The organism is Lysinibacillus sp. NPDC058147, from assembly GCF_042884205.1.
GTDB lineage: Bacteria > Bacillota > Bacilli > Bacillales_A > Planococcaceae > Lysinibacillus.
The window spans coordinates 221947-279617 of record NZ_JBHVUJ010000001.1 but is presented as its reverse complement, the minus strand read 5'-3'; the positions used below and the strand labels follow the sequence as shown (position 1 = coordinate 279617).

The 57671-nt window shown below is 37.9% G+C and carries 52 protein-coding genes, 1 riboswitch and 1 other annotated feature (2 of these 54 only partly in view); of the genes, 11 read left to right on the top strand and 41 right to left on the bottom strand.

Annotation, left to right across the window (positions count from 1 at the left end; all coding sequences use genetic code 11):
* The 8 genes from rph to ACFVT8_RS01295 form a co-directional block, all read right to left on the bottom strand.
* Nucleotides 1–100: the beginning of a ribonuclease PH gene (gene rph / locus ACFVT8_RS01330; protein ID WP_387082297.1), read on the bottom strand. 650 nt of this gene lie to the left of the window's left edge; 100 of the gene's 750 nt are visible here — the first part of the coding sequence; the start codon lies at nt 98–100; its stop codon lies beyond the left edge, outside the window.
* A 132-nt stretch (nt 101–232) separates the two neighbouring features.
* A complete protein-coding gene (racE, locus tag ACFVT8_RS01325) occupies nt 233–1030 on the bottom strand; it encodes a glutamate racemase (RefSeq protein ID WP_387082298.1) in 798 nt (265 codons plus the stop codon).
* Between the two features lie 10 nt (nt 1031–1040).
* The gene (locus tag ACFVT8_RS01320; protein ID WP_053484913.1) at nt 1041–1493 is read right to left on the bottom strand and encodes a MarR family winged helix-turn-helix transcriptional regulator; all 453 of its coding nucleotides are present in this window, start codon (nt 1491–1493) and stop codon (nt 1041–1043) included.
* A gap of 75 nt (nt 1494–1568) precedes the next feature.
* Entirely contained in the window at nt 1569–1790 is a 222-nt protein-coding gene (locus ACFVT8_RS01315) for a helix-turn-helix domain-containing protein (protein ID WP_004226437.1), read from the bottom strand.
* 212 nt (nt 1791–2002) lie between these two features.
* Nucleotides 2003–2461, bottom strand: a complete 459-nt coding sequence (locus ACFVT8_RS01310) for an acyl-CoA thioesterase (protein ID WP_387082299.1) — start codon at nt 2459–2461, stop codon at nt 2003–2005.
* A gap of 391 nt (nt 2462–2852) precedes the next feature.
* A complete protein-coding gene (sdhB, locus tag ACFVT8_RS01305) occupies nt 2853–3632 on the bottom strand; it encodes a succinate dehydrogenase iron-sulfur subunit (RefSeq protein WP_100542882.1) in 780 nt (259 codons plus the stop codon).
* A 5-nt stretch (nt 3633–3637) separates the two neighbouring features.
* Nucleotides 3638–5392, bottom strand: coding sequence for a succinate dehydrogenase flavoprotein subunit (gene sdhA / locus ACFVT8_RS01300; protein ID WP_387082300.1), 1755 nt, complete (start codon nt 5390–5392; stop codon nt 3638–3640).
* A 67-nt stretch (nt 5393–5459) separates the two neighbouring features.
* Nucleotides 5460–6068, bottom strand: a complete 609-nt coding sequence (locus ACFVT8_RS01295; protein ID WP_049667570.1) for a succinate dehydrogenase cytochrome b558 subunit — start codon at nt 6066–6068, stop codon at nt 5460–5462.
* A 272-nt stretch (nt 6069–6340) separates the two neighbouring features.
* On the opposite strand from ACFVT8_RS01295, the gene ACFVT8_RS01290 reads away from it, so the two are divergent.
* Nucleotides 6341–6775, top strand: coding sequence for a YslB family protein (locus tag ACFVT8_RS01290; RefSeq protein WP_387082301.1), 435 nt, complete (start codon nt 6341–6343; stop codon nt 6773–6775).
* A 190-nt stretch (nt 6776–6965) separates the two neighbouring features.
* On the opposite strand, the gene ACFVT8_RS01285 is transcribed toward ACFVT8_RS01290, so the two are convergent.
* The 11 genes from ACFVT8_RS01285 to ACFVT8_RS01235 all read right to left on the bottom strand — a co-directional run bounded on the left by ACFVT8_RS01285 (nt 6966) and on the right by ACFVT8_RS01235 (nt 21950).
* Nucleotides 6966–8225, bottom strand: coding sequence for a methyl-accepting chemotaxis protein (locus ACFVT8_RS01285; protein ID WP_387082302.1), 1260 nt, complete (start codon nt 8223–8225; stop codon nt 6966–6968).
* 595 nt (nt 8226–8820) lie between these two features.
* Nucleotides 8821–10047: an aspartate kinase gene (locus ACFVT8_RS01280; protein WP_387082303.1), complete on the bottom strand. Its 1227-nt coding sequence runs from the start codon at nt 10045–10047 to the stop codon at nt 8821–8823.
* Nucleotides 10048–10233: 186 nt separating this feature from the next.
* Nucleotides 10234–10412, bottom strand: a riboswitch (Lysine riboswitch).
* 336 nt (nt 10413–10748) lie between these two features.
* Nucleotides 10749–12539, bottom strand: a complete 1791-nt coding sequence (gene uvrC, locus ACFVT8_RS01275) for an excinuclease ABC subunit UvrC (protein WP_387082304.1) — start codon at nt 12537–12539, stop codon at nt 10749–10751.
* 168 nt (nt 12540–12707) lie between these two features.
* The gene (gene trxA, locus ACFVT8_RS01270; protein ID WP_004226420.1) at nt 12708–13019 is read right to left on the bottom strand and encodes a thioredoxin; all 312 of its coding nucleotides are present in this window, start codon (nt 13017–13019) and stop codon (nt 12708–12710) included.
* A 121-nt stretch (nt 13020–13140) separates the two neighbouring features.
* Nucleotides 13141–14499 (bottom strand): amino acid permease, encoded by a 1359-nt coding sequence (locus ACFVT8_RS01265; RefSeq protein ID WP_387082305.1) that lies wholly within the window; start codon nt 14497–14499, stop codon nt 13141–13143.
* A 186-nt stretch (nt 14500–14685) separates the two neighbouring features.
* Nucleotides 14686–14918, bottom strand: a binding site (T-box leader).
* Nucleotides 14919–15254: 336 nt separating this feature from the next.
* Nucleotides 15255–16232, bottom strand: a complete 978-nt coding sequence (locus ACFVT8_RS01260) for an electron transfer flavoprotein subunit alpha/FixB family protein (protein ID WP_387082306.1) — start codon at nt 16230–16232, stop codon at nt 15255–15257.
* A 51-nt stretch (nt 16233–16283) separates the two neighbouring features.
* Complete coding sequence (locus tag ACFVT8_RS01255; RefSeq protein WP_387082307.1) at nt 16284–17057, bottom strand: electron transfer flavoprotein subunit beta/FixA family protein; 774 nt, start codon at nt 17055–17057, stop codon at nt 16284–16286.
* Between the two features lie 117 nt (nt 17058–17174).
* Nucleotides 17175–17948 (bottom strand): enoyl-CoA hydratase, encoded by a 774-nt coding sequence (locus ACFVT8_RS01250; RefSeq protein ID WP_387082308.1) that lies wholly within the window; start codon nt 17946–17948, stop codon nt 17175–17177.
* Between the two features lie 14 nt (nt 17949–17962).
* The gene (locus ACFVT8_RS01245; protein WP_049667778.1) at nt 17963–18544 is read right to left on the bottom strand and encodes a fatty acid metabolism transcriptional regulator FadR; all 582 of its coding nucleotides are present in this window, start codon (nt 18542–18544) and stop codon (nt 17963–17965) included.
* 209 nt (nt 18545–18753) lie between these two features.
* Nucleotides 18754–20445 carry an AMP-binding protein gene (locus ACFVT8_RS01240; protein WP_387082309.1) on the bottom strand — a complete coding sequence of 564 codons (1692 nt, stop codon included), beginning with the start codon at nt 20443–20445 and terminating at the stop codon, nt 18754–18756.
* Between the two features lie 551 nt (nt 20446–20996).
* The gene (locus ACFVT8_RS01235; RefSeq protein WP_387082310.1) at nt 20997–21950 is read right to left on the bottom strand and encodes a nuclease-related domain-containing protein; all 954 of its coding nucleotides are present in this window, start codon (nt 21948–21950) and stop codon (nt 20997–20999) included.
* 207 nt (nt 21951–22157) lie between these two features.
* On the opposite strand from ACFVT8_RS01235, the gene ACFVT8_RS01230 reads away from it, so the two are divergent.
* On the top strand, nt 22158–22586 hold the full coding sequence (locus tag ACFVT8_RS01230) for a hypothetical protein (protein WP_387224210.1): 429 nt from the start codon (nt 22158–22160) through the stop codon (nt 22584–22586).
* A 575-nt stretch (nt 22587–23161) separates the two neighbouring features.
* Here ACFVT8_RS01230 and ACFVT8_RS01225 read toward each other — a convergent pair.
* From ACFVT8_RS01225 to zapA, 5 genes are read right to left on the bottom strand one after another with little or no spacing between them, the layout of a single operon-like run.
* Nucleotides 23162–23575 carry a DUF350 domain-containing protein gene (locus ACFVT8_RS01225; protein WP_387082312.1) on the bottom strand — a complete coding sequence of 138 codons (414 nt, stop codon included), beginning with the start codon at nt 23573–23575 and terminating at the stop codon, nt 23162–23164.
* A gap of 21 nt (nt 23576–23596) precedes the next feature.
* Nucleotides 23597–25963, bottom strand: a complete 2367-nt coding sequence (locus tag ACFVT8_RS01220) for an endonuclease MutS2 (protein WP_387082313.1) — start codon at nt 25961–25963, stop codon at nt 23597–23599.
* 18 nt (nt 25964–25981) lie between these two features.
* Nucleotides 25982–27691 carry a DNA polymerase/3'-5' exonuclease PolX gene (gene polX / locus ACFVT8_RS01215; protein WP_387082314.1) on the bottom strand — a complete coding sequence of 570 codons (1710 nt, stop codon included), beginning with the start codon at nt 27689–27691 and terminating at the stop codon, nt 25982–25984.
* Between the two features lie 59 nt (nt 27692–27750).
* Nucleotides 27751–28290 (bottom strand): CvpA family protein, encoded by a 540-nt coding sequence (locus ACFVT8_RS01210; RefSeq protein WP_387082315.1) that lies wholly within the window; start codon nt 28288–28290, stop codon nt 27751–27753.
* 5 nt (nt 28291–28295) lie between these two features.
* Nucleotides 28296–28556 carry a cell division protein ZapA gene (zapA, locus tag ACFVT8_RS01205; RefSeq protein WP_387082316.1) on the bottom strand — a complete coding sequence of 87 codons (261 nt, stop codon included), beginning with the start codon at nt 28554–28556 and terminating at the stop codon, nt 28296–28298.
* 133 nt (nt 28557–28689) lie between these two features.
* On the opposite strand from zapA, the gene rnhC reads away from it, so the two are divergent.
* Entirely contained in the window at nt 28690–29616 is a 927-nt protein-coding gene (rnhC, locus tag ACFVT8_RS01200; RefSeq protein ID WP_387082317.1) for a ribonuclease HIII, read from the top strand.
* 139 nt (nt 29617–29755) lie between these two features.
* Here rnhC and ACFVT8_RS01195 read toward each other — a convergent pair whose 3' ends face one another.
* The 4 genes from ACFVT8_RS01195 to ACFVT8_RS01180 all read right to left on the bottom strand — a co-directional run bounded on the left by ACFVT8_RS01195 (nt 29756) and on the right by ACFVT8_RS01180 (nt 36645).
* Nucleotides 29756–31723 (bottom strand): methyl-accepting chemotaxis protein, encoded by a 1968-nt coding sequence (locus ACFVT8_RS01195; protein ID WP_387082318.1) that lies wholly within the window; start codon nt 31721–31723, stop codon nt 29756–29758.
* A gap of 234 nt (nt 31724–31957) precedes the next feature.
* Nucleotides 31958–34375, bottom strand: a complete 2418-nt coding sequence (gene pheT, locus ACFVT8_RS01190; protein WP_387082319.1) for a phenylalanine--tRNA ligase subunit beta — start codon at nt 34373–34375, stop codon at nt 31958–31960.
* 12 nt (nt 34376–34387) lie between these two features.
* Nucleotides 34388–35425 (bottom strand): phenylalanine--tRNA ligase subunit alpha, encoded by a 1038-nt coding sequence (gene pheS, locus ACFVT8_RS01185; protein WP_132357149.1) that lies wholly within the window; start codon nt 35423–35425, stop codon nt 34388–34390.
* Between the two features lie 455 nt (nt 35426–35880).
* The gene (locus ACFVT8_RS01180) at nt 35881–36645 is read right to left on the bottom strand and encodes a TrmH family RNA methyltransferase (RefSeq protein WP_387082320.1); all 765 of its coding nucleotides are present in this window, start codon (nt 36643–36645) and stop codon (nt 35881–35883) included.
* A 262-nt stretch (nt 36646–36907) separates the two neighbouring features.
* Here ACFVT8_RS01180 and ACFVT8_RS01175 point away from each other — a divergent pair, with 262 nt between their 5' ends.
* Nucleotides 36908–37303, top strand: coding sequence for a (deoxy)nucleoside triphosphate pyrophosphohydrolase (locus ACFVT8_RS01175; protein ID WP_387082321.1), 396 nt, complete (start codon nt 36908–36910; stop codon nt 37301–37303).
* A gap of 72 nt (nt 37304–37375) precedes the next feature.
* On the opposite strand, the gene ACFVT8_RS01170 is transcribed toward ACFVT8_RS01175, so the two are convergent.
* Nucleotides 37376–38725 carry an FAD-binding oxidoreductase gene (locus ACFVT8_RS01170; RefSeq protein ID WP_387082322.1) on the bottom strand — a complete coding sequence of 450 codons (1350 nt, stop codon included), beginning with the start codon at nt 38723–38725 and terminating at the stop codon, nt 37376–37378.
* 168 nt (nt 38726–38893) lie between these two features.
* On the opposite strand from ACFVT8_RS01170, the gene ACFVT8_RS01165 reads away from it, so the two are divergent.
* From ACFVT8_RS01165 to ACFVT8_RS01155, 3 genes are all read left to right on the top strand, one after another.
* Nucleotides 38894–40309 (top strand): LysM peptidoglycan-binding domain-containing protein, encoded by a 1416-nt coding sequence (locus ACFVT8_RS01165; RefSeq protein WP_387082323.1) that lies wholly within the window; start codon nt 38894–38896, stop codon nt 40307–40309.
* A 195-nt stretch (nt 40310–40504) separates the two neighbouring features.
* On the top strand, nt 40505–40678 hold the full coding sequence (locus ACFVT8_RS01160; protein ID WP_387082324.1) for a hypothetical protein: 174 nt from the start codon (nt 40505–40507) through the stop codon (nt 40676–40678).
* A 12-nt stretch (nt 40679–40690) separates the two neighbouring features.
* A complete protein-coding gene (locus ACFVT8_RS01155) occupies nt 40691–40882 on the top strand; it encodes an H-type small acid-soluble spore protein (RefSeq protein WP_100544861.1) in 192 nt (63 codons plus the stop codon).
* A gap of 524 nt (nt 40883–41406) precedes the next feature.
* On the opposite strand, the gene ACFVT8_RS01150 is transcribed toward ACFVT8_RS01155, so the two are convergent.
* Both ACFVT8_RS01150 and ACFVT8_RS01145 read right to left on the bottom strand, forming a co-directional pair.
* Nucleotides 41407–43518, bottom strand: a complete 2112-nt coding sequence (locus tag ACFVT8_RS01150) for a bifunctional diguanylate cyclase/phosphodiesterase (RefSeq protein WP_387082557.1) — start codon at nt 43516–43518, stop codon at nt 41407–41409.
* 499 nt (nt 43519–44017) lie between these two features.
* Nucleotides 44018–44542, bottom strand: a complete 525-nt coding sequence (locus ACFVT8_RS01145; protein ID WP_387082325.1) for a sigma-70 family RNA polymerase sigma factor — start codon at nt 44540–44542, stop codon at nt 44018–44020.
* A 237-nt stretch (nt 44543–44779) separates the two neighbouring features.
* Between ACFVT8_RS01145 and sspI the strand changes: the two genes are divergently transcribed.
* Both sspI and ACFVT8_RS01135 read left to right on the top strand, forming a co-directional pair.
* Complete coding sequence (gene sspI / locus ACFVT8_RS01140; RefSeq protein ID WP_132357157.1) at nt 44780–44989, top strand: small acid-soluble spore protein SspI; 210 nt, start codon at nt 44780–44782, stop codon at nt 44987–44989.
* Between the two features lie 78 nt (nt 44990–45067).
* On the top strand, nt 45068–46447 hold the full coding sequence (locus tag ACFVT8_RS01135; protein WP_387082326.1) for an FAD-binding oxidoreductase: 1380 nt from the start codon (nt 45068–45070) through the stop codon (nt 46445–46447).
* Between the two features lie 61 nt (nt 46448–46508).
* Here the strand turns inward: ACFVT8_RS01135 and ACFVT8_RS01130 are convergent, their stop codons facing one another.
* From ACFVT8_RS01130 to argF, 9 genes are all read right to left on the bottom strand, one after another.
* Complete coding sequence (locus ACFVT8_RS01130; RefSeq protein ID WP_387082327.1) at nt 46509–47021, bottom strand: GNAT family N-acetyltransferase; 513 nt, start codon at nt 47019–47021, stop codon at nt 46509–46511.
* A 33-nt stretch (nt 47022–47054) separates the two neighbouring features.
* The gene (locus ACFVT8_RS01125) at nt 47055–47762 is read right to left on the bottom strand and encodes an amino acid ABC transporter permease (protein WP_387082328.1); all 708 of its coding nucleotides are present in this window, start codon (nt 47760–47762) and stop codon (nt 47055–47057) included.
* 12 nt (nt 47763–47774) lie between these two features.
* Nucleotides 47775–48479: an amino acid ABC transporter permease gene (locus ACFVT8_RS01120; RefSeq protein ID WP_387082329.1), complete on the bottom strand. Its 705-nt coding sequence runs from the start codon at nt 48477–48479 to the stop codon at nt 47775–47777.
* A gap of 25 nt (nt 48480–48504) precedes the next feature.
* Nucleotides 48505–49329 (bottom strand): transporter substrate-binding domain-containing protein, encoded by an 825-nt coding sequence (locus ACFVT8_RS01115; protein ID WP_387082330.1) that lies wholly within the window; start codon nt 49327–49329, stop codon nt 48505–48507.
* A 15-nt stretch (nt 49330–49344) separates the two neighbouring features.
* Complete coding sequence (locus ACFVT8_RS01110; protein WP_387082331.1) at nt 49345–49617, bottom strand: glutaredoxin family protein; 273 nt, start codon at nt 49615–49617, stop codon at nt 49345–49347.
* A gap of 13 nt (nt 49618–49630) precedes the next feature.
* Nucleotides 49631–50638 (bottom strand): LLM class flavin-dependent oxidoreductase, encoded by a 1008-nt coding sequence (locus tag ACFVT8_RS01105; RefSeq protein ID WP_387082332.1) that lies wholly within the window; start codon nt 50636–50638, stop codon nt 49631–49633.
* A 46-nt stretch (nt 50639–50684) separates the two neighbouring features.
* Nucleotides 50685–52013, bottom strand: coding sequence for an LLM class flavin-dependent oxidoreductase (locus ACFVT8_RS01100; protein ID WP_387082333.1), 1329 nt, complete (start codon nt 52011–52013; stop codon nt 50685–50687).
* 200 nt (nt 52014–52213) lie between these two features.
* Nucleotides 52214–53098 carry a LysR family transcriptional regulator gene (locus ACFVT8_RS01095; RefSeq protein ID WP_387082334.1) on the bottom strand — a complete coding sequence of 295 codons (885 nt, stop codon included), beginning with the start codon at nt 53096–53098 and terminating at the stop codon, nt 52214–52216.
* A 296-nt stretch (nt 53099–53394) separates the two neighbouring features.
* A complete protein-coding gene (gene argF, locus ACFVT8_RS01090; protein ID WP_387082335.1) occupies nt 53395–54360 on the bottom strand; it encodes an ornithine carbamoyltransferase in 966 nt (321 codons plus the stop codon).
* Between the two features lie 595 nt (nt 54361–54955).
* Here argF and ACFVT8_RS01085 point away from each other — a divergent pair.
* Both ACFVT8_RS01085 and ACFVT8_RS01080 read left to right on the top strand, forming a co-directional pair.
* Entirely contained in the window at nt 54956–55951 is a 996-nt protein-coding gene (locus tag ACFVT8_RS01085) for a serine hydrolase domain-containing protein (protein ID WP_387082336.1), read from the top strand.
* A gap of 304 nt (nt 55952–56255) precedes the next feature.
* Nucleotides 56256–56630, top strand: a complete 375-nt coding sequence (locus ACFVT8_RS01080) for a peptidylprolyl isomerase (protein ID WP_387082337.1) — start codon at nt 56256–56258, stop codon at nt 56628–56630.
* A gap of 222 nt (nt 56631–56852) precedes the next feature.
* Here ACFVT8_RS01080 and ACFVT8_RS01075 read toward each other — a convergent pair whose 3' ends face one another.
* Nucleotides 56853–57671, bottom strand: the 3' portion of a protein-coding gene (locus ACFVT8_RS01075) for a M42 family metallopeptidase (RefSeq protein WP_387082338.1). Its footprint extends 270 nt past the window's final position; 819 of the gene's 1089 nt are visible here — the last part of the coding sequence; the start codon falls outside the window, past its right edge; the stop codon is at nt 56853–56855.

Below are 57671 nucleotides of genomic sequence, written 5' to 3'. Positions count from 1 at the left end.
CTACTTGAATTAACACTGAGCCTTCTGGGTGCAATAGATACTCACTATCTATTTTCACAGGACGCAGTGCATCTATATTTCTTCCATCAAATCTTGTCATATTTTTCGTTCCTCCTAAAATCTTTCGCGCACTCATCTTAACATAATTTTCACCTTCAAAAAAGTGCTCGGTTCCTTATATAAAAAGCTAAAAACGGCAAAAATCAGCCTAGCCCCTAGCTAAGCTGATTTTTTATTTTAATGTCATACGTTTTATATGAAGAGTACCTTGCTCAAGCCAACTTTCAGCAATCGAACGGAAAATTGGAACAGAACCAGTTGCATAAAATTTATGGGCAGGCACAGCGTCTGGGTCAGCCAAAGTACCATTATACGCAAGCATTTCTTGAACATCCTTTGCTGTTTCCTCTGCAGAAGAAAGCACAAAAACTTCTTCTCCTACAACAGCTTCAATTTGTTTTTGCAAAATTGGATAGTGCGTACATCCTAATATGACCGTATCAAATTGTTCATTTTTCAACGGCTTTAAGCCTTCCGCTATTAATTTATTTGCAAATTCACCTTTATATTCGCCACTTTCTACAAGTGGTACGAATGTTGGGCAAGCCAGCGGAATTATATGTGTTGACGTATTCAATGATAGTAAGGCTTCCTCATACGCCCCACTTTTAATTGTTCCTTCTGTTGCAAGCACAACGACTTCATGTCGCTTCGTTTTCTTTACAGCTGCACGTGCGCCAGCATTAATAACGCCTAGTACCGGAAAAGGCATATTTCTTTGTAAACTTTCGAGTGCTACTGCAGTCGCTGTATTACAAGCAATGACGAGCATTTTGATATTCATTTTTTCTAGTGCTTTTGCCATTTGCCAAGTGAAATTTCGTACTTCTTGACGACTTCTTGGACCATACGGACATCTTGCTGTATCACCAATATAATAGATCGTTTCATTTGGTAATAGCTTCATTATTTCTTTTGCTACGGTTAAACCGCCTACTCCTGAGTCAATAACGCCTATCGGGGCATTCATACTTTCCGCCTCAATCCTGTTTCATGTGTACATGTAGTTTTTCTAAATAGCTTGATAATTGCGCGACTTCTTGTTCATTAAAACCAACAAGCTTCTCTTGTAAATATTGCTGTCTTTTTTCAATAACCTCTTGAATAATACGTTCGCCCTTCTCGAGAAGATGAACAACAACGACACGACGATCATTTTCGTCACGCACTCGTTTGACTAATTCATTTTTCTCCATTCGGTCCACTAAATCTGTTGTTGTACTAAAAGCTAAGTATAATCGATTTGACAGGTCGCCAATTGTTATATCTCCAAGCTCCTCTAACCACTGTAATGCAACAAATTGTGGCGGCGTAATCGCATATTGTGAAACAATCTCTCTTCCTTTTTGCTTCACTATCGCCGCTATATAGCGTAATTCCTTTTCAACCGTTGCAACGGTTTCAGGTGAGTGTTTTGTTACTTCATCCGACATATAACTATTTCACTCCTAAAAATACGTTGAATAGTTCTATTTTGTCGTTTTTTTTCTGAAATAGCAAGTGTCCATTTAGTCTAATTTGAATTCTTCTAAGCGTAACAGCTCAATTAACGCCTGAGATCGATTCGTTACACCTAACTTTTGAATTGTATTGGAAATGTGATTTCGCACTGTTTTTTCACTAATACCAAGTTGCTCTGCAATATCCCTCGTTGTTTTTTCAGCTAATAAAAGCGCAAATATTTCACGTTCTCGGTTCGTTAAAAGAGAACGATGATGAGAGCCATTCATTTTCAGTTACACCCTCCTCCCCCGCACGTATTGTAACTTATGTTAAGGAATGAAGAGCGGTGACGGCTATTTTCATGAATATCCCGTGTTTCCTAAAAAAAATCGGAAATTGCTTCCATACATTAATAATTTTTATGTAAAAATGCAATTTCAAGCGTAGAAATCATTGTTTATACTTCCTTCCCTGAATTTTCCACAATCCGTTTCCAATACTATAGGAACACCAAGCTTGCTAAATGAGTTTTTTCTTCTTCAGATATAGGTACACTCTTCCCTGTCCGAGGGTCCATTTGCACTACCGTACCACGCCCCGTAAAGCAAACTTCATCATGTTGATTTTTCGCCAAGTAATGAATATCCATTGATGAATTTCCTACTTTCGCTATCTTAGTATAAATTCTTAGCACGTCATCAAAGAAAACCTGCTTCACGTAATCACACTGTAAGTCGGCTACAATCGGAATCCCCTCTACATGTTCATCAATTGCTGATGGCATTAGAACACCTAAATGACGGAAATAATCGATTCGTGCTTGTTCAAAGTATGTAAAGCTAACTGTATTGTTCATATGACCGTACATATCCGTTTCTGAAAAACGTACACGGACCTCAATAAAAAATGAAAAATCCTTTGCCCATTCCTGAAAATCTCCGATATAATTTGCTTTCATCTTAACCATCCCCCTAATTTTCATTCGCTTCTTCCCGAAACAACAGATGGAATTAGCAAGTCATAAATGAATATACATTCATTATATAGGAAAACACTATATTATCATAGAAAATCCATATTTTTACTCGTTAAAACTTATTTTTTGTACAAATCAATGATTCCTATTCTAATTTTGGGTATTTCGATCTTTTTTTTGTTGTATTGAAGTCCTCATATTTAGTTTATTACTCTTTCTAAAAAAAGCTCCCTTTTGAATCCCCTATAATGCGAAACATTAATGGGGAGTGGTATCAATCAAGCACTATTCTACAAAATTATTTAATATTTTTTATATAGAAAAACTCCCTCACACATTGAGTGTAAGGGAGTTAAGAATAAAGCTTGTACTATTAGTCAACGTAGTGGTCAGAACCGAAGAAGTTACGGAACATTTGCACAGTAGTTGCACGGTTTAATGAAGCAATAGATGTTGTTAAAGGAATACCTTTTGGACAAGCAGCTACACAGTTTTGTGAGTTACCGCAGTTTGCAAGGCCTCCATCACCCATGATTGCATTTAAACGTTCATCTTTAATCATTGCACCAGTTGGGTGAGTGTTGAATAGACGCACTTGTGATAATGGCGCTGGTCCGATGAATGAAGCTTTTTCAGACACGTTTGGACATGCTTCCATACATACACCACAAGTCATACATTTAGATAATTCATAAGCCCATTGACGTTTACCTTCTGGCATACGTGGACCTTCACCTAAATCATAAGTACCATCGATTGGAACCCATGCTTTAACTTTTTTAAGTGCATTGAACATACGTTCACGGTCAACTTGTAAGTCACGAATAACTGGGAAAGTTTTCATAGGCTCAAGTTTAATTGGCTCAGTCAATTGGTCAACAAGTGTTGAACAAGATTGACGTGGACGGCCATTAATAACCATTGAACATGCACCACAAACTTCTTCAAGACAGTTCATATCCCAAGTTACTGGAGTAGTTTTTTCGCCATTTTCAGTAACAGGATTTTTTTGAATTTCCATTAAAATAGAAATTACGTTCATACCGTGACGGTAAGGTACTTGGAATTTTTGCCAGTAGCCATTGCCGCCTTTTGCATCTTGACGTAAAATTTCCACTTTAACCATTCTTCCAGTATTAGCTGCGATATTCATAATTCTCAGTCTCCTTTCGCAGAGTAATCACGTTTACGTGGTGGAATTAATGAAACGTCAACTTCTTGGTACGTGATAATTGGATTACCAGTAGTTGGGTCAAATTTCGCCATTGTAGTTTTTAAGAACTGCTCATCATCACGGTTCGGGAAATCTGGTTTATAGTGTGCACCACGAGATTCGTCACGTAATAACGCACCTTTTGTCATTACTTTCGCAAGGTAAATCATATTTTTCAACTGACGCGTAAAGTGAGCACCTTGGTTACTCCATTTTTGAGTATCGTTGATGTTAATGTTTTCCCAACGTTTTTGGAATTCATCAAGTTTGTTTAATGTATCTTCAAGTTGGTCGTTATAACGTACTACTGTCATAGTAGCAGTCATCATTTCACCAAGCTCTTTATGAAGTAAGTAAGCGTTTTCTGTGCCGTCCATTTTCATGATAGCATCCCACTTAGCTTGTTCTTCTTGAACGCGTGCATCATAGATTTCTTGTGGAAGATCTTCAGCATGCTTTTTAAGATGTTTAACATAGTCTACTGCGTTTGGACCAGCAACCATACCACCATAAATAGCAGATAATAATGAGTTCGCACCAAGACGGTTTGCACCATGTTGAGAGTAATCACATTCACCTGCTGCAAATAAACCAGGAATTTCAGTCATTTGGTTGTAGTCAACCCATAATCCACCCATTGAATAGTGAACTGCTGGGAAAATTTTCATTGGTAATTTACGTGGATCATCACCTACGAATTTTTCGTAGATTTCAATAATACCACCAAGTTTTACATCTAATTCATGTGGATCTTTATGTGAAAGATCTAGATATACCATGTTTTCACCATTGATACCTAGTTTTTGGTTCACACAAACGTCGAAAATTTCACGTGTTGCAATATCACGTGGTACTAAGTTACCATATGCTGGGTATTTCTCTTCTAAGAAGTACCAAGGTTTACCGTCTTTATAAGTCCAAATACGTCCACCTTCACCACGAGCTGATTCTGACATTAGACGGTTTTTGTCATCTCCAGGAATAGCTGTTGGGTGAATTTGAATGAACTCACCATTCGCGTAAGTAGCACCTTGTTGGTACACGATAGAAGCAGCAGAACCTGTATTGATTACAGAGTTTGTTGTTTTACCGAAGATAATACCAGGGCCACCAGTTGCCATAATAACAGCGTCTGCACGGAATGATTTAATTTCTTCTGTACGCATATCTTGCGCTACGATGCCGCGACAAACGCCGTCAGGATCGACTACTGCACCAAGGAATTCCCAGTGCTCATATTTATTAACTAAACCAGCTACTTCGTGAGAACGAACTTGCTCGTCTAGCGCGTATAGTAATTGTTGACCAGTTGTCGCACCAGAGAATGCTGTACGGTGGTGTAATGTACCACCAAAACGACGGAAATCAAGAAGACCTTCTGGTGTACGGTTGAACATTACACCCATACGGTCCATTAAGTGAATAATACCAGGGGCTGCATCACACATACCCTTAACTGGTGGTTGGTTCGCTAAGAAGTCCCCACCGTATACTGTATCATCGAAGTGAATCCAAGGAGAATCCCCTTCACCTTTTGTATTTACCGCACCATTAATTCCGCCCTGCGCACATACAGAGTGTGAGCGTTTTACAGGAACTAATGAGAATAAATCAACTTCAGTACCAACTTCAGCTGCTTTAATCGTTGCCATCAGACCAGCTAAACCGCCGCCGACAACAATTATTTTGCTTTTCGCCATGATTATTTCTCACTCCTCTTAAAAAATTGCAATGATTGCCATATGCTCTATAGTAGCTTCTATTACATTAAGCAAAAGCTAAAATAGCAGCCACACCAACTACACTTAGAATTACAAAAATAATGTTTGTTACATAAGTAGCAATCTTTTGAGACTGAGGAGATTGTGTAATACCCCAGCTTACTAGGAATGCCCATAAACCGTTAGATAAGTGGAAAGTTGCTGATATAATACCAACAATGTAGAACCCAAGCATGAATGGATTAGAAACAATATTCGCCATCATGTCGTAATCAACTTCTGTACCAAGCGCTTTTTGAATACGAGTTTGGAAAATATGCCATGCAATGAAGATCACTAAGAATACACCCGTGAAACGTTGTAATGAGTACATCCAGTTACGGTATGTGCTGAAACGTCCCGTATTTGGTGTAGCAGTGAATGCAATGTAGACACCATAAAATGCGTGGAACATTAATGGAATATAGATGACAATCCATTCAACTAGGATAAGGAATGGAATCTTTTCCATATTAGCGGTAGCTGCGTTGTAACTTTCTGCTCCGCCTGTTGCTGTAAAGTTAATTAACAGGTGCATCGTTAAGAACAGACCTACTGGAATGATACCAAGTAGAGAATGTAAGCGACGCAATAAAAACTCTCGATCTTTCGACAAGACTGTTACCCCCCTTAGTACTTAAAATAGCACAACTAAAGAAGTCATCATTTTGTAACTGATACTTCATTGACTGTGTATTTCATCATGGTACAATATTATGACATGTTTATTGTACTCTCAAGAGCTACGAGCGTCAAGGCAACTTAAAGTTTTTCACATTCCTTATTAAATAAGGAATCTAGTACATGATGCATCGTTTTTTCTCGAAAAATCTATCTTTACTTTATCAGTGTCAAATTTTAAGAAAATTCTAAGAAAGAAGGCTTTCAATGTTAAACACTTCATCTCCTACAATCTCAGCATTTGGCTATGAGATAATTCGCGATTATATTTTATCTTCCATTCTTGGTAAACACGAAGGTGATGTCCTTTACTGGGCAGGAAAAGATCTAGCTCGGAAGTTCCCCTGTACAAGTCAAGATGAACTTATCGCATTTTTCGCAGATGCCTGTTGGGGTAATTTAGAGCTTGTCAAAGAATCGAAGGATGGACGCATATTCCAGTTGACAAATGATCCAGAACTGATACAAATCGGTCTTCGTAGCTTTAGACTTGAAGCAGGATTTATAGCTGAACAAATCCAGCAAACAAAAGGTTATTTAACAGAATGCTATGATGAAAAACATGAAAAGCATCAGAATGTTACATTTACAGTAAAATGGGACGTTAAAGAGAGAATCATGAACACCGTTCCTACAGAATAAAACGAAAAGGATTGCCATCCCAAATTTATGGATGACAATCCTTTTTATGTATGCATATAAGTTGATTAAAATGAAGACTGGACGCCCCCAGGATGCTTTGCTCTGTGCGAAAGCGAAGCGTCAGCGATAAAAGCGCCTAGCCGGAACGGAAATCAAGCCCCTCGTTATGTTTACGAATCACTTTTCTAATTTATAGTTGTGCACGTCTTTCTTTTAAGAGCACATCTATTAACGAAATAAAAGCTTCTAAAATATTAAGTGACTGTTGAATCATTTCCTCTAAGTTACTAATCGACAGTTCATTTACTAATTTTTGTGCGGCCATATGTACTAATTCATGAGGTTGTTCTATATGAAGATATTCTGGTAAATTCTGATATTCCTCAAAATGTCCATAATACCATTCCCCAAACATACATTGATGATGCGTCTTTAAAGTTTCTTTATGGCCAGCCTTTTGAATAGCATTTCGCAAAAAGCTAGCATGATCCATTAACCTTGCCGCCAATTGGCTAACTACTGTTTGTTCTGAGGGCTTTCTGATTGTCGGTACAATAGCTTTTAACATTTCAGATACTTGATTTTGTATAATATCCGAGAAGTCACTAGTATGTGATAGTTCCGTCGTTGTTTCCGCTAAACGACCTACAGCTATTACATTTTCTTCAGATGCAGCTGTTATTTGATGAATGCCATGTGCTGCTTCTTCAATATTTTTACTTGTTACAGTCAAGTTAGCAATATTGTCCTTCATGATACTTAAAAAGTCAGTTAAATAATGTTCGACTTGTTTAATATTTGTCATTGTATTATGTAGTTTCTTATCAATGACTGCTCGAATCTTCGTCATTTCCTGCAATGAACCTTTCGAGCTGTTGGCTAACTTCCCTACTTCCATCGCGACAACATTAAAGCCCTTTCCATGCTCACCAGCTCGTGCGGCTTCAATAGAGGCATTTAAGGATAGTAGTTGTGTTTGATCGGCAATACCGGTTACCCCTTTACCGATATCATCCATTTTAGTCATTTCATCATACAATTGCTCTGTTGAATGAGCTCCTTTAGCCAACAGCTCCTGAACCATTTCGCCTTTCGAAATGGACGATTCCATTTCCTCTACTAGTAATATGGAGTGCTGTTTTATTTCTTGAATATTTGTATTAACATTTTGCTCAACCGTAAGCATCTCTTCTGTATTTGATGACATTTCTTCACTCATTGCGGAAATATCCCCTACACTCGTTGAGACATTTTGAACCTTTAAAGCCGTTTGAAAATTAATTAACTCCATATGCGCTAGCACAAAGTCTAAAATCGCATTTTTCACATCAATGCTTTCCTGTTCAAGTTCCAATTCTAAAATTCGCTTTTTTAGTATTTGTATTTCTAAATCGTTTTGTCTCTCAACACTTTCATCCATTGGTTTTTGAAATAAACCGAATAATACCATACAAAACTCCCACCTTCCCCTTGGTAAAACATGTCACATTTTATTATATAACAATAGGATTGGATAAAATATTAAATTGATGTGAACAAAAATAGATATGCCTATTCTAGAAGATTCATTTTAAGTGAAGTGGTTGATTGGAGTGGAGGCTGGGCTACTCCTTGGGGATCAGCGTCACAGATGAGACCATGGAGCGAGCAGGCAGAAGAACGAAGGCTAAAAACATCACATCCTGTGATAACGCCTTCGTGATCAACATCGTGCTGCTACCGCTACGTTAACACTATGCTTTCGCGCAAAAAACATCTGTTGGCCCAAGCGGCTCATCGGACACCCCCAGGAAGCTATGCTCTGCGCGAAAGCGAAGCGTCAGCAACAAATGTTTTATCTGTGCGAAAGCGAAGCGTCAGCAACAAATGTTTTATCTGTGCGAAAGCGAAGCGACAGCAACAAAGAGCACAGCCGGAACGGAAATCAACCCCTCGTTTTGCCATAGAGCCCTATTTTATTTAATATGACATATAAATTTCATTGACATAATAGTTTTTCATCAACATGGAAAGATGTGCCTTTTACTGACACATCCTCTTCAACATTATATGTAAAGCGCTTGTTCTAAGTTAAATTCATCATGTAAAGCATTTGCAGCACGAATCATTTCGTCCTGAGGAACAACGACAGACACTTTTATTTCAGAGGTACTGACCATTTTTACAGGGATACCTTCATGACGTAGACGATCAAACATTCGGGCAGCCACCCCTGGATTAGATGCCATTCCTGAACCAATAATAGAGACTTTTGCTAAGCCGATTTCAAAATCAGCAAAACTAAACCCTAATGATAATTTACTATCTTCTAGGACACGTAATGCTTCAGCGAATTCCTCTTTTAAAATGGTAAATGATACAGTTGGCTTTAAGCCATCAATTATTGCTTGAACAATTATATCGACGTTTATGCGATTTTCTGCGAGTATAGTGAACATATCTGCTAATGAAGCATTGGAATAAGCATCATAACCAACTGTTAAGCGAATAACGTCTGACTCATAGGCAACACCACGTACAATTAAATTTTTCTCCATTTCAACTTCCTCCTTCAATAAAGTACCTACTGTATCTATTTCGCTCGACCGAATGATAACTGGGATTTGAAACTTCTTTGCTAACTCTACAGCTCTTGGGTGTAAAATTTGTGATCCTAAGTTTGATAGCTCTAGCATCTCATCGTAGGAAATTTCTTTTAACTTTTGTGCCCCAGTAACATGACTAGGATCAGCTGTATAGACTCCCTCCACATTCGTGTAAATATCTACCCGCTCCGCCTTCAATTTTGCTGCAATAGCGATAGCCGACGTCTCCGCCCCACCTTTACCTAACGTCGTAATATTCCGTAAATTATCGATACCCTGTTCCCCAGCAACGACTACGATTTTCCCCTGTACTAAATGCTCTTCTATTCGAATAGTATTCATCTCATCAATACGGGCATTGCTATACATAGCATCGGTTTCAATGCCAGCCTGCCAGCCAGTTAATGACACTGCATCGTATCCTTCCTCCTGTAAAGCAATTGCCACTAATGTACTTGTAAGTTGTGAGTTTGTTGAAAATAGTGCGTCCAGTTCACGCTTAGATGCGTTGTCTGATAGATCACGAGCCATCTTTGCTAATTCTTTAGCCATCCCCCTCATAGCTGTGGTGACAACCACAACATCAAAACCTATTTCTTTTTCTGCAATCGCCTTTTTCGCAACATTTTGAATGTGCACTGTTGATGCTAATGTAGCACCACCAAATTTCATCACAATTCTCGCCATCTTTATCATTCTCCTTCGTATTCAATCATTTCACTGATTATAAAGTAGCTATACTATTTGTAGCTCTTCACCAAAATAACGCTGCAATAGCTACCTTGAAAAAAGGTTGTCTCTAGAAAGCAAAAAAGGCAACCCTCACATAATGTGAAAGCTGCCTATAACATGTACAATAAAAGTAACTTGCGCATGTGTGATAGCTCTCCGAAACAATTAGAATCGACAGTCTTACATCTCTTAAATGTAAAACCAGCACAGCATCGGAAACAACGATGCTTCACTTCGGCAAGTTTCCCTTTCATACATTTTCACTGGACTTGCTCGTCCTCAAACGTACTACTCTTAAACCTTGCACCTCTATCATCACTAAATAGTGAATGTATTTAATTGAACCTTAGTGAAGAAATTTCCAATTTAATAAGTAGAAACTACTGAAAAGCTAAGGCATGGTATACAACATTGCTATATTGTAGAGCAATGTTATATACAACCTTAGCATACGTCTAATCCTTTGACAATGTCTCTTATTGAAAATCAATTTCTCCTTGGTGTAATTGCGTCCGGAGGCTTTAGGCCCAACGTGATGTTGGTCACTCAGTCGTTGCCACAGGACGTGGCGTTCTTAGACTGAGTTCCTCTATTTCAGTAGTAGGTGTGTGTACACCCACCGGAAAGGTATTCCCTCTGAATTTATTTCACCACCTTTAGAGGTGGGAGTCTTCTGCTGAATGAAAATAAGCATAGATATTGTTAGCTAGATTAGCTGGCATCCCTGCTTCCTGTAATGCCTGTATACTTGCCTCACGAATTTTTTTGACAGAGCCAAAATGCTTAAGTAATTGCTGTTTTCGCTTTGGACCAATGCCTTCTATTTGATCGAGGGCAGATTGTATAGCATGCTTCTCGTGCTGTTGTCGTAAGAAGGTAATAGCAAAGCGGTGTACTTCGTCCTGAATTCGTTGCAGTAAGTAGAATCCATCGCTTGTGCGCTTTAACGCAATTACTTCAGCTGGATCACCAAATAAAAGCTGTGACGTATTATGCTTTTCATCTTTTGCCAATCCGGCAATCGGAATGACAAGGCCGAGCTCATCTTCTAACACTTCTCGTGCGACTTCCATTTGCCCTTTCCCACCATCTATTAGTACTAAATCCGGTAACGGTAGACCATCTTTTAATACGCGTGTGTAACGACGACGAATTACTTCCTGCATCGCCCCGTAGTCATCGTGCTTCGCAGCGGTACGTGTCTTGTATTTTCGATACTCCTTCTTCGCGGGTTTTCCATCGATAAATACTACCATTGCAGATACAGCATCTGTCCCATGCATATGACTATTATCGAAAGCTTCAATCCGTAAAGGCGTGGAAATGCTCATAGCTTCACCAAGCGCCTCACAAGCTCCTATAGTGCGTTCTTCCTGACGTTCAATAAGTTGGAACTTCGCAGCTACAGCAATTTCAGCGTTTTTCGTCGCTAATTCAACTAGCTCTTTTTTTTGCCCACGTTTTGGTGTCAGTACCTTAACTTCTAGTAATTCCGTTAAAATATCTGCATCAATAGATTGCGGGATAAAGATTTCCTTAGGCTTAATGTGCTCTAGCTTTTCGTAAAATCGTCCAACAAACGTTAAAAATTCCTCTTCTGCTTCTTGATAAATTGGGAAAATCGAGACATCTCGCTCGATGAGCTTTCCTTGACGGACGAAGAAAACTTGAACACACATCCAGCCCTTCTCAACTGCATAGCCAAATACATCGCGATTCGTTGTATCATTTGAGACGATTTTTTGCTTTTGCATGACTGTATCGATATGTGCAATTTGATCCCGAAATTCCTTTGCACGCTCAAACTCTAAATTTTCTGCGGCCGCTAGCATTTTTACTTCTAGCTCCTTTTTGACTTCCTCAACCCCACCATTTAAAAATTTTGTCATATCCTCAATCATATCGTTGTAAGTTTCAGCTTCAATATCCTTCACACAAGGGGCTAGACATTGCCCCATATGATAATATAAACAAACCTTAGTAGGGAGTTGTACACATTTCCGCAGAGGATATAAACGATCTAGCAGCTTTTTCGTCTCACTTGCTGCATACGCATTCGGATATGGACCAAAATATTTTGCTTTATCCTTTTTCACTTTTCGTGTTGTAATAAGACGTGGATGTTTTTCATTTGTAATTTTTAAATACGGATACGTTTTATCATCCGTCAGCATAATATTGTACTTCGGGTCATGTAGTTTTATAAGATTAAGCTCTAAAATTAAAGCTTCAATATTCGAGGATGTCACAATGTACTCGAAGTCTTCTATTTCGCTTACAAGTCTCTGTGTTTTCCCTTCATGCGTACCAGTAAAATACGAGCGTACTCGATTTTTCAGCACTTTCGCTTTCCCGACATAAATAATGGTTCCTTGTCGATCTTTCATCAAATAGCAGCCAGGCTGATCTGGTAAAATTTCAAGCTTTCGTTTAATTAAATCATTCATCGCCTACCTGCCCCCCTTTTCTTAATACAGCGTTCATCCCCTAAATACAACTATACATACCGTATTGTCTCCTATTTCCAAGGATAACGTTTTGCTTTTTTCTATATTATATAACGAAAAAAAGCCAAGCACATCTTATTGATGGCTTGACTCTTTTTTTCTTACAGATTAAGCATGTTTTGCGATAAATGCTTCTAACGCTTCTTTTGGTTGGAAACCAACAGTTTTATCTACTAATTCACCGTCTTTGAATAAAAGTAATGATGGGATAGACATAATTTGGTATTGCGCTGCAGTACCTTGGTTGTTATCTACATCTACTTTTACAATTTTAGCCGCACTACCTGCAGCATCCATTTCTTCAAGAACTGGTCCAATCATTTTACATGGTCCGCACCAAGCAGCCCAAAAGTCTACTAGTACTAAACCTTCTTTAATATCGTCTTGGAAAGTTGCATCTGTTGCATGTACAATTGCCATTTGAAATCCTCCTTAAACTTACTATGTTTGTAGTATAGCATGGATAAATTCTCTTGAGCGAACAATCTGCCTAGTATGCAAAATTTATGAAAAATAAGGTCGAAAAAGGCATTAAGATTTGTTATTTAGCCTCATTTTCTTGAAAACGACCTCTCAAGACATACGTTAATGTAATAAAGAGATAGATAGCTAATGTAATACCCGTTACGACAATAGATGTTGTAAAAATAATACCAATCAGGATTGCACTTAACGCAATAATAGCTATCCAAGTTGTATAAGGGAACCATTTCACAGCATAGGCACTTGTTTTTTCCGGCTGTATTTTACGCGATTTCAGATGCGCAATCGCAATAATTAGCCAAATAAATAACACAGTATATCCTAGTGAACCCATTAAGAAATCAAAAGTTTTACTTCCCGCAAATAATGAAAATATTACAGCCATATATAGAGCTAACGTACACATTAATATGGCATATACCGGCACTTTTCTTTTTGATAAATGAGCAAAGATTTTAGGAACACGCCCGTCCACAGCTTGTGTATACAGAACACGTGATGAACCATAAAGTCCCGAGTTCATTGATGAAATAATGGCAAGTAGAACAACAGCGTTCATAATATGGTCAGCACCAGGAATCCCAATCATTTTAAAAACCATTACAAACGGACTTTCTGGCACCCCGTTTACTTCATTCCAAGGAATCAAGCTAACGATAATAAAGAAAGGAATTAAATAAAAAGTCACAATACGTACTAATGTACTGCGAACAGCTTTTGGCACTACTTTCTCTGGATTTTTCGTTTCAGCTAATGTAATACCGATAATTTCAGTACCACCATAAGAATAAATAACTACAAGCATTGCTGCAATCAACCCCATTGATCCGTTCGGGAAGAAACCACCGTGCTCCGTTAAATTAGAAAAACCAACAGCTGTATGATTACCAAAAGTAACAAGCAATAAAATTAAACCCGCTATAATGAACACCACAATAACGGTAATTTTAATTAACGCTAGCCAATATTCAGTTTCAGCAAAGACTTTCACCGATAACAAGTTAATGGCTGTAACTAACACCGAAACAGATAATGCAAGTATCCAAATTGGATAATCAGGCAACCAATACTGAATAAAAATTGCTGCAACTATAGATTCCGCAGCAATATTTAACACCCACATTTTCCAATAAATCCAATCTAGAAAATAAGCTGGATACTTTCCTAAAACGGCTTGCACTAAATCTCTAAATGTTCTCGCTTCGCTATTGCGGACTGCCATTTCTGCTAAACCTTGCATAACAAATAGCAGAATAATCCCACCAATTAAGTACGCAATAAGTACTGATGGCCCTGCCATATCAATAGCTGTACTGCTTCCCTTAAACAAACCTGCACCGATGGCACCACCTAAAGCCATCATCGTAATATGCCGTGAGGTCATCGTTCTCTTTAATTTCTGACTGTCATTTCCCATTTCCTTACCTCCTAAAATCAACAAATGCGCTAATGTGCTCGTTTACATCCGACAAACGCTGGAGAGCCCGAAGCAAAAGTAAGTGCTCTTCCACCTTTGCCCGAGGATCGAAGCGATCTCGAGAATGTAGCACCATAGCCTAGACGCAAAAAAGGCATATCGTCTGTTCCTTCATTATCAAATGAAAGAAGAGACGATATGCCATAGCAAACCGCGGTACCACTCTAATTGGTTCTTTAAGAACCCTGCTTAAAAACCTAATAACGAAGGTTAACCGTCCAACAAATAGAATATTCTGCAAATTCCATTTATCTTACCGCTCCTAGGCAAGTTCAAAGTCTTATTGGACTGCGTCGCACCTACCCGCAGCTCTCTTCACCAAATAATGAGCTTTTACTACTCCTAATCTTTGCGTTTCTTTATAAAAATCAATTATGCCTCGGCATAATTGCGTCTGGAATCGGCTTTGTGCTTAGGCCTGCGTGATGCAGGTCAGTTAGCCGTTATCGCATGGATGCGATGGTTTTAGGCTAACATCCCCTAAGCACTCCTTTCCGATTCCATGACATCCGCCGGAGGCTTTAACTTTTTTCAGCGGATGTTTGATCCGCTGAAAGAAGTTAAATTAATATTCATCACTATACGTTCTAAATTTAATTATGTCAACATTTTATTTTGCAATAACTTTAAAAACTCAAAAAATTCAACAAAAAAAGCAGGGAAGACAAATCCTCCCTGCGACAAATATCAATTATTTAAGCATTCACTTTTAACGCTTTAAATTCTTCGATTAGAAGAGGCACTACCTCAAATAAATCACCTACGATACCGTAGTCCGCAACTTTGAAAATATTTGCTTCTGGATCTTTATTAATCGCAACGATTACTTTTGAATTTGACATACCCGCTAAGTGCTGAATTGCTCCAGAAATACCAGCTGCGATGTAAAGGTCTGGTGTTACTACCTTACCTGTTTGACCAATTTGTAGTGAGTAATCACAATACTCAGCATCACATGCACCACGTGAAGCACCTACTGCACCACCAAGTAAATCCGCTAGCTCTTTTAATGGCTCAAAGCCTTCCTCAGATTTTACGCCACGACCACCTGCTACAACTACTTTTGCCTCAGAAAGATCGACACCCTCTGAAGATTTACGTACAACCTCTTTAATGATAGTACGAAGGTTTGTAATATCTACAGTAATAGAATTAATGTCACCTGATTTACCGGCTACTTTTTCTAATGGCGCAATATTGTTTGGACGAATCGAAGCTAAAACTAAGCCGTCTTTTACTTTCACTTTTTCAAAAGCTTTACCAGAGTAAATTGGACGGATGAATACAACATCATCGCCAGCACCTTCAATAGATGTTACATCAGATACAAGACCTGCTTGTAATTTACTTGCAATTTTTGGTGATAAATCTTTACCGTTTGCAGTATGACCAAATACGATACCAGTTGGTTTTTCTTCCTCAATTACTGCTAATAAAGCTTGACCATAGCCATCAGACGTATATTGTTTTAAATGTGGATGCTCCACCGTTACAACACGATCAGCACCATATTCAAATAATGGACCTGTTAAGTTTGCTACGGCATCCCCTAAAAGAACACCAACAACTTCACCACCATCTGCGATTTGCTTCGCAGCTGCAATTGCTTCGAAAGAAACATTACGTAAGCTTCCTTCACGAACTTCACCTAATACTAATACTTTTTTTGTCATAGTATATTCCCTCCGTTACCCTTTAAGATTCGATTTGTGTCATCAGATGACTTAGACTACTTTCGCCTCTGTATGAAGTAGGTTTACTAACTCTTTTACTTGAGCAGAAAGTTCGCCTTCAAGAACACGACCTGCTGCCTTTTGAGCTGGTAAGAAAATATCAACTGTTTCTACCTTAACTTCTACATCATCTTCATCAATATCTAGATCATCTAATTCAAGTTCTGCAAGCGGTTTCTTCTTCGCTTTCATTATACCTGGTAAAGATGGGTAACGTGGCTCGTTTAAACCTTGCTGAGCTGTTATTAAAAGTGGTAAAGATGTCTCGATAACTTCTGAGTCACCTTCAATATCGCGTACAATTTTCGCAGATGTTCCGTCAATTTCAAGTTTTGTAATTGTTGTTACATAGTTAATGCCTAGTAAATCCGCAACACGAGGTCCTACTTGACCAGAGCCTCCGTCAATTGCAACGTTTCCTGTTAAAATTAAATCAGCATCTTTATCTTTTAAATATTCAGCTAAAATAAATGCTGCTGCATTTTGATCTAATTCATCTAGATCATCTTCTGTATTAATAAGAACCGCTTCATCTGCTCCCATTGCAAGAGCTGTGCGTAATTGCTTCTCTGTATCTTCTCCACCAATTGACACAACTGTTACTTTACCACCAGCAGCGTCACGTACTTGGATTGCCTCTTCAATGGCATATTCATCATAAGGATTGATGATGAATTCTGCGCCATCCTCTTGGATTTTACCACCCGACACAACGATTTTTTCTTCTGTATCAAACGTACGTTTAATTAATGCAAAAATATTCATATATCCATACCTCCTGAAACGTTTTTTATTTCTAAGTAAACTTATAAATATTATATATTTTCAGTGTCGATAACGTCGATAACACTTTTTCAAGTCGCTATCGACACTGATGGAATATTATTTACCAGTAAACACAGGCTCACGTTTTTCAATAAATGCCTGAATTCCCTCTTTTGCATCTTCCGAAACGAATACTGTGCCAAAGGATTTTGCTTCAGCTTCAATACCTTCATAGAATGAGGCATGCTTAGCATATTGCAATGTTTGAATAGCTGCTTTTAAAGCAACCGGGCTCTTCTTTGCAATTTTCTTCGCTACCTTCAGCGTTTCTTCTAATAATGCTTCATCAGTAAATGCACGATTCGCTAAACCCCATTGTACAGCTTCTGTACCAGAAATCGGCTCACTTGTAAACATCATTTCTGCAGCTTTTGCAACCCCTACATATCGTGGTAGACGTTGTGTACCCCCGAAACCTGGAATAAGACCTAATTGTAATTCAGGTAATCCTAATTTCGCAGATTCTGTTACAAAGCGCAGATGACAGCTCATCGCTAGTTCAAGGCCCCCACCTAATGCAGCACCATGAATTGCAGCAATAATAGGTTTAGAGAACGATTCAACTCGCTCAAAAACTTGTTGGCCATTGTTCGCTAGCTTTGAAAATTCATCACCAGATTCAACCTCTGTAAATTCTTTAATGTCTGCACCTGCTGAGAAGAAACGACCTTCACCATGAAGTACGAGGACACGTACTGTGTCATCATTTTCTACAGCATCTAACACAGCATTTACTTCGGCAATGATTCCACGAGATAATGCATTTGCTGGCGGGCGTGCAATTGTAATAACCGCTACTCCATCCTCTGCTTTCCAACTTAGAAATTCCATTTCTCCACATCCTTTTAAGCTTTAATGCCGTTCAGGATTAACGCCTGAACTTTTGGAACCTGTTCTATCAAATCATATCGATATTCATTCATGACCCACGACGTAATGGTTTCGTCAATTGTTCCAAATACCATTTGGCGTGCCAAGCGTACATCCATTGTTTGATTGAACTCACCTGATAGCATACCTTCAATTAAAATTTGATCAAGTAATTGTAAATACTCTCTTAACACCGAATTGATCTTCAGTCGTAAATCTTTGTTCGATTGTCGTAGTTCTAATTGTGTGACGGTTGCTAGGTATCGATCTGTTGCTAGAACATTAAAATGATTTTCTATCATTCGTGAAAGTTTGTCCTTAGACGTACTTCCATTTTCTATTATATCTTGTAATGACTCTACAAAAACAGCCATTTTTTCATTAAAGACAGAAATTAATATATCTTCTTTATTTTTAAAATATAAATAGATAGTTCCGTCGGCCACCCCTGCCTGTTTAGCAATCTTCGATACCTGTGCTTGGTGATACCCATTTTCTGCAATAACGATGACAGCTGCATCAATAATTTGCTTATATTTTGGCTTATCGCGTTTCACTTTTATATCACCACCTAAAAAAACTTGCACACGTCTACATTCATGCTCAATACATGATGTTATCCTTTAATGATCAGTCATCTTAATCTGATATAATTGTTTAGGAAATGACGTGGTAACCTAAAAAAAATATGAAAATATGAATGGTCATTCATTCATATTTTCATATTATAATTTACATCTTTGCTTGTCAATACTTTACCACGTATTTATTTTGCTTCTTTATTCACTAATTTCGTTTTTTCCTCATCAACTAATGCGCGACGCAAAATTTTTCCAACAGCCGTTTTCGGTAGCTCATCTCTAAACTCATAATAACGAGGAACTTTGAAAGCAGCTAAGTTTTGACGGCAATATTTATTTAATTCGTCTTCTGTAATCGAATATCCTTCTTTTAAAACAATATAAGCTTTTACTGTTTCTCCACGATAGGGGTCAGGTATACCCGCAACAACACATTCCTGGATTTCCTCGCGCTCATATAGTACTTCCTCTACCTCACGAGGGTAAATATTAAAGCCACCTGCGATAATAATATCTTTTTTACGGTCAACTACATAGAAATAGCCTTCCTCGTCCATATAACCCAGATCACCTGTTAAGAACCAGCCATCAACGAATGTTGCTGCTGTATCCTCAGGGCGATTCCAATAGCCTTTCATAACCTGAGGGCCCTTTACAGCAATTTCACCAACCTCACCGACTGGAAGCTCCTCAGCATCCCCTGTACATAAAATTACTGAATCCGTATTTGGCCAAGGTAAACCAATCGAGCCCATGACACGCTTACCCCAAATAGGTGTAGAATGTGTGACAGGTGAAGTTTCTGTTAATCCATAACCTTCTACAAGTTTTCCCCCTGTTACCGCCTCAAATTTCTCCTGCACCTCTACTGGCAATGAAGCGGATCCACTTATACATGCTTTAATGGACGACAAGTCGTACTTTGCAATATCCGGGTGATTTAATAAACCGATATATAAAGTCGGTGCACCTGGGAATAGTGTTGGCTTTTGCTTATCAATCGTTTTCAACGCTGTCTCTGCATCAAACTTTGGTAATAACACCATCTTATTTTGCGTGAATACGGATAATAAAATAACAGCAGTCATACCATAAACATGGAAGAATGGCAGTATGCCCATAATGGTTTCTTCACCATGTACACATTTATACATCCACGCATCACACATTGTTGTATTAGCAATTAAGTTTTTATGGGTCAACATTACACCCTTGGGGAAGCCAGTCGTTCCACCTGTATATTGCAGCAATGCTACGTCCTCTTCAAAATTAAATGGAATATCAATCATTTTGATGGGTGCAGAGCGCATAATCTCTGTAAATAAATGATTTTGACCACTATGTTCAACCTTTACGCTAAAACCGAACTGCTTTTTTTGAATATAGGGATAAACCAAATTTTTTGGAAACGGTAAATAATCTTTAATAGCCGTGACAATTACATTTTCAAGCGCAGTTTCTTTTATGATTTTCATAACACGTGGATACAAAATATCCATCAATAAAATAACTTTCGCACCTGAATCAGCCATTTGATATTGAAGTTCACGCTCAGTATAAAGTGGATTTGTTTGTACGACAATCGCTCCAGCATACATTGCCCCGTAGTAAGCGATTACACTTTGCGGTGAGTTTGGCAGCATAATAGCTACTCGATCTCCCTTCTCTACTCCAAGGGCTTGTAAATAGTTTGCGAACCTTAGCGCTGACTCATATAGCTCAGTGTACGTCAAATCCTTTCCCATAAAATGAATCGCAACTTTGGATGGATTCTTTTTATAAGCACGTGTCAAAAACTCTTGCACAGGAATTTCCTCAAACGTTAAAGACGATGGTACTTCTTCAGGATAATTTTTTAGCCATGGTTTTGTTGTCATACGTCCTCTCCCCTTTGTCCCAAACTTTGTAAACTCTTACTTTAATTATAATGAAAAAGAAATACTCTTTCAAACACAAAATAGAAAATAAATGTTTTTTCGATTAATTATTATGCTTTTCACAACATTTATATAACTGTATTTCTTAGGGTTTTGGATCGATAGGCCGTGTGAATACTCATTCATTCTTTCTTTTTTTATGCATTAGAATGAGTTAGTATTTCTATATTCCAAAAATATTTTTTAATGATAACTTTTTAGATAGATGAAGGAATATTAATAGGTTTTAGTAGTATTTTGTGATGGGGTGATTTGTTGATGATGGAACTTATGATTTTTTCGAGGCAGAGTAGTTTTTTATTCTACTGGAGCGAATACACTTAACCTGAGCAGTTTCTCTCTCTACCTGATCAGTTGTGGTGCTACTCGAGCAGTTTCTCTCTTTACCTGATCAGTTGTGGAACTACCCGAGCAGTTTCTCTCTTTACCTGATCAGTTTTTTGACACTACCCGAGCAGCTTTCGAAACTTTAGGAGCTAATTTCTCCTGCATCATTGCCTATCCTTCAAATAATAAACGGTTTGATTATTGTGTCCATCCTTTTTATTGGAGTATTCTTGTACTATTCTTTTCGCAAGATGTCGATTTGATAATTCTAAAAAATAACGAGCAGTTTGTGTATTAATTTTCTCATCGATTAAAACACAGTAGTCTTGCAATGCTTGATTAGCTGCGGTTTTATCATATATCTTACAATTCGGGCAAAACCAACTTTGTTTTTGCCGGATTAATTTGAACTGATAACAATGTCTGCAAAGTATACCTTTTTTAATAGCTTTGGGATCAATATTATAATGGATACATAGTGGGGGAGTCTGAAAAACACGATGATGCTTAAGTAAAATGTTGGCTATTTTTGATGTTGGAATCTTACTTTTTGACTTACTATTATTTATATGTTGTCTAAGAAAATATGTTAATTCACGCCTCATTAAAACTGGATACTTACCTTCTTCGTAGTAAACTTCGGCATTATTAAATGGGAAAACTATGATACCGAATATTTCTGCTTGCAAATTTAGCTGTTTGAAAAATTCACTTAAGCCAAAAATATATTCATCGAGTTGAATTTCTGGGTGATTGAAAATATGTTTATCTCCATTCTCTAAAACACGTACCATTTGCCTTGGGCTACGCTTCAATTCTATATTACCTCGTATATTTTTGCTTTCAATTATAACAACAGCATACGGAGTAATAACTACGACATCAAGTTGAATAGGAACAGGTTCAAATAAAGTAATATTATGTAAAATATAGATTTCAAGGCTCCGAGATAGCTTTTGTAATTCTCTTATAATGCTTTGCTCTCCAAAATCACCTGCTTCTAAATGCTGTAAATCTTGAGAAATTTTTATATGAAGCGGATGACTCGAATCCAATCGATGAACCAACGCACTTAATCCAGTTATCATTGCTGCTTGCTCAAATGGTTTTAATAACATGAAATACTCCCTTCTTTTTGCCTTGAATATAGCAAGTATTTCTACCTTTGCATATAGCTTTTTTTAAAATAAAAATTTAAGCGATTAAATGTAAGTGATATTTTATATTTAAGAAAAATTTGTGGATACCCAGATTTTTACTGCCTGGGCGTTACACTTCTGAGTGATTCACACTTTACTGACTCGATACAACCTGAGCGGTTTTCTATGCTACCTGATCACTTTTTCTCTCTACCTGATCAGTTTTCGGTGTTACCTGATCACTTTTTCTCTCTACCTGATCAGTTTTCGGTGTTACCTGATCACTTTTTCTCGCTACCTGATCACTTTTCGGTGTTACCCGATCACTTTTTCTCTCTACCTGATCACTTTTCGGAGTTACCTGATCACTTTTTCTCTCTACCTGATCAGTTTTCGGTGTTACCTGATCACTTTTTCTCGCTACCTGATCACTTTTCGGTGTTACCCGATCACTTTTTCTCTCTACCTGATCACTTTTCGGTGTTACCTGATCGCTTTTTCTCTCTATCTGATCAGTTTTCAGAGATACCCGATCACTTTTTCTCGCTATCTGATCACTTTTCGGAGTTACCCGATCACTTTTCTCTCTACCTGATCACTTTTCTCTCTACCTGATCACTTTTCGGAGTTACCCGATCACTTTTCTCTCTACCTGATCACTTTTCGGAGTTACCCGATCACTTTTTCTCCCTACCTGATCACTTTTCGGAGTTACCCGATCACTTTTCTCTCTACCTGATCACTTTTCGGTGTTACCCGATCACTTTTTCTCTCTACCTGATCACTTTTCGGTGTTACCCGATCACTTTTCTCTCTACCTGATCACTTTTCGGAGTTACCCGATCACTTTTTCTCGCTACCTGATCAGTTTTCGGTGTTACCCGATCACTTTTTCTCTCTACCTGATCACTTTTCGGAGTTACCCGATCACTTTTTCTCTCTACCTGATCACTTTTCGGAGTTACCCGATCACTTTTTCTCTCTACCTGATCACTTTTCGGTGATACCCGATCAGTTTCTCCTGCCCCCGCTACCTGAGCAGTTCTTCTCTTTACAAATGAAAAAAACGCATCCCTATAAAAGGATGCGTTTTTTGCTTAAACGGTCATCATATAATAGACACCGACTGCCAAAAATGCGATGCAGACAACGATTAGAACTTTCGCTAATTTTTCCATGTCATTACACTCCTATGCAATACTTGCCCCAATAACAAACGATAGACCTACTGAAATAGTAAATGAAATGAAGCCGACTGAGCGATTGTCATTTGCGATTTCTTGATCGACATTAAAACGTGGGGTCATAAATTCAAATAAGAAATACGCCACAATTAGTAATGTAAAACCAAAAAGGCCCCAGCCAATCATTTCGCTTAAAGTGCTATGGCGCGCGATGGAAAAGCGAAAAATGTTACAGATTCCTAGTATTTTCCCGCCTGTTGCGAGTGCCACAGCGATATTACCATTTTTAATTTCTTCCCAGTTTTTATATTTCGTTACGACTTCGAACAATGCCATCGAGACGACTAAACATAACACAACAACACTAAAATATCCTGCCGTTTCGATAATTGGATAACGCCAAAAGTTAGAATTCAGCATTTTCTCCGTCCCCTTTACTGCTTATTTCAATTCCACAACCGTGACGCCTAAGCCCCCCTCGCCGGCTTCACCAAAACGGAAGGATTTCACACGCTTATGTTTTTTCAAATAGGTTTGAATTCCTTGACGTAATGCGCCTGTACCAACACCATGAATAATTGATACACGCCCGTAGTTGGCAAGCAAGGCATCATCAATATATTTTTCCGTACGTATAATGGCATCTTCATATCGCTCACCGCGTAAATCTAACTCTAATTTTACATGGCTATTGCGATTTTTCACGCCAGCAATACGTTGAACAGGTTCTTTTTCTGGTTTAATGTACTCTAGATCACTATCCGAGATTTTCATTTTCAAAATACCCATTTGGACAACCCATTCGGTATCCGATACTTTTTCGAGCAATGTACCTCGCTGTCCATAGCTTAACACCTTTACCTCATCTCCGACAACTAAGTTTTGTGCACGGGCCTTTACTTGTGCCGCTTTTTTCAGCACTTTGTTGTTTTCAAGTGGTGTAGCTTCTTCTAGTCGCTTACGAGCTTCGATGAGCTCATGCTCCTTGACAACTTGGTCTGCGTTTTTGCGCATTTCTCGAAGCTCCGCAATAATTGATTCTGCTTCTCTTTTTGCTTCATCAACAATTTTACGAGCCTTTTCTTTCGCTTTTTTATCGAGTGCTTCTTTGCGTTCCTCGTAAGCTTGTAGTTTTCCTTGTAACTCTTTACGAAGTTCTTCAGACTCCATTAGTAATTCATGAGAGCGTTCTGCATCGTCTTCGGATTGGCGACGAGTCTCTTCAAGTGAAGCAATCATTGACTCCACCTCATGGCGATCTGTACCCGTAAAGTTTTTCGCACGGTCAATAATCGACTCTGGCAAGCCAAGGCGACTTGAAATTTCAAATGCATTGGAGCGGCCTGGAACTCCGATAAGTAGACGATATGTTGGACTCAATGTCTCAATATCAAACTCTACACTAGCATTGGCAACTCCCGGACGATTATAGCCGTATGCTTTTAGCTCAGGATAGTGCGTCGTTGCCATAACGCGGGCGCCACGACCATGTACTTCATCTAAAATGGAAATGGCCAGTGCTGCCCCCTCTTGAGGATCTGTCCCAGCACCTAATTCGTCAAATAGAACGAGTGACTCGTAATCAAACTTTTGTAAAATATCTACTATGTTGACCATGTGAGAGGAGAATGTTGACAATGATTGCTCGATTGACTGTTCATCTCCAATATCCGCAAATAGCTGTTTGAAAACGGCAAGTTCCGAACCATCCAGTGCAGGCACTGGTAACCCTGCCTGTGCCATTAATGTACATAGTCCAACTGTTTTTAAAGTGACAGTTTTACCACCCGTGTTTGGTCCTGTAATCACAATTGCCGTAATGTCTTTCCCAAATTCAATATCGTTAGCAACCGCCGTTTCAATTGGTAAAAGTGGATGACGGGCACGCACAAGTCGAATATAGCCGTCGTTATTCATTTTAGGCATTGTACATTTGTTCGCTTGACCGTATTTGCCTTTAGCTAAAATAACGTCAATCTCACCTAGGACTTTTACTAAGTTAAATAAATCCGGAGCTACTTCCTCTACCATTGCACTTAAGGCAAGTAAAATGCGCTCAACTTCAGCTTGCTCTTTCATTTTTAATCGATGAATTTCATTATTCGCTTGTACAATCGAATCTGGCTCGATAAATAATGTTTGGCCAGAAGATGATTGGTCATGCACAATTCCACCATAATGATGACGATACTCTTGCTTAACAGGAATAACAAAGCGATCATTACGAATCGTTACAAGTGTATCTGAGAGCATTTTTGAAGCATTGCTTCCACGTATAAGGCTTTCTAGCTTAGAACGCACTTTAGCTTCCTCTGCGCGCAAAGATTGGCGAATTGAACGCAAAGTTTGGCTTGCAGAGTCTAGCACTGAACCATTGTCATCAATACAGTTATTAATTTCATGTTGCAAGCCTGTCAAAACAGGCATTGCCTCCTTTTTGGCGATGAAATGAGGAATTTCAATCACTTCTTCAGATTCTATATCTTCAATAAAATTGCGAAGAATTCTACTAGCTCGAATCGTACTTGAAACTTCCATAAGTTCCATCGCTGAAAGCATCCCACCGATTTGTGCACGCCTTGCAGCTGGTCGCACATCAAAAATTCCACCCATCGGCACATTGCCTTTAACACGTAAAATGGATAGCCCTTCATCCATTTCTTCTAATAATTGCACTACTTTTTCATAGTCTGTCTGTGGTACAAGCTCATCAACCGCTGATTTACCGATTGAAGAAGTACAGTATGTAGCCACTTGCTGACGTACTTTATCATATTCTAGTGTTTTCAATGCGCGTTCTGCGATCACTGAGAACACCTCCTCAATCTATTTATTTCGTCGAATAAACGCTTCAAATTGTTCTTGCGTCCATGTATTCACAATCATATCCTTTTTCAACCATGCTCTGTTTGCGTAGCGCACTCCAATATCCATAAAGCGTAAATGAGCAATATCATGGGCATCCGTATTAATTGCTACGGGCACGCCAGCTGCCAAAGCCATTTCTAAATGCTCAACACACAAATCAAGACGATATGGATTCGCATTTAACTCTAAAATTTTACCATATTCCTTTGCCCAAGCAATTAATTGCCCCATATCAGGATTATAGCCATTACGATCCTCAATAATGCGACCAGTCGGATGCGCAATCATATGAACGTACGGATTTTGCATCGCTGTAAGTAAACGCTCCATAATTTTGTCCTGCGATTGTGTAAAGCTAGAGTGAATAGAAGCAATAACAAAATCTAACTCTCTTAGTACATCATCTTCAAAATCAAGGGAACCATCCGGCAAAATATCCATCTCTGTCCCCGCGTATAATTGGAAATCTGGATGTGCTTGATTAAATGCCTCAATTTCAGCACGTTGCTTTGTTAAGCGCTCTGGCGTAAGACCATTCGCTACTTTTAAAAATTGTGAATGATCAGTAATAACACTATATTGATAGCCACGCGCGATCAATGCTTCGCCCATTTCAGCTACAGAGTACGCACCATCAGACCATGTCGTATGCATATGCAAATCTGCTTTAATATCTTGTAATTTTACTAAACTCTTAATGTCATCAGTTTTGTCAAATTCTGTTGTTCCTGTACGTAAGCTAGGCGGGATAAATGGTAAATCAAAATGCGCAAAAAATTCCTCTTCATCTTTAAACGTTAAAACGGTGCCATCAGCTTGCTCTACGCCATATTCACTAATCTTTTCACCACGCGCTTTAGCAATTTGGCGCATGCGAACATTGTGATCTTTCGAGCCCGTGAAATGATGCAAGGCCGTTGCATATTCAACATCTCTTACTAATCGAAAATCTACACTTACAGGCTCCTCTAAATCTAAAACAACTGAAATCTTTGTATCACCAGCTGCTACTACTTCTTGTACAGAAAGCTCATTTAGTAACTTTTCGCGTACAGTTTCAACTGCCTCTGTGACAACAATAAAATCAATATCTTTACTTGTTTCTGATGCACGGCGGAAGCTTCCAGCAACAGAAAAACGTTCAACTTCTTCCATATTATCTAGAAGAGCTTCAATTTGTAAAACAACAGGCTCTAGCTGCCAAATCGGTAACCGTTCTGAACGATTTGCTAAATTTGCAAGTTCCTTTAAAATTTTTTCTTCGGTTTTTGCCGCAAAGCCTGCTAGCTCACGAATTTTACCTGCCTCACAAGCATCCTTTAAACTTTCCGCGGAATCAATCCCTAGCTCTTGATGAAGCTTAGCTATTTTTTTACCACCTAAGCCTGGAAGTTTTAACAACGGGAGCAATCCTTTCGGTACAATTTCTTCTAACTCTTTTAATAGGCTGGATTCACCATTTGTCATTAAATCCTCAATAACAGCAGCTGTACCTTTACCTATTCCTTTAAGCTTTGTAACATCCTCCATCTCACTTAATGAGCGCTCGTCCCCTTCGAGTGCAGCGGCAGCTTTTCGAAAGGCAGACACTTTGAATGGATTTTCCCCTTGTAATTCCATATACAATGCAATCTTTTCAAATGTACGAATAATTGTTTTTTTGTTCATTGGATATTCCTCCTATCGTAAAAACACTTCCCTCAAAACCGAGAGAAGTGCACAGTTTGCTATTGCATATAAATATACCACCAATTTTGGAACATACTTGTAATAATCGGGGTATGTTCCAAAATGAGACCACTTAACAACGACTTCGACATTAAACTTTGAATAGAATCAACTGGCAATAAAGCAAGAATGTACAGCAAAATAAACATAATTAAATAGTTTTCAATCATGCCAAACAATGCTCCGAGCCAACGATTCACTGTACCTAACACAGGTAAATACGCTATAAAATCAAAAATCGATGCCACAATTTGCAATGTGATCTTCACCGCAAAGAAAATGACCGCAAAGGCAATAACACGGTAAAAAGTTCGGTCTAAATCCAGGCTATCAATGACTACTCCCAGACTACCTGAATCCGTTACTCCTGGATACGGTACCCAAAACACAAATTTTTGTGCCAATGGTTTATAATAGATATACGCAACAATTAGGGCCACTATAAAGCTAACGATATGCATCATTTGTACAATGAAACCACGTTTTGCTCCAACGATGAGACCAGCTAATAGTACCGCTAATATGATTAAATCTAACATTCACTTCAACCCTTTAATTTTTTCAATTCTTCTTCTAGTTGCTCTATTTGTCCTTTTAATAGTAAATAATCGTGAACGGTATTTACTGCTGTAAGAACGGCAAGCTTTGTGCTATCAAGTGAGGGGTTATGTACATTCATTTCGCGCATACGGTCATCAACAATCGAAGCGACAAGTCGCATATGTCCAATGGATTCAGAGCCGACCATTTTATATGTATGACCGTATATTTCCACAGAAATTTTATTCTTTTCATGATTTTCCATAGTCGCACCCTCCTTTAAAATTTTTGTGCTCACGATTTTTTTGATTGTGAACAACTTACACAAAAAAGCTATTTATTATCATACCACGAAAGGTATAAAATTGTGAACAACGAGGATAGAAAGGAACGAGTAAATGTCAAATATTGTGCTTTCCATATCAACAAATAAACAAAAAGAGGTAATGTCTTACTATGCAAACCATTTTGTAGAACGCAAAGCTCCTGGTGTAATCTTTGCCGCGAAGCTTCCAGATACAGCCATTACGATGTACAAATCAGGTAAATTAATGTTCCAAGGGGGAGGAGCTGAACGAGAAGCTGCACGCTGGGGAAACATAGAAATAACAAACGCACAGAAATCATCGTCAATTGGAGCAAAAGGCGACGTTTTGCCGGAAGGTTTTGCCACGATGTCGGTACTAGGCTCAGATGAAACTGGTACCGGTGATTATTTCGGTCCAATAACAGTTGCTGCCGTATATGTCCCATCATCAAAAATTGCGCTTATAAACGAACTTGGTGTCAAGGACTCAAAAATGCTAACAGATGATTACATGCGTAAAATAGCGCCTGATCTACGCGCAGCTTGCGTCCATAGTGTACTTGTACTACGCAATGAAAAATATAACGAATTACAAGCACGAGGTTACTCTCAAGGTAAGATGAAAGCTATGATGCACAATAGAGCACTTAAAAATGCATTGACAAAAATGGCACCTAAAAAACCAGAGCATATTTTGATAGATCAGTTTGCTGAACGTGGTGTGTATTACAATTACTTAAAAAATGAACGGGAAATCGTTCGAGATGATGTGCTATTTTCTACGAAGGCCGAGCAATTACATGTTTCGGTAGCAACTGCATCGATATTAGCTCGTGCTGCATTTTTAAAAGAAATGGACCGACTGAGTGAGATTGCTGGAATAGAGTTGTTGAAGGGGGCCTCAGCGAAAGTAGATGCGTTAGCAGCTCGCATTTGGCGAAAACAAGGGGAGGATTTTTTACGTTCCATTACAAAATGGCATTTTGCGAATACTGAAAAAGCTAAAAAGATGAAATAAAACTGGTCTTATAGACAACAAAAAAATTTCGCTATACACCAGCAGATTACAAGTTACGCAACTTGCTCTCTACTGGAGTTAGCGAAATCCTTTATATCAAAAACTTATTATTATCATTTTAGAAAAGTTTCGTTTCAACTTAATATTTGAATTGTTGAATCGTTTGTTGAAGATTTTCAGACATTTTAGCAAGGGCTTCAGCCGATGCAGCGATTTCTTCCATAGAAGCAAGCTGTTCCTCGGTTGCAGCGGATATATTTTGTGCACTTGCTGTATTTTCATTTGTTTGCTCAAGTACACTTTCAATCCCGATAGCCACTTGATTGGCGTGTTCAGAAATAACCTTAGATGTCTCCGAAATTTGTCCTATTTCATAAGTTACACTTTGTACATTCGTACGAATCTCTTCAAATGACTTTCCTGCCGTATTTGTTATATCAATTCCCTTTACGACCTCAGCTGAACCAGCAGCCATTGATTCAACCGCTAATTTTGTATCGGCTTGGATAAAATCAATGATATCTTTTATTTGCATTGTTGACTGTGCAGATTGCTCAGCGAGTTTTCGCACCTCATCAGCAACAACTGCAAAACCTTTTCCATGCTCTCCAGCACGAGCAGCTTCAATTGCAGCATTTAAAGCTAAAAGATTTGTTTGATCAGCAATTTGCGTAATTGCCTCTACAATACGCCCGATTTCATTTGAACGATCACTTAATGTTTGTACCGTGTTCTCAAGTGCCTGAACGGTATTTTGAATCATTTTCATTTGTCCAATAGCTGTTTGAATAGTTTCATCCCCTATCATAACAGCATTCATCGCTTTATTTGACATCGCATTAACGGTATCGGCCTTAGCTGAAATTTGCTGAATTGATGAAGACATTTCAAATACAGCGTTAGTGCTATCATTAATTGTTACTGCTTGCACATCAACCGTTTCTGCAAACATTTGAACAGAATCCACTATTTGTGTAGTTGCTCGTTTATTTTCCGACGTGCTCGCTGTCAATTCCTCCGATGATGCAGCTAACTGATTTGATTCCTCACCAATGTTACCAACTACACCACGTAAAGATAGAATCATTTTATTGAATATATCCGCCAATTTACCTATCTCATCATGTCTTTTAATTTCAATTAAATTACGTAAATCACCGTCTCCTACCTGCTCAGCTACTGTTGACAACTTATTTAATGGCTGAATGATTGTTCTTATAATGAAAACACCAATGATTCCAAATACGATTAGAGCAATGACAATAACCGTCATAGTGTTTATTAATATTGGTTTTGTGACAGCTGCTACGTCTGCTAAATCCATTGTACCAATAATTTTCCATCCCGTTAGTTTATTGGTAGTAAAAAACACTTGATACTCTCTTCCATCTTCTTTAATGGTAAAACTACCTTCTTCTTTTCCTTGCATCTTTTCTATATATGACTTTTTGAGCTCCAATCCCACCTCTAACTGTGGATCAGCAATAATTAGATTATTGGCATTTACTAATGTAGCGTAGCCATTATCACCAATTTCCACCGTTTTCACTAGCTCGGAAATTCCATCTAAATTCAGACCAATAGAAATAACCCCTGAACGGTCCTGTAATCCAGCTGATACCGCTAATATTAATTCACCTGTAATCGTTGATTTATAAGGATCAATCATAACGCCTTTGCCTGGTGATTCAATAGCCTTTAAGTACCATGGTCGCGTAAATGGATCATAATCAGCTGAGGATTCAGCCTGTGGTTCACGTAAAAATTTGTGCCCCTCAATTGCTAAATTGACAACAGAGACATTGCTATGTAAAGCATTATATTTTTCTAACTCATTTAAAGCGTCTGCATCTTGCACATTCTTATTAAAAGAAGCAGCTAAATATTCCACATCACTTTGAATAGGTGATATCTCATTTGAAATTAGTGTATTTAATAAATCGACATTTTCGCGCGAGCTATTACTTAACTCCTTGTAATATTGATCAGAAGCCTTCAAATACGAAAACGTACCAATAGCAATGCTGGGGATTAAAAGTGTTAAAGTAAACGCCCATATTAATCGGGCTCGCACGGAAAGGCCTCTTCTTTTTCGATGATTTTTCATAATAACTATCACCCCTTAGTAATATTTTCTATCCAAATTCTACTATACACATAAATAGATCAAAAATTTATTTTTTGTTATTTCTAAATATTGACGAAAGAGCGAAATATAAGATTTAGCCTTAAGTCTTCTCTCCAGCGCTTTATTTCTCTCACACTTCCTACAAAAACTACTTGTAAATGTTAACAAAAAAAGCTGCCTCATTAAGAGACAGCTCACATAAGATTTATTAAATTAGCGTACTTCTGTACCTTCAATTGTTGCAATAGCCTTTAACACTTTATTGTGTGCTGCAACAACTTCTTCATCTGTTAAAGTACGTTCTGGATCGAAGTATGTTAGGGAGAATGCCACTGATTTTTTACCAGCATCCATTTTTCCACCTTCATATACGTCAAATACACGAACGTCTTTCAATAATTTCACGCCTGCTGAGCGAATCACAGCAGTAACCTCTCCAGCTGTAGTTGTACGGTCCATGATAAGTGCAATATCACGAGACATTGCTGGGAAACGAGGCACTGGTGTATATCCTAGAGGTGCTTCTTTTGCAGTAGCATTTAATAATGTTACTAGATTCATTTCCATTACATATGTGTCTTTTACACCCCATGCTTTTTGCTCTGCTGGATGTAATCCACCGATAATGCCGACTTCTTCACCGTCTAAAAGAATGCTAGCAGTACGACCTGGGTGTAATCCATCTACTTCAGCTTTCACAAATGAAATACGATCCTCTAACCCAAGCTTACCAATAACACCTTCAACAATGCCTTTTAAGACGAAGAAATCTACTGCTTTTTTCTCACCCTGCCAAGCATGATCAAGCCATTTTCCTGTTACTACTGCTGCCACATGCTCTTCCTCAAATGGTAGCCCCTCTTCTGATTGACCAAGGAATACTGAACCAATTTCATACAATGCTACATTGTCAGCCTTACGCGCAACATTATAAGCTGCAGCTTCAATTAAATGCGGGATAAGACTTTGACGTAGTGTTGAACGGTCCTCACTCATCGGCATTAGTAAACGTGTTACCGGCTCAGCTTTCAATGCAAAGCGTTGTGACAATGCATCTGAAGTTAATGAGTAAGTGACAGCTTGGTAAAGTCCAGCCCCTTCCATGTAACTACGAACTACACGACGATTTGCTTGATATGGCGTTAGACGGCCAACTTGGTTTGCTCCCTCTGGTAAAGTCATCGGTATTTCATCATAGCCGTATAGACGAGCAATTTCCTCTACGATATCTTCTTCAATTTTAATATCTTGACGACGTGTTGGCGCATCAACGATTAGTAAACCATTTGCTGCTTCTACACCAAATTTAAGACGCTCTAAAATAGACAGCATCTCTTCTAACGAAATTTTCATACCTAAACGTTCATTAATAAAATCTGGAGAAACGACAACACGTGCTGGTGATTTATCTAGTTCATCCACGATGCATGTTCCCTCTAACACTTCACCGCCAGCTAATTCAGCTAGTAGTGCTGCAGCACGTTCAGCAGCAGATAATACACGGTTAGGGTCAACACCCTTTTCAAAGCGAGCAGAAGCATCTGAACGAAGTCCAAGATGACGCGATGTTTGACGTACAGTTAAACCGTCGAAGTAAGCAGATTCGATCACAACTGTTGTTGTAGAATCATTTACTTCAGAGTTCGCACCACCCATTACACCTGCGATTGCTACTGGCTCTTTGCCATTTGTAATAACTAAATCTGTTGCTTTTAATGTACGCTCTTGGTCATCTAAAGTTGTAATTTTTTCGCCTTCTGTTGCTTTACGCACTACGATTTCACCTGTTGCTAGGCTATCATAGTCAAAGGCATGAAGCGGTTGACCGTATTCCATTAAAATGTAGTTCGTTACATCGACAACATTATTGTGTGGGCGTACGCCTGCTGCCATTAAACGATTTTGTAGCCACATCGGTGATTCCGCGATTTTTACGTTTTTCACAACTTTTGCTACATACATTGGGTTTGCTTGTAAATCTTCTACACGAAGCTTTAACATGTCTTCTGCTTTTTCAGAAGAAGTGCTGTAGGCGATTTCCGGATACTTCACTTCTTCAGATAGAATTGCACCAACTTCATACGCCACGCCTAGCATTGACAGTGCGTCTGAGCGGTTTGGTGTTAAACCAAGTTCTAATACTGTGTCACGCAGACCTAAAATAGCTAGGGCATCTGAACCAACCTCAGCACCCTCAGGAAGCACATAAATACCTTCAGAATATGCTTTAGGAACAAGTTTCCCTTCGATTCCTAACTCTTGTAATGAACAAATCATACCGTTTGATTCATGTCCACGAAGTTTTGCTTTTTTTATTTTAATGCCGCCTGGTAAATGTGCACCTGGGCGAGCGACAATAACTTTTTGACCAGCATCAACGTTTGGAGCACCACAAATAATTTGTTGTAGTTCAGCTTCACCAACATCCACTTGGCAAATATTTAATTTATCTGCTTCAGGATGTTTCTCTTTTGATACGACATAGCCAACAACAACTTTATCCATTGCATTAGCACGGTCAATTACTGCATCTACTTCAATCCCAGAGCGCGTAATTTTTTCAGCTAACTCCTCAGGCGTTAAATCCTGTGTACTTACATAATCTTTTAACCATTCTAATGATACTAACATTTTTTATCCCCCTTACGCCTCTGTTCGCTCGAATTGTGATAAGAAACGTGTGTCACTTGTGTAGAAATGACGAATATCGTCGACACCATATTTCAACATTGCGATACGTTCAGCACCAATACCGAATGCAAAGCCTGACACTTTCTTCGGATCATATCCAGCCATTTCAAGTACATTTGGATGCACCATTCCAGCTCCTAAAATTTCAATCCAGCCTGTACCTTTACATACGTTACAGCCAGAACCACCACATTTGAAGCAAGAAATATCCATTTCAACAGATGGCTCTGTGAATGGGAAGAAACTTGGTCGAAGTCGAATTTCGCGGTCTGCACCGAACATTTTTTTCGCTAATGTATCAAGCGTCCCTTTAAGGTCACTCATACGAATATTTTCGCCAATTACTAACCCTTCAATTTGCATGAATTGGTGAGAGTGTGTAGCATCATCGTTGTCACGGCGGAACACTTTCCCTGGACAAATAATGCGAATTGATTCACCTTTCTTCTCTTCCATTGTGCGAGCTTGCACAGGAGAGGTATGCGTACGTAATAATATTTCCTCGGAAATATAGAACGAATCCTGCATATCACGCGCAGGGTGTCCCTTCGGCAAGTTCAATGCTTCAAAGTTATAGTAATCCTTTTCAACTTCAGGACCTTCGGCAATTTCATAGCCCATACCAATAAATAAATCTTCAATTTCTTCAATAACACGTGTTAATGGATGACGATTCCCAACTTTAATTTCACGTCCAGGTAAAGTGACATCAATCGACTCACTTGCTAATTTTTCAGCAATTGCTGCTTCCTCTAGCACAGTTACCTTTTCCTCTAATACAGCAGTTACCTTTTCACGAACTGTATTAACTAAAGCACCCATTTTTGGGCGTTCCTCAGCTGATAATTTCCCCATCCCTTTTAATAAATCAGTGATAGGTCCTTTTTTTCCTAGATATGCTACTCGCACATCATTTAATTCCTTTAAATTTGCTGCCGCTTCAATTTTAGCAAGTGCTTCTTGCTCTAATTGCTTTAATTGCTCTTCCATGTAATAAACCCTCCTTGTTCAAATCCATGCCAATTTTATTGAAGGCATAAAAAAACTCGCCCCTAAAAAAGGGACGAGGACATATTCGCGGTACCACCCTAGTTATTGCAAGGAAAATTCCTAGCAATCACTTCATTGACATAACGACTAGATTAAAGCCGGCATACCTTTACAGCCTTTCGCTGGTCCCGGTAGCTGCTCGCGGGATGAATTCAAAACTGCATTGGTACGGCACTGGCTCTCAATCTTCGGCCCGCGCTCCCTGTCGTCCATTCACAATCTTTACTACTTCCCGGTCAAAGCATTTAAATTTATATTTTATCAGTGATTATACAATACTATACCAATTCAAATCAAGAGCCATGTGCCTATTGTAGTAGATATTAATGGTTCTATCGGCAATTTTAACGATTTCACCATATTCTTTAAATTACAGTTGTGATTTCTTTGATTAACTACTTCACAAATCCATATAAAACGATTCCTGTTGCTACTGCTACGTTTAAAGATTCTGCTTGTCCCAAAATTGGAATAATAATATTTTGATCTGTCATCGAAAGTAGTTGTGGATGAATACCACTACCTTCATTCCCCATCATGATAGCGAATGAACCAGTATGCTCAATATCACTATAAACAACTGCATCCTCATCTAAAGCTGTTCCAAATACTGGTACACCATTATCCTGTAGCTGCTCGATCCATTCCTCTAAATCACCACGAAGGACAGGAATATGGAAATGTGAGCCTTGTGCAGAGCGAAGCGTTTTAGGATTATATAAATCCGCACAGCCCTTACCGAGTATGACTGCATCCAAACCAGCTGCATCCGCAGTACGAATCATCGTCCCAATATTTCCTGGATCTTGGACGGCATCAATTAACAACACCTTACGCCACGAAGCCGTTATATCTTCTTTTAACAAAGGTTGTTTACAAACTGCAAATACACCTTGAGATGTCTCCGTTTCAGCAAACTCCTTGGCAACAGCCGCTGTTACTTCAACGACGGCTACATTATCAATCGGCCAAAGCATTGGTAAATCTACACCTTCACGTACAATTAGCTGTAGCACCTGCTCGTTATTTTTTATTGCTTCCTCCACCAAATGGAATCCCTCTACTATGAATTCTCCAGATCTTTCACGCTCTTTACGCGTTGTCGCAAGCTTCTTCCAATATTTCACTAACGCATTTTGCGTAGATTCAATTCTTTTCATCGTACCTCGTACCGCCTTTTTCCTATTTACTGTTCATTATTATACAGTAGAAAACGACAAATTACATAGTCATGCAAAAAACAGTTTAATTGTTATTCCTTCAGTTTACCAATCATTAGAAATGGCACCCCAAAGACGAAACGGAAATCAGCCCCACGCTATGGAAATGAGCAAAATTATTTCCTACTAGATAATGGGAGAATTCAATGATGTATGTTATAATTTTCAATATTTTAAGAATGCGCAACGGGGATGAAAATAAATGAAAAAAAATGTACATGTAGTAGGTGCAATTATCGAAAATGATAAGAATGAAATTTTTTGTGCGTTAAGAAATCCTAATATGGTACTAGCAAATTATTGGGAATTTCCCGGTGGTAAAATCGAAGAGGGCGAATCGCCTGAACAAGCTTTAACTCGTGAAATATTAGAGGAATTTAATTGCTCTATACAAGTTGAGGAAAAGGTTGAAGATACTATTTATGAATACGAAAAATTTATCGTACGCTTAGAAACATTTAAAGCGTCGATTATAAAGGGAGAGCCGGTCATGCTAGAACATGCTGAAATTAGGTGGGTCCCTCGAAATGAACTTCTCAATCTTAATTTTGCTCCTGCTGATATTCCAGCGATCAATAAAATACTTGCAGCAAAATAGTCTATGGGCAGTTAATGCGGAAGAAAAGAGCAGATTGCCCTCTCTGCTCTTTCTTTTTTCATTGTCCTTCAGTTATAGCCACTTCTTATTTGGCGGTATACTTTGAGGAAAATTAAATACATTAAACGGATCGTATTTTCCCTTTACCTCTTTAAGCATTCTAAGATTACGACCATAATAGGCAGTTGGCCAATCTTTTATAAAACGATCTGGAAAATTCACATAATCACCAGCAGTGTAAGGTGACAAAGCCCTTCTTAAATTCTCCACCCACTGAATATTTTTTTCTTCTTCTTTAGCCTTTTTCCATGAAGTATTATACTCCTGAGCAATCAAAGCATTCCTATAATAATAAGCTGTTCGGTTAGACGCAATTTGGCTTACCGCACCTCTAAGAGATTGCTGCCAAATAGTCGTATCTCTATTTGGAGCGTTCGTTAAAAATTCTTTCATTTTAACAATAGCAGCATGAGGGAATGGCCTTTCAATAAAGGATCCTGACCTTTTACGAAGGGCCGGTTTGTTGCCGCTCGGTAAGTCAAAAAATTCTACAGCCTTAATATACGGCACTTCCTTTATCCATACATTCGTCGGTGCACCTGTTTTCCTTAAAGGACGAAGTAGTTTCTTTAACTCAGATGCTGTACCTATAAACTCACCTTGCGCAACAATTTCACCTACTTCCTTAGATTTAAGCTCTATCTGTGAGGTCAAGCGTTCATCTGTATAAGGTGCCCATTTTTGCCATGCATCAAAAGCTCGTTCAAAATCCTCCCATTCCCATGTAATAGAGAAAATCGATACGTTAGAAATAGGATGCAGTTTAAAGGTAAGCGCTGTAACGATACCAAAATTTCCTCCGCCCCCGCCACAACTTGCCCAAAATAAGTCACTATTTTTCTGCTTGTCAGCTTGGATTACTTCAGCCCCTTCATGACCACTTGCAACAACCATTTCAAGTTCAAGTAAATTGTCACATGTTAGCCCAAAAGGACGCGATAGCATGCCAATTCCACCACCGAGTGTCAAACCAACAACCCCTACACTACCTTCAGTTCCTGCTGGGATTGTAAAACCATTTTCCCATAATACCCGATATGCTTTTCCTAAATTAGCGCCCGCTTCAATTCTCGCTGTCATATCTTGCCTATTAATTGTTAAGTCATTCATATCACTAACATCAATAACAAGACCTTCATTTAATAATGAATAATTTTCATAGTTATGTCTTCCACTTCTGATTCGAAATGATTCATTATTTTCTCTCGCCCATTTTAATGCGTTAATAACATCTTTCGTATGTCGACAAAATACAATGATACTCGGAAATTTGGGATCATTTAAGTTATTATTTGTTCTCGCTTGCTCATAGTCCGGATCTTCAGGGGTAATAATTCTTCCTGTGAGCTTTACTTTCTTCAAAATACAACTCCTCTCTCAAATGATGCCATGCATATGTTTTATCCTATGCATATCACTTGGAAAGAATATGAAGATTGAAATTTTTATCGCTTAAAAATGAAAGATAAATGCTCATTTACTTTATTCATACATATGATGCTATATTGAAACCACTAAGGAGGTGTCCTAATGATTATTCATGTGGTGAGTGCTGGTGAGACACTTTGGCAAATTGCAAACAGCTATTCAGTACCTATCAATTCCATTATCCAATTAAACGCTTTATCTAATCCAGATCAATTAGTAATCGGACAATCACTCGTTATCCCTTCTCCTTACACAACTCATGTTGTAAAAAGGGGTGACACCTTATGGTCGATCGCCCAACAATATGGGGTGACTATGCAATCGATTATCACAGAAAATCATTTAACAAATCCAGATGTTTTAACACCTGGAACTAGACTAATTATTCCACCTACTACACATATTGTGCTGCCAGGAGAAACCCTATCGCAAATTGCTACACAATATGGAACGACTGTTCAAGCAATTGTTTTAGAAAATGGAATTTCAGATCCAAACATGATTTATGCTGGTGCACATTTGATTATTCCGAGAGCAAAGCCTTCCATTGAAGTAAACGCTTATACGTATGAAGAGCCTAAAGAAGCTGTACAGTCAATTAACGCGATTGGTCATTTATTAACTTATTTTAGCCCCTTTGCTTATATGGTAAAGGAGGATGGAACACTACAGCCTATAAAGGATAAAGAAATGATCGATGCAGCTGTTGCCAAAAACATTACACCTATGCTAACACTTACGAATTTCACTTCCACAGAAACCGGTTCCAACTTATCACATGTCATTTTATCCAGTGCAGAATTACGGGAGAAGGTCATCAACAATACTTTGAAAGTGATGCAGGAAAAGGGCTATAAAGTTCTAAATGTAGATTTTGAAAACGTTCTTCCAGCAGATCGAGAGAATTACAACACTTTCCTCCAATTAGCTGTTGATCGTCTTCATCCAAAAGGTTTCCTAGTTTCAACGGCACTTGCGCCAAAAACGAGCGCAACACAGGCAGGGACTTTATATGAGGCACATGATTATGAAGCACATGGAAGAATTGCAGACTTTGTAATTTTAATGACATATGAGTGGGGATACCGACTTGGTCCACCACAAGCCATTTCACCCATTAACGAAATGAGAAAAGTTGTTGAATATGCTTTATCAGTAATACCTGCTAACAAAATATTTTTAGGCTTTGAAATTTATGCTCGCGATTGGCTTCTACCGCATGTTAAAGGTCAGGAGGCAGAAACATTCAGCTCTCAAGAAGCCCTTAACCGAGCAATTAAACATGGCGCAACTATTCAATATGATAGGATCGCACAGTCACCATATTTCCGTTATGTTGATGAACAAGGTAAAAATCATGAGGTATGGTTTGAAGATGCTAGAAGTGCACAAGCTAAGTTTGACATGACGAAGGAATATAATCTTCGAGGTATTAGCTATTGGGCATTAGGTTTTCCTTTCCCACAAAACTGGGCACTATTGAATAATGATTTTTCCATCAAAAAGGTTTCATTATAAATAAAGACTCTGTATTAACGCTGGGTGACGCGACTGATCTTTTAGCTTAGTATGCACATTTATGGATGAGCTATTAACCCCCATGGTTCTAAACATTTTTACAATAAATTCTTACCTTTCCCTAGTTTTTCCCATGATAAAAAAATCAATTCAAAGCCATATTAAGAAATATCAAAGCGAAAGGAGAAACTGAACATGGGAAGAGACAATAAGCAAGGTAAAAGTGCCAACAAAGGGTCTTTGCCTCAAACGCCAAATAACCAAAAAATAGCGCCAGACAAAGCTAGTGAAAAAGCTGTTGAAGAATTTTCTCAAGAGTTTATGAACATGATTAATTCAGTCACTAAAGAAGGCAAGACAAAAAAATAAGGGGGCCTTCAAGTGGATTATACACGTGCACAAGAAATTGTCGCCTCACCAAAAGAATATGAAGTAAGCTATAATGGCGTATCTATTTGGATTGACAAACTTCATGATGATGGTAAAACGGCAACTGTCCATTTACGTCGTTCTTTAGAGGAACGATCCGAAGTGGATATAGGAGAATTAAAAGAAGAGTACCTCGTACATTAAACTTTATCATCAAATAAAAAACTGCTTACTTCTTGTGGTGAAGTAAGCAGTTTTCATGTTGTTGAAAACTATTACGGCAATGAAATTAAGAGGTCATATTAAATAAAGTTTAGCTCTCGGCAAATCGAAGGGTGGTTTCCGTTCCAGGCTACTCGCTCCAGAGCTTCCTGTGGACAAGCGCCCAGCCACTTCCTCCACTTACATCGCTGTCGCTTCACCTTCACATACACTGTGAAAAGTCTTTTTTAATAACTCCAAAATATTGCCAACGCGAAGATCCAAGAAATGACAGTAGACCATAAAAACAATTGTTTAGAATCACTAACAAATTTTCTTAAAAATAAACCTAACATCACTGAAATGGCTATTATCAATAGTAAACTTAAGATAAATGGAGCATTCGGAAAAGACTCACTCATCGTAGAAAAAATCAATGTTTTTAATGATAAAAATAAAAAGGTTGTTAAACATATACAATATCCTACTACCATTATTATTTTTTTCAAATTTTTTCACCTCTGATATTAAATTACGAAATCCTCTTCATATTTTAACTCTGTTAAAATATCACTTGCTCGATTGTTTAACTCTGTGAAGGTATTAGAAATCTGTTCAGCAGAAATCGGTTTACTAAATAAATAGCCCTGAATATAATCACAATCACCGTTAATAAGGAAAGCAAGCTGCTCCACTTCTTCAATTCCTTCAGCAACAACCTTCAATCTCAAATGCTTCGCCATTGATAAAATCATGGAAACGAGCGCCTCATCATTTGGGTTATGTTGAATATTTCGAACGAAAGCCCGGTCAATTTTTAAGCAATCGATTGGAAAATCTTTCAAATATGACAGCGACGAATACCCTGTCCCAAAGTCATCAACAGCAATTTGAATTCCAATTGCCTTTAATTCATGAAGTAGCTGTGTCATTTGATCGATATTCATCGTCATACTTTCCGTAATTTCTAATTGTAAATATTTTGGTTCTAAATTTGTTCTTTGTAAAATCTCTTGCACCATTTGCACTAAATCCTGTTGGAATAATTGCCCAAGCGACAAATTTACGGCAACCTTTAATGGTGGCAATCCTTGCTCTTTCCATGTTTTCGCTTGAAAGCATGCTGTCTCTAAAATCCATTTCCCTAATGGAATTATAAGGCCAGATTCTTCTGCAATTGGGATAAACAACTCAGGTGAAACAAAACCACGAGTCGGATGACGCCAACGTACTAGCGCTTCCACCGACTCAATTTTACCGGTTTTTAAATTTACTTGAGGCTGAAAATCCAAGTAAAATTCTTCATTAGCTAATGCTTTATGGAGTTCTTGCTCAATCAATAAACGATCAGCAAGGCCATTTGACATATATGGCTTATAAAAAAGAAATCTTTGAGGGATTTGACTCGCTTCTCGCATTGCTAATTGAGCATGCATTAAAAGCTCTTCACCTGAGCAATCTTCTTCATGCATTGCAATTCCAATATTAAGATTCCCATTGAGAGAAAATAGTTGTACTTGTAATGGTTTTTCCATAGCACTCTTCAAGTTCAAGCAAAATTGTAGCAACTCTTCTCTTGTTTTCACATGATTTATATAAATAATAAACTGTCCCTCACGAAGCTTTGTAGCAAAATAATGGGGTGGTAATATGGCTTGAATTCTCTCAGCCACGAGCTTCATCATTGTATTAGAATAGCTAATCCCTATAGATGACCGGATACCAGCAAGGCGATCAATCTCTATTGCAATAATTGCTTTTTGACGACTATTATCATGTAAATCCTCTTTTAAAGTTTTCAATAATAAATGTTCATTTGGAAGCTTAGTAATATCATCATGATAAGCTTGATAACGGAGCTCCTGCTGCGAGTGCTCAAGATCTCGCTTTATTTTTAAAAGTTGTTGATATGGTCTTTCAACAGTTGTATAGTAGATTGCTCTTAGGAAAAAGTAGAAGGCAAAAAATTGATAAATTAATGCTGAAAAGCCCCAAATTGATTTCAAATCTTCGATGAATACAAATAAAATATCACTAATAATTAAATAAACTGCTGCGCTAATAAGCCACATAACTCGTTTAGGCAACTTTTGTTTATACTTACTTAAAATCACTATCGTTACACCTTGTAAGACAGCAGACAATAAATGGACAATGGCGTTTGCTTTAAGCAACAATTGTTCGTCAAGTAAAAAATATTTTGAAGAGAAATACACTAGAAAAAGGCTCAGTAGTACAAATAAAAAGGAACTGCTATATGTATAATTACGATCATTCATCGTTAAGCGTTTTTTAGGCTTTAATATAATATAGAGAAAACCGATTGATAAGCATAAACGCATGATTAAATCCAACCATATTTCCAAATATAGTATTTCAACCATTGGATATTGGACGATAACCAAGTTCACGAATTCAAACAAGGCTATGATAAAAAATAAATTACCTATGTATAATGTTTGATTCGATAATAGGTGTGAAAAAACGAGCCAAGATTGAATAGCGATTGCCAGTGTAAAAACGATAATTAGTACTTGTATAATCAAATTCAAACAAATGAAACTTTCTTCCTTAAAAGATCCAAATACCTGATTACTTAAACCTAGTAATGGCAACACTAGTAATAGTGGCAATACTATATACCAAATCTCTTTCTTTTCTATCTCTAATTGATTCAACCTTTTCTCCAACAGAAACCCTCCATAAAAATATATATCAAATTAGATAGGTAATACGATCTATCCAAAGGGAAACTAAAATTAAAAATTGTATTTTTTTTTGACTTATTACAAATCATAGCATTTTTATTGGTATTTGTATGCATAATTAACTTCTTTCAGTAAATGTCTCCCCCCTCTATAGGTGATGAGATGAATGCGGATTTAAATCACTTTTAAGTGTGTTCAAACATCCGCTGAAAAAAGTTAAAGCCTCCGGCGGATGTCACAGAAACGGAAAGGAGTTCTTAGGGGATGTTAGCCTAAAACCATCGCATCCATGCGATAACGGCTAACTGACCTGCATCACGCAGGCCTAAGCACAAAGCCGATTCTGGACGCAATTATGACGAGACATAATTGATAAAGTATGCCAATATTCATTTTTTTGAAATTAGCATACTTTTAATGTTTTAACGCCCTATTCGTCTTTCGAATATAACAACTCACGAAGTTTAATCATTATTCTTGTGCGTCTTTTTTTAACTGCCTCCACAGATAAATCTAGTTCTTTAGCTATTTCCAAATAACTATAACCTTCTACATAAAAAAGTAATAATATTTTTCTTTCGTCAAATTTTAAATGAGACATAATACTTTCTATACAAACTGGATTTCTTTCACTCTTTTCATGATCACGAATATAATTTATCGTTTCATTATCCATAGGTGTGTTCATATTTTCAAAACTCTTTTCCTTTGAAAGTTCTTTTAAAATTTCTCCTTTAACAGTTGTATAAATATAAGCAGAAAATAGCCCTTTTGATTGATCTACTTTACGCCAAGCCTCCCACACTGCTATGGATGCTATTTGACGATAATACTCAAAATCCTTATAAATATGGCACTTTAACAAAATTGACGTTATCATCGGCTGGACTAATTCTAATACTTCATCAAATGGTTGTTCTGGTGATAACTTTTGTTTATTATGCTGTGTTGTCATCCTATTGTCCTGTCGACTGTGCACAGTTCATTATTCCTAGGTGACTTTATCATAGTTACAATACTAGGAGGATGTCGAACAACCCTTTTGTCAGTATGATTAGAAAGTCTTTATAAGTCCTTTTTGATATTTATAGAGAACAACAGTATGATATTTCAAAAATCATACTTTTTATCTGTCACACTATACATATTTCTTAAAAGGTTGGACAAAATTACTACTAAGGAGGCGAAATAGATGAATTTTCAAATAAGAGATGCGATTACGACAAACGTACATGGTCAATCAGCGGCCGAATTTAAAGATATTGTCGAAGATGCAATTAGCCGTGGTGAAGAGCATTTACTTCCAGGGCTTGGTGTGTTTTTCGAAAAATGGTGGCAGCAATCTAGCCCTACTGAGCAAGATGCATTTGTTCAAAAACTTGAAAAAGCCTTTGCTCACTAATTTTTTATAGACAGTTCATTCCATTTCCAATAAATGCATGATAAAGTTTAACTTATCAGAAAATTAGGAGGGATTGGAATGACTGTTGCTGTAGAATTAATAGTAAATCAACTAAAAAAGGTTTTATCTGAAGAACAGGTGTCAACAAACGAAACGGTGCGACAGCTACATGGAAGGGACGAATCTCATCATACAATGAGCTTACCAGATATCGTTGTCTTTCCTCGTTCCACGGCCAATGTCAGTGCCATCTTGAAAATTGCGCATGCGGAACGTGTACCAGTCGTACCTTTTGGTGTTGGCTCAAGCTTGGAAGGAAATGCAATTCCCATTGCAAATGGCATTTCTATCGATTTCTCTGAAATGAATGCTATTTTAGAAATTCGACCAGATGACCTGCTTGTGAAAGTACAACCGGGTGTAACACGTGCCCAATTGAATAAAGAATTAAAAAAACATGGACTTCAATTCACAGTTGACCCTGGTGCTGATGCTACACTTGGTGGAATGGCCGCAACTAATGCCAGTGGGACAACAGCAGTGCGCTATGGTGTTATGCGCGATCAAGTACGAGATTTAGAGGTTGTACTCGCAGACGGTTCAGTCATTCATACCGGTAGCTTAGCAGCAAAATCTTCTTCTGGTTATCACTTGAATGGCCTTTTCATTGGTTCTGAGGGTACGCTAGGTTGCTTTACAGAATTGACTTTACAAGTCTATGGTATACCCGAATTTGTAACGGCGGGACGTGCAGTTTTTGCGACAGTTGGCGATGCTGTCGGTGCAGTAACCGCATTGTTGCAAGCGGGCATTTCAATTGGCCGTGTTGAACTGGTCGATGAAGCCTCTATCAAACAAGTAAATATTTATAATGAAACATTCTATGATGAAAAACCAACACTATTTTTAGAATTTCACGGAAATGAAGCAGGTATGCATGCTGATATAGAATTTGCTAGAGAAATTTTTGAGGACTTTGGCTGTCATACTGTTGAATTTGAACAAGATAATGCTGCACGGAATAAGCTCTGGGAGGCGCGTCATTCATTGGCCTATGCATATATCCATGCCTATCCAGGGAAAAAGCTTATGTCGACTGATGTTTGTGTACCGATATCTATGCTCGCTGAATCCGTTTTATATGCTCGTGAACAGCTTGAGGATGTTGGTCTTGCAGGCGGAATTGTAGGTCATGTTGGAGACGGTAACTTCCATGCCTTGTTAATGTTAGATCCAAACGATGCTGAAGAGCAGGCAAAAGCAGACCGCTTCAACGAACATATTGTCCAATATGCTTTGCTGCGTGGTGGTACTTGTACTGGTGAACATGGTGTTGGTATTGGAAAAATGAAATATCAGTCTACAGAGCACGGTACATCTCTATTAGTGATGAAGAGCATAAAGGCCGCACTGGACCCACATAATATTATGAATCCAGGGAAAATTTTTAACATGTAAATACTTACCATTACATTCAAACATAAGGAACCCGTTGAATCCAATATCAACGGGTTCCTTTTTATAATTCATAGCGGAAGCTTTTTACTAGCTTATCTCCTTTATAAAATTCCTTGGATTCATCTCTTACGAAGCCTAGCGATAAGTAAAGATTAATAGCAGCCTGCATAATATCACCTGAGTGCAAATATAATGCTTGATCCTGACGATTGCGTGCAAAGGCGAAGCTTTCGTGCAGTAATTTTTTAGCAACACCTAACCCTCTTCCTTTAGGATGCACGCCAAGCAAGCGCACAATGGTAGACTGTATGTTAAGCTCTGGCAAACCGTATGCTTTTTCAGCATCTGTAAATAATTGCAGTCCTCCTAAAATTTCATCGCCACGCTTTGCCACTAAAATTGTTTCTGCATTAGGATTACCAACAGATGCCCGAATATCACTTAAGTATGAAGCCCAGTTCTCTGGGTTTTCATATTCTTGTTCATATTGTGCATAACTCTCTACTAGAACCTCTAAATACCTTGCATAGTCTTCCTCTTTCAAATGCTCAATTACTATTTCAGCTACTGTCATTGTTCTATCCCCTTTCTATTTAACTGACTCTATTTAAATGCCGCCCCTACTATAGGCAGTTACTCTTTTTTCAATACGATGTGCCAGCCATTCGACGATAGCTGAAACACTCCAATAAATTAGCCCGACAGCGATAAATGACTCCAGAAACTTTAAATTAATAGAAGCAACAATATTCGCAACTCCTGTTAACTCCTTAACTGAAAGGAAAAAAGCTAGTGACGTAGCATGTAAGAACCCAATAAAAACATTTGTAAAGTTAGGTATGGATTTACTAAATGCTTGGGGTAAAATATAGCGTCGCATCGCCTGTGAAAATGTTAAACCGACTGCATAAGCTGCCTCTAGCTGTCCCTTAGGTACACTTAAAATACCGGACCGAATTATTTCGGAGGCATATGCTCCTGCACTTAGCGTCAAAGCCAAAATAACAAAAAATAAAATAGGGATAGAGCTTGATTGATACTCTATCTTGAAAGCTTTTGCAATGACATCAACCACAATTGGTATTCCAAAATAAACAAGCATAATATGCATAATGATTGGTGTTCCTCTAAAAAAAGATACGTAAAAATTCAGCAATGGCGCAAGAATTTTCGTTTGTTGTATCCGCACAAAAGCAACTATTATGCCGATTAATATGCCCAATAAGACAGGCGTAACTGCCATGAACAAAGTTAACGGTAATACTTTACTAATTTCTATTAACGCTTCAAAAATAAAAGCAAAATCTATCGTCATAGCATATTCCCCCTAGCTAGATGCAGCTTCCTTTGGCATATATCGATTAAGATATCGTTCATTGCGTTTTAAACCCTTTTCTACCAGCATAACAATGACATAATAAATGATGGACAGCGCCAAATAAATCTCTAGCGCCCTTGTCGTTGAAGCGATAAGAGTTTCTCCACGTCCCACCATATCCATGACACCAATTGAAAATGCTAAAGAGGTATCCTTTAATGAACTAATCATCGTATTTGTCATATTTGGAAAGGCGACACGAATCGCCTGAGGGAGAACAATACGTAGAAAGGACTGTATTCCATTTAAACCAACTGAATAAGCTGCCTCCATTTGTCCACGATCAACCGTTAAAATAGCCGCTCTAAAAATCTCAGCAAACGAAGCAGCATTGCTCAACGTATAAGTAATAATTACAAAATACATAGCGTCCATTCTTGTAACATCAATATGCACAAGCTTTAATAACGCTGGTATACCATAAAACACTAAAAACAATTGCACTAAAATCGGTGTACCTCGAATAAACGAAATATAAATCGTTATGATTTGCTTCAAAACTGGTATGTGTAGCAGCTTTGGTATAGCGATTACTATACCAAGTAGCATGCCAAAAAAGATTGCGAACACTAAAATTTCGAGTGTTACTGGTAAATACTGAAGCAATATTGGAAGTACTTTTGCAATTAGTGTGAAGTCAAAGTCATTAGCCATACTTCCTTCTCCCTCTCTATTTCGTTTAGAAGTCTACCGAATAATCGTCACCTAGCCATTTCTTACTTAGCTTACTAATGACGCCTTCTGCCTTTAATTCTCGAATAGCATCATCAAGTCGCTCCTGCAAGGCAACCTCATCTTTATTTAATAAGAAGTAAACTTTTGAATTTAATAACGCATCTCCTACAACCTTCTCCTGTGCTTTATTGCTTTCGTTATAATACTTCACTGCAAATGGTGTTGTAATGATTGCATCGATTCGACCAGTCGCTAGCTGATTTTGAACATCGACCGAACCAGACGAATAGACAATATTAGCGCCTAAATTATGTTCCTTATTGTATTTCTCGAGAAAGACAGCAGAGTTACTAGTTGGTGAAACACTAACGTTTTTACCTTTCAAATCATCAATGGATTGAATAGAATTATTTTTTGCATTGACTGTTACTTTTAATGGGAATACGTTATAAGGCTCTTTATTAAATAGGAATTTCTCCTCTCGTTCACTATTGACTTCCATTTGATGGGCAATAAAGTCAATCTTTTTTGTCTCTAAACTTAGTAATAAATTTGAAAATTCCATTGTTTTAAATTCAAACTCATATTCTGGTAGCTTCTCATCAATAGCGCGAACAAGCTCCACATCATAACCTGTTAATTTCCCGTCGTCATCAATGAAGCAAATATTTGGAAATTGAGTACCAGTACCAACAATAATTTTTTGAACTTCCTTTCCACCTTGTGCTGCATCATTTTCACTAGTATCCCCTTCAGACTTTTCAGAACTTGTACAAGCTGTTAAAAGTAAAGTTAGTAACAATAGTAAATAACATGATAATTTTTTCATAAAATCCCTCTCTTCTTATGCATGCGACGGTATATCGGCAGCAAGTGCTGCTTTTAAATGCTCCAGCCCAATTTCAGTTACTGCTTTAAAGACACCATTTGATCCAATTTCGACAACCGGAACATAAAGGACACCATACTTTGTTTCAAGGATGTCACGGAATGCGTCATTATGTGTTACATCTACTGTTTTGTAAGAAATGTCTTGTTGCTGTAAATATGTTTTCACTTCATCACAATAACTACAGCCTTGCTTTGACCAAACTATTACATCTATATTTTTTGCCATGTTCATTTCCTCCTTAGCTTACCGCTTCCTTTTGCTGTAAATAGACAGGACTTAATAGCTCAAATGACCGCTCCCGTTCAAATTCCTTCAACACAGGTGTATGCAAGATAAACTCATCAATCTTATAGCGCACATGATAGTCATCTAATATCGTTTTAATATCATCCGGAGTACCATATAAAATATCTGCATCATATTGCTTCACAGTAAATAACTCTCCAGATTCCTGACCAAATTTCTCTGCTAGCTCTACAGATTGTAAAGTTAGGCTTTTGCCACTAGCTAAATGCACCTTCGTAATTTTTTGATCACCAATAAGGTCTTTCGCCTCAACTTTTGTAGGGGCTGCAATGGCAGCGATGGAAACGGCAAAATGACCGTTTGGATGATGCTTGCGATAAGCTGTAGCTGCCTGAGCTAATACATCATTATCACTATTTATAAATCGCGCAAAGACAAACGCAATGCCTAGTGAGCCTGCAAGAGCGGCACTTTGTGGACTTGCCCCTAGTAAAAATAACTCTGGCTTTACCTTTGGAATCGGTGTTGCCTGTACGCCATATAACTCGTGCTCTGCTGGTATTGTTTGCTCAATTAATTGCTGTAAAAATGTTAATCTTTCCTCAAAATCTTCGCCTTTATTGAGCGTGCCATATTGTAAAGCCTTCGTAGAGAGAGGTAACCCGCCCGGTGCTTTCCCTATGCCTAAATCAACTCGCCCTGGCTCTAACGATGCGAGAACATGAAAATTTTCTGCTACCTTGTAAGGGCTGTAATGCTGTAGCATCACTCCACCTGAACCAATATTGATAGATTTTGTTTTAGCAAGGAGATAAGATACTAATACCTCTGGAGATGACCCCGCTAATGTATCTGTATTATGGTGCTCTGACACCCAAAAACGAGAGTAGCCCAATTGCTCTGCCTTTTGTGCTAGAGCCACTGTTTTTTGTAAGGTCTGCTCATTTGTTGCATCCCCAATAATAGGGCTTTGATCTAATATGCCTAATGAATAGCTCATACATTGCCTCCTTAATCACATTTATTCGTATACATTTACTAGGTTTTCAGACAGACTGTTTGACATAACGGCTTTCTTTAAATGGTAAACCTAAGTTACCACGTAATGTGTCTGCTTCATATTCTTCACGGTATAGCCCTCTTGCTTGCAAAATCGGCACAACCTTATCTACAAAATCATCCAGTGCTCCTGGTACAGTAACGCCTATAATAAAGCCATCAGCCGCTTCTTGCTCAAACCATTCCTGCACGAGATCAGCCACATGCTCTGCTGTACCAAAGAATGCTGTTTTTGGGGTTGCTTCTCGTAACGCGACTTGTCGCAATGTTAGCCCTTCTTGTTTGGCATATTTTTTAATATAATCAGTGGTACTTCTAAAGCTGTTCGCTCCAATATCACCAAGCTCTGGGAACGGAGCATCTACATCATATTGTGAAAAATCATGATGATCGAAATATCGACCAAGATAAGCAAGTGCACGCTCTATCGAAACAAGCTCAACGATCTCCTGATACTTTGCTTCCGCTTCCTCAAGCGTATCGCCGATAATCGGAGAGATTCCTGGGAAAATTTTAACTTCATCTGGATTACGTCCAAATGCCGCAACCTCAGTCTTTACTCTTTTATAAAACTTCTGTGACTCTTCTTTCGAAGCACCATGAGTAAAAATTGCATCAGCATCCTTTGCTGCCAATCGAATACCTGCATCTGAAGAACCCGCTTGGAAAATCACAGGCTGACCCTGCTTAGAGCGTGCAATATTTAGCGGACCTTGTACTGAAAAATAGTTGCCTTTATGATTTAATGTGTGCAGCTTAGTTGAATCAAAAAACGCATCATTTTCTACATCTGCAATGAAAGCATCATCTTCCCATGAATCCCACAAACCCTTTGTCACTTCTAAATATTCCTCAGCAATTTGATAGCGTTCTGCGTGGCTAGGATGCTGCTCAATTGTTTTATTGTAGTTCAAAGCAGTGCTTTCCAATGGTGTCGTTACGACATTCCACCCTGCACGCCCCCCACTAATATGATCCAAAGAGGCAAATTGGCGAGCAACTGTAAATGGTTCGCTATAGGAGGTTGAAACAGTACCTACTAACCCGATGTTTTTAGTTGCTACTGCTAGTGCCGAAAGAATTGTTATTGGCTCGAAACGATTTAAAAAATGAGGAATAGATTTTTCATTGATGAACAAACCATCTGCAATAAACGCAACATCAAATTTCCCTTGCTCAGCCTTTTGTGCCTGCTGAATATAAAACGGCAAGCTTACACTTTGATTGCTAGCAACCTTAGGATGACGCCAACTTGAAATATTACCACCTACACCATGAATAATAGCCCCGAATCGAATTTTATCCTGTCTCACCATATTTGTTCCTCCTCAAATTTTATTTTTACTAAACATAGTGGTTAAGTATGTTTTAAGATTAAAAAAATACCTTATTTATGAGTATCATAAATAAAATAGGATTGAGGAAGATAATACAGTTCATTTGTTCAATTTGCAATAGGCTCTATAATAGAAAAAAATTTACTGTCTTATAAAATATTCTATCAATTCAAATTTTCTTAAATGCTTTCGAATTCCACAGCTGTATCAAATATTGTTTTCCAAAAGGCTGGTGTCAGCGTCTCTTTATTTTTATACGTTAAAAAAATATGTTGATTCATATCCAGTAAATGCTTAACATCAATCTCGACAAATTCTCCACTTTCAAGTTCCTTCTTTACACAGAGATGTGGTAAGAAACTCATATACTCTCTCGTACGGATAAATTCTTTCGCTACCTCTAAATGATCCGTTCGCACTTCAATATTTGCAGATACGCCCTCTACCTCAAACATTTTATGCACATAATTCCAATCAAAAGCCCCACATTCAAAAAACACCATTTTCTGTTGTGCCAGTTCCTTTGCTTTCATTAGATTTTGTTGTATAAAGGGGTGCTCGCGATGCATCACAAGTTTAACAGCATTACTTAGCAATAGCTCATTGCAAATTCCTTCCCTATGCACGTATTGAACAAGACCAAGATGGACTTGATGACTTTGCAATTTCTCTAAAATCACCGCTGTTGAACCTGTGATGATCTGAAAGCGTAAATGTGGAAAGTCTTTCTTCCATTTTGGCAATGCGTAAGCTAAAAAATATTGTGCTGTGACTCCATTTGTACCAATGCACACCTCGTCAGACTCTTTTGTTTCCTCTAATTGTTTCTTTCCTTGCTCGAATGTTTGCACAATCTGTGTTGCAAACGGTACAAAATCCTTACCTTTATCCGATAATATTACACTTCGCCCATCACGATGAAATAACTCTACATTTAACTCTCGCTCCAATGATTTAATACGTGCCGTCACAGTCGGTTGAGATAAAAACAATGCATTGGCGGCCTTATGAATACTTTTATAATGCACTACATATAAAAATGCCTCGATATGGTCAATATTCATCAGAAGCCCTCCTCAAATTACTTATTTATCCTATTATATAGATAATCGTATTTATTCTCTATAAAAGATTGGAAAACTAGGTATTATATTTTCAACAAGAAAAAAAGTAACCTAGCGTCTCCCAGGTTACTTGATTATGTAGTGATGTAGTCATCCATCTTGATAACAAACATCACGCGTGGCTTACATCCCTCTGTCTGCAACCACTGTTATGCTATTCACATTGACATCCCCTGTTGTCAATATGAACTCTCTCTATACAGTACTTCTCAAATTGAGAAACATATTACTTGGCATTAAGCGAGAATTGATGCTAACACTGCTTTTTGTGCATGAAGTCTATTTTCTGCTTGCTCAAAGATGTAAGAATTTGGCCCATCAATTACAGATGACGCTACTTCTTCTTCACGATGAGCCGGCAAACAGTGTAGGAACATATAATTCGGTTTTGCGTATGCGACAAGCTCATCATTAATTTGATAACCTGCAAAATCTTCAAGACGTTTTGCAGTTTCCTCTTCTTGCCCCATCGACGTCCATACATCCGCATACACTACATCCGCGTTTATAACGGCATCTATAGGATCGTTCGTAATTGTAATTGTACTACCATTTGCTGCTGCGATAGCCTGTGCTTTTGCGATAACATCTGCATCACATTCATAGCCAACCGGTGTTGCCACTGCCACGTTCATTCCTACATGGGCAGAAGCAACTACTAATGAGTGCGCCACGTTATTGCCATCTCCAACATATGCAATTTTCAGTCCTTTTAATTTACCTTTATGTTCAATGATTGTTTCTAAATCTGCTAAAGCTTGGCATGGGTGATAAATATCCGTTAATCCATTGATAACCGGTATAGATGCATGCTCTGCAAGCTCCTTCACCATTGCATGAGAGTTGGCGCGAATCATAATACCATCTAAATAGCCTGATAACACATGTGCTGTATCAAAAATCGATTCACCGCGACCAATCTGTAAATCACGCGCATGCATAAACATACCTTTCCCGCCTAATTGATTCATGCCTACTTCAAATGAAATACGAGTACGAGTTGAATGTTTTTCAAAAATCATGCCTAGTGTCTTACCTTCTAATAGTTTCGGACATTTCCCTTCTTTAGTAATCATTTTCAACTGTGTCGCTAATTCGACTAACTGCTGAACCTCTTCGCTCGTATAGTCTAGCAAGGTTAAAAGGTCCTTACCTTTTAAACTAGACACTAACTTCAACTGTACTTCCTCAAGTAATTTCATAGCCTTCGCTCCTTGTTTCGTTTCTGTTGGGTTTAGTATATCAATGCATAAATATAAAATCAACTGAATTTTTATGTTTATTTTAAAAAGTTAGAATTTTTTCTTTACATGTGTCTAAAATGCGAATGTTCGAATATTTATGCATATTCCATCTTCAATCGCATAGTTAAGAGAATTGCATCATTGGTAATAATTAATATATATTAGGTATTTAGATGGTAAAATACATGGATAAGGAATTGGTGCAACTTGTCTAAAAAATCTAATTGAATATGAAACCAATTTAATGTTTATGCTATTATTTTTCCTCGTTATTAGATGAAACGTTAAATGTGTACATCCGCAGCGCTGTAAGTAAATTGGTTGAAGCAAGAAAAAGAACAATGAATAAAAAGGATCGTAGAGAGGTTATTATATAGCTAGATAAACGAGGATATATTTATTTTCAACAGCAGGAGGAAATTGAGTTTGCTATTATTTATAATAATTATACAAAGCTCCATAGAGAGGATTTGTTACAATTAAAGTACATACTTTTGAAATAACATTTTGAAAGAAGCAGGAAAAAATAAGTGTTCTTAGTGGAGGAATTATTGTGGATTTACATGATTTAAAGAAGGACATATTTAAAATTGCTTATCCCTATATTAAAACTCGTCCAAATGTTGCTTTATCCATTGGTATCATTAACCAAGACCAAGAAGCTACGTTTTCTTTCAGTGGCTCGAATTTTATGCTGGAAGAAAAGCCTTATATATACGAAGTTGGATCAATTTCTAAAGTTTTGACTACATCCATTTTAGGAGAAATGATTCAGGAAGGAAAAGTCCATGTAGAAGATTCTCTTGGTAAATATTTTCCCTCAATTCCAGATGATCACCCCGTCACACTCAAACGTTTAGCGAATCATACTTCTGGATTACCGGGGATAGGTGTGCTGAAGAACATTTATAATGTTTTTGACGCGCAAACACCTCGAGATCCGTTTTGTCAATATTCACTGAACGAGACTATCCATTATTTTAAAACGCACACAGACGAACCAAAAGTTAAATTTAGATATTCTAATGTAGGAATGGGGTTATTAGGATATATTTTAGCCGATACGCTTCATACAAATTATGAAACTGCTATCAAACAAAGAATAACAGATCCTTTAAATATGCCAAATACTTTTATCTCTATCCCTTCTGATAAAGCGGATGCAGTATTGCAAGGATACACGATCCTTGGACATAAGAAGCCACCACTCCAAATGAATTACTTTATGGCAGCAGGGGCAATCCGTTCAACTGTCAATGACCTTTTAAAATTTATGAAAGTACATTTAAGTGATGAAAATTTAGGTTATTCATTAACACATCAAGCTACTGAAACTTTTTCAGAACATATGGGTATCGGCCTAGGATGGCTCCTTGAGGACAATATCATTTGGCATAACGGTTCGACGAAAGCTTTCTCTAGTTATTTAGGGTTTGATAAAACACAACAAACAGGTGTCGTCGTTTTATCAAATTATCGCTCTCCTATATTGGCGACAAACCCTGGGCAAATCGGTAAAGATATATTACAGCTTTTACAAAATAAATAGATTTTATTTTTATCGAGGAATAATGTGGATTTATCGATAAAAGTTTTGAACTTATCGCCTTTTTAAATTTATTACCCAATTTTTTAAATTTATCGACAGAAACTGCAACCATTGGAAAACTATATACAAGAAGTAATGGATTATATAAATAACTGATTACTCTTATGCACACATGAAGTTTGTACGAGCTATGTATTGAATCTAATGATTATCCTTACTTCCTTCGCCAATTCATGATTTTCCGTGTTATAATTTCTCATACACAGAATTTCCAATTAGTTGGAAGAAGGCAGGTGAAAAGGCATTGAAAAAATTATTATTTTTAGTGTTTTTACCAGTATTTTTTTTAACAGCATGTAACTCATCAACGCTAAGTATTAGCGAAATTGAGAGTGTTCCAGAAAACGTGCAAAAAGTTATTGATGAAAAAAATACACTCCAATTAATCAACGAAGTGGATATGGATGTTTCTTATATCGTTTTTCGATCAAAAGGAACAGTTACAACAGACCTTGAAACACAAGATGATACATTAATTATAAAGTTAAATGTAACGAATCAACAAGATAATACAATAAAACAACATGTCTATAAATTAACGTTAGACCCAGCCCTTGATACGATTGATATTCGCATCAATGGAAAATCTACATCTATTGATAATGTGACAGGTATATGAGGAGTAACTATCCTCTTTTATACAATCGAAATAATAATCATTTAGGGACTTGTGCCTAAAACAAGTCCTTTTCTTTTGCTTTCTTAATCACCCTTATTTGAATTGCTAATATTCTCGTATCAACATGGATATATTTCTTGGGTCTAGCCAACGTAAAAAGCCTCCTAACATTTCTGTTAGAAGGCTATACTATGGTATTTCAATTTAATTTTTTCAGCACTATTAGTCAAAAATAATTTTATTGACTGCATCACGGTCTAATTTTTTAATAACTTCCACCATTAATTTTACAGCGTTGTCATAATCATCACGATGTAAAATGCCTGCATGTGAGTGGATGTAGCGTGTTGCAATACCGATTGATAGAGCAGGTATACCATTTGCAGTTACGTGGATAGAGCCAGCGTCTGTACCGCCACCAGCCATTGCCTCAAATTGATATGGGATATTGTGCTCATCAGCCACATCTAATACGAATTCACGTAAACCACGGTGTGATACCATTGATGCATCGTAGACAACAATTTGTGGACCTGCACCCATTTTACTTGTTGATTCTTTTGCAGTTACCCCTGGTGTGTCTCCAGCTACACCTACATCGACAGCAAAGCCAATATCTGGTTGGATCTTATGCGTAGCAGTTTTCGCACCACGAAGCCCTACTTCCTCTTGGACATTCCCTACAGAATAAAGGATGTTAGGGTGCTTTTCATTTTGTAATGCTTTCATAACATCAATTGCAATTGCACAACCAATGCGGTTATCCCATGCTTTTGCTAATAAGTATTTTTCGTTTTTCATCACATTAAATTCGAAATATGGTGTTACCATATCGCCAGGGCGTACACCCCATTCAAGCACTTCATCTTTTGAAGCCGCACCAACATCGATAAACATATCTTTAATGTCTACCACTTTGTTACGCACATCTGCTGGTAAAATGTGAGGTGGTTTTGAGCCAATAACCCCAATAATTTCTTCACCTTTACGTGTTGTAATTGTTACACGCTGTGCAAGCATAACTTGGCTCCACCAGCCGCC

What these genes read in the sequence shown, in the direction of transcription:
- racE (WP_387082298.1), bottom strand. Translation starts at nt 1,030, where the DNA reads ATGAATGCCCCGATAGGCGTTATTGACTCAGGAGTAGGCGGTTTAACC.
- ACFVT8_RS01320 (WP_053484913.1), bottom strand. Translation starts at nt 1,493, where the DNA reads ATGTCGGATGAAGTAACAAAACACTCACCTGAAACCGTTGCAACGGTT.
- ACFVT8_RS01315 (WP_004226437.1), bottom strand. Translation starts at nt 1,790, where the DNA reads ATGAATGGCTCTCATCATCGTTCTCTTTTAACGAACCGAGAACGTGAA.
- ACFVT8_RS01310 (WP_387082299.1), bottom strand. Translation starts at nt 2,461, where the DNA reads ATGAAAGCAAATTATATCGGAGATTTTCAGGAATGGGCAAAGGATTTT.
- sdhB (WP_100542882.1), bottom strand. Translation starts at nt 3,632, where the DNA reads ATGAATATCGCAGCTAATACTGGAAGAATGGTTAAAGTGGAAATTTTA.
- sdhA (WP_387082300.1), bottom strand. Translation starts at nt 5,392, where the DNA reads ATGGCGAAAAGCAAAATAATTGTTGTCGGCGGCGGTTTAGCTGGTCTG.
- ACFVT8_RS01290 (WP_387082301.1), top strand. Translation starts at nt 6,341, where the DNA reads ATGTTAAACACTTCATCTCCTACAATCTCAGCATTTGGCTATGAGATA.
- ACFVT8_RS01285 (WP_387082302.1), bottom strand. Translation starts at nt 8,225, where the DNA reads ATGGTATTATTCGGTTTATTTCAAAAACCAATGGATGAAAGTGTTGAG.
- ACFVT8_RS01280 (WP_387082303.1), bottom strand. Translation starts at nt 10,047, where the DNA reads ATGGCGAGAATTGTGATGAAATTTGGTGGTGCTACATTAGCATCAACA.
- uvrC (WP_387082304.1), bottom strand. Translation starts at nt 12,539, where the DNA reads ATGAATGATTTAATTAAACGAAAGCTTGAAATTTTACCAGATCAGCCT.
- trxA (WP_004226420.1), bottom strand. Translation starts at nt 13,019, where the DNA reads ATGGCAATTGTACATGCAACAGATGCAACTTTCCAAGACGATATTAAA.
- ACFVT8_RS01265 (WP_387082305.1), bottom strand. Translation starts at nt 14,499, where the DNA reads ATGGGAAATGACAGTCAGAAATTAAAGAGAACGATGACCTCACGGCAT.
- ACFVT8_RS01260 (WP_387082306.1), bottom strand. Translation starts at nt 16,232, where the DNA reads ATGACAAAAAAAGTATTAGTATTAGGTGAAGTTCGTGAAGGAAGCTTA.
- ACFVT8_RS01255 (WP_387082307.1), bottom strand. Translation starts at nt 17,057, where the DNA reads ATGAATATTTTTGCATTAATTAAACGTACGTTTGATACAGAAGAAAAA.
- ACFVT8_RS01250 (WP_387082308.1), bottom strand. Translation starts at nt 17,948, where the DNA reads ATGGAATTTCTAAGTTGGAAAGCAGAGGATGGAGTAGCGGTTATTACA.
- ACFVT8_RS01240 (WP_387082309.1), bottom strand. Translation starts at nt 20,445, where the DNA reads ATGACAACAAAACCATGGCTAAAAAATTATCCTGAAGAAGTACCATCG.
- ACFVT8_RS01235 (WP_387082310.1), bottom strand. Translation starts at nt 21,950, where the DNA reads ATGTTATTAAAACCATTTGAGCAAGCAGCAATGATAACTGGATTAAGT.
- ACFVT8_RS01230 (WP_387224210.1), top strand. Translation starts at nt 22,158, where the DNA reads ATGCTACCTGATCACTTTTTCTCTCTACCTGATCAGTTTTCGGTGTTA.
- ACFVT8_RS01225 (WP_387082312.1), bottom strand. Translation starts at nt 23,575, where the DNA reads ATGCTGAATTCTAACTTTTGGCGTTATCCAATTATCGAAACGGCAGGA.
- polX (WP_387082314.1), bottom strand. Translation starts at nt 27,691, where the DNA reads ATGAACAAAAAAACAATTATTCGTACATTTGAAAAGATTGCATTGTAT.
- ACFVT8_RS01210 (WP_387082315.1), bottom strand. Translation starts at nt 28,290, where the DNA reads ATGTTAGATTTAATCATATTAGCGGTACTATTAGCTGGTCTCATCGTT.
- zapA (WP_387082316.1), bottom strand. Translation starts at nt 28,556, where the DNA reads ATGGAAAATCATGAAAAGAATAAAATTTCTGTGGAAATATACGGTCAT.
- rnhC (WP_387082317.1), top strand. Translation starts at nt 28,690, where the DNA reads ATGTCAAATATTGTGCTTTCCATATCAACAAATAAACAAAAAGAGGTA.
- ACFVT8_RS01195 (WP_387082318.1), bottom strand. Translation starts at nt 31,723, where the DNA reads ATGAAAAATCATCGAAAAAGAAGAGGCCTTTCCGTGCGAGCCCGATTA.
- pheT (WP_387082319.1), bottom strand. Translation starts at nt 34,375, where the DNA reads ATGTTAGTATCATTAGAATGGTTAAAAGATTATGTAAGTACACAGGAT.
- pheS (WP_132357149.1), bottom strand. Translation starts at nt 35,425, where the DNA reads ATGGAAGAGCAATTAAAGCAATTAGAGCAAGAAGCACTTGCTAAAATT.
- ACFVT8_RS01180 (WP_387082320.1), bottom strand. Translation starts at nt 36,645, where the DNA reads ATGAAAAGAATTGAATCTACGCAAAATGCGTTAGTGAAATATTGGAAG.
- ACFVT8_RS01175 (WP_387082321.1), top strand. Translation starts at nt 36,908, where the DNA reads ATGAAAAAAAATGTACATGTAGTAGGTGCAATTATCGAAAATGATAAG.
- ACFVT8_RS01165 (WP_387082323.1), top strand. Translation starts at nt 38,894, where the DNA reads ATGATTATTCATGTGGTGAGTGCTGGTGAGACACTTTGGCAAATTGCA.
- ACFVT8_RS01160 (WP_387082324.1), top strand. Translation starts at nt 40,505, where the DNA reads ATGGGAAGAGACAATAAGCAAGGTAAAAGTGCCAACAAAGGGTCTTTG.
- ACFVT8_RS01145 (WP_387082325.1), bottom strand. Translation starts at nt 44,542, where the DNA reads ATGACAACACAGCATAATAAACAAAAGTTATCACCAGAACAACCATTT.
- sspI (WP_132357157.1), top strand. Translation starts at nt 44,780, where the DNA reads ATGAATTTTCAAATAAGAGATGCGATTACGACAAACGTACATGGTCAA.
- ACFVT8_RS01135 (WP_387082326.1), top strand. Translation starts at nt 45,068, where the DNA reads ATGACTGTTGCTGTAGAATTAATAGTAAATCAACTAAAAAAGGTTTTA.
- ACFVT8_RS01130 (WP_387082327.1), bottom strand. Translation starts at nt 47,021, where the DNA reads ATGACAGTAGCTGAAATAGTAATTGAGCATTTGAAAGAGGAAGACTAT.
- ACFVT8_RS01125 (WP_387082328.1), bottom strand. Translation starts at nt 47,762, where the DNA reads ATGACGATAGATTTTGCTTTTATTTTTGAAGCGTTAATAGAAATTAGT.
- ACFVT8_RS01120 (WP_387082329.1), bottom strand. Translation starts at nt 48,479, where the DNA reads ATGGCTAATGACTTTGACTTCACACTAATTGCAAAAGTACTTCCAATA.
- ACFVT8_RS01115 (WP_387082330.1), bottom strand. Translation starts at nt 49,329, where the DNA reads ATGAAAAAATTATCATGTTATTTACTATTGTTACTAACTTTACTTTTA.
- ACFVT8_RS01110 (WP_387082331.1), bottom strand. Translation starts at nt 49,617, where the DNA reads ATGGCAAAAAATATAGATGTAATAGTTTGGTCAAAGCAAGGCTGTAGT.
- ACFVT8_RS01105 (WP_387082332.1), bottom strand. Translation starts at nt 50,638, where the DNA reads ATGAGCTATTCATTAGGCATATTAGATCAAAGCCCTATTATTGGGGAT.
- ACFVT8_RS01100 (WP_387082333.1), bottom strand. Translation starts at nt 52,013, where the DNA reads ATGGTGAGACAGGATAAAATTCGATTCGGGGCTATTATTCATGGTGTA.
- ACFVT8_RS01095 (WP_387082334.1), bottom strand. Translation starts at nt 53,098, where the DNA reads ATGAATATTGACCATATCGAGGCATTTTTATATGTAGTGCATTATAAA.
- argF (WP_387082335.1), bottom strand. Translation starts at nt 54,360, where the DNA reads ATGAAATTACTTGAGGAAGTACAGTTGAAGTTAGTGTCTAGTTTAAAA.